This window comes from Pantoea sp. SGAir0180 (genome assembly GCF_043546245.1).
Map to the genome: position 1 here is coordinate 3,442,728 of NZ_CP028071.1, position 57,671 is coordinate 3,500,398.

Sequence of the window (57,671 nt, forward strand, 5' to 3'; positions counted from 1 at the left end):
CGTTGCCAGTGTTCAGAGTCAGGTGCTTCCGACGCGGTTGCCATGCGATATCCCCCTTATGTTCAGGGATTCAGGCTACCAATGGTCACGAGACAACAACAGTGAGGGCGGGATATTTGTCTGCTGGCATAGTTTGTTGCTGTATTGCAACAATCAGCGACCACTGAGCTGGCTGATAAGCACATCACAGAGCAGATTGACCGCGGAAACCGCCAGACTGTCCTGATGCACCAGCAGGTAACTCTGCAAGCGATCCATCTGCCACTCTGACAGCACCTGCACAATCGTGCCCTGCGCCAAGGCTTCCTGCACCATGTACGAAGGCAAATAGGCAATACCCGTGCCTGCCAGCGCGGCATTCAGCAAAGCCATGCTGTTGTTAGCGCGAAAGCGGCTGCGGACATCCACCGCCAGGCGCTGTTTATCACGGCGAAAAGGCAGCGCAGCCGTATGTGCCGGACCGTGGAACATCAATAAATCATGGCGCGGTAACAGGCGAGGATGCGAGATAGCAGGATGCTGCGCCAGATAAGCCGGGGCGGCATACAGCCCCCAGTGGATATCGTTCAGTACCCGGAAATTGCCCTGACGTGGCGCATGAGCGCGGATGATAACCGCGACATCCACGCCTTCGCCCATCGTCTCGTCGTTGTTATCCGTCAGGCTGAGGTCGACGTTGATGTGCAGATGACCGCGCAGAAAGCGATTGAGGATGGGAACGATGCACTGACAGCCGAAGGTAACGGGAGCCTGCAGGCGCACATGTCCAACGGGATGTTGATGCGTCTCCTGAACAAACGCCTCTGCCCGCTGCATTTCATCCAGCATGCGCACGCAGTAGGGATAGTAAGCCTGGCCTAATTCGGTCAGGGTCATCCTGCGGGTGGTGCGCTGCAGTAAACGGATCCCCAACCGTTGTTCCAGTCCGGCGATCTCCCGACTGATGTGGGATTTTGACACGCCGAGTACGCGCGCGGCTTCTGTGAAGCTTTTTAGTTCAACCACGCGTGCAAACACCATCATGGCGATGAGGTTATCGCTGTTATTCATGGGCTTCCTGCGGACATCGCGGCACGCTGCCGCCGGGTGCAACATGGCAGGCGCGCCATGTATCAGGCGTTAAGCATAAAGGAACGTCAGGAAAGCTGACAACATCACGGCGGAAAGGAGGCAGAACATCGCACGGGCGATGTATGGACATTGCCACAAGCGATCAGGATGGCAATGTCCATACAGAGACTAACTGGCCATGGCGAGAGGAAACAACAAGCGATCCGGTTCAACACGGCGCTGGCGTCGTAACTGGCCGGGCGTCATCATAAAATAGTTTTTAAAGGTGCGCGTGTAGGCCTGTTGCGTATCAAAGCCGTAGTTCATCGCCACCTGCAGGATCGCTTCATTGCTGTTGAGCAGCGTCAGGGCCGATTCGGTCAGGCGGCGCTGGCGGATGTACTCGGCAAGTGAGAAACCGGTGTGCTGGCGAAACAAACGCTGTAAGTGCCAACGGGAATAGCCCGCCCGGCGGGCGACTTCGTCCAGATGCAGATCGTGTCCTAAATTGCTTTCTATCCATTCCAGCAAACTACGAATAAACTCGCGCTGATTCATGGTGTTCTCCTGGTTAAAGCAGATGTGCAGGAACACACTTTAGCGCGCTAAATTTATCCCTTAATTAGCGGAAAATTAGCGCAGAATTAGCAAAGCGCTCCATGCCTGCACCGACGCCAGGTTTTGTCGCCTTCCCGGCCGGAGCGGTAAGAGTGCTGAGGCTGGTAACAGCAATAATTCTGCGCTAATAATCCAGCGCTACACTGGGGTCATTTTTCTGGGGGACGTCATCCATGCGCGTGTTGCTGGTTGAAGATGATGAAATGATCGGTGCCAATTTACAGCAGGCGCTGGAAGCCGCGGGCTGGTCTGTCGACTGGGTACGCGATGGCGTGTATGCGCACAATGCCTGGAGCGAAGGCGGTTACAGTTGCGTGCTGCTTGACCTCGGTCTGCCTCGCGACGACGGGTTGCAGGTGCTCAGACGCGCACGTGGGCGCGGTGATGCCACACCGGTATTAATTCTGACCGCACGCGACACAGTCGCTCAGCGGGTACAGGGCCTGGATTACGGGGCAGATGACTATTTGCTCAAACCCTTTGATCTGCAGGAAGTCATGGCCCGTATGCGCGCGATCACCCGACGCCACCATGGTTCTGCCGATTCGGTGCTGGGCAGCGGCGATGTTCAACTGGATATGTTGACCCGCGAAGTCCTGTACAAAGGGCAGCGTGAACAGCTCACCGCCCGGGAATATGCCCTGCTTTATGCTCTGCTCGAGCGGCCCGGTGCCATTCTGTCACGTGAACAGCTGGAAAACCGTATCTACGGCTGGGGCGAAGAAGTCAGCAGCAATGCCGTGGACGTTCTTATCCACGGGATGCGGCGCAAGCTGGATAATGATGTGATTCGCAACGTGCGTGGGCTGGGCTGGCGAGTACCGGCAATATGAAAATCTTTATGCGTTCATTACGAAATAAATTACTCAGTACCCTGCTGTTGATTCATTTACTGATGATTGGCGGTGTCGCCTGGTATTTTTTTAACTGCTACGGCGAAATGGTTGGCGTCATTAAGGACGAACAGCTCGCCAAGCTGGCCGATGCGTGGTCCGTTAACCGTGAAATCCCCCCGTTGATGCCGGTGATTGCGCCTGCGCATAAGATCAAAAGTGCCTTTGTCATTCAACTGTGGGATGCGCAGGGCCGGTTACGATCCAGCTCATGGCCAGAGCTGCATGCGCCCTTACAGCCGGAAAATGGCTACAAAGACGTGCAGATAGGTGACTGCCGCGACTGTGAATGGCGCATTTACACCCGTTCCGGTCAGCCAGGCAGTGAGATTAAAACCATTCAGGTCATGCTGAACCTGAGCTACATGAAAGAGATGATGGTGCGACGGGCGCTGTCGGCGATTATTCCGCTGATTTTGATGATGCCGCTGTCGCTGCTGGTCATCTGGCTGGTCGTGCGCAAGATCACCCGGGATTTGCGCGTTGCCTCGCGAGAAATCGCCGCCCAGGATGCGCACCATCCCCACAGCGTATCGCCGGAACGGCTGCCCGACGAAATTCAGCCCCTGGTTGAGGCCTACAACTCCTTACTGGATAAACTGCGTGCCGCCTGGTCTTCACAACGTCAGTTTATGGAAGATGCCGCTCATGAACTGCGGACGCCAGTCACCGCCGTCACGCTGCAACTGGAAAATCTGCGTCAGCACATTCAACCCGGCGAGGCCAGCCGTCAGTTCGCTCAACTGGAATCAGGTGTGACCCGCACGCGCCATCTGGTCACTCAACTGCTGAATATGTCGCGCTGGGAAGATCAGTCAGTCATCGCGCACCTCGAAAATATCGATCTGGAAGATGTGCTGAAAGAGAGTATTGAACAGCTCATGGTTGTGGCGGATAAACGCGGTATCGACATTGGCTTTAGCGGCACCACGCACTATCGACTGCAGGCCGGGCGTTCCGAACTTCGCAGCCTGTTTGATAATCTGATTGGCAACGCGATGTTACATACGCCTGAAGGCAGCATGGTCGATGTGCTGCTGCATCGTGTGGCGGGACAAACCGTTGTCGACATCGTTGATAACGGTCCGGGTGTACCGGAATCCTTTCTTGAACGCGCATTCGATCGCTTTGCCCGTTCACCCGACGTTAAAGCGCAGGGCAGCGGTTTAGGTCTGTCTATCGTGCGCAGCGTCGCCCAGAAACACCATATCGACGTTGCCCTTGCCAACTGTCGGGACGCACAAGGCCTGCGCTGCGGTTTTCAGGTGCGCGTCACCTTTCCCTGATTCCTGCCGATCGATTCGGAACCCGACAACGTAAACGGTTGCCTGGTTCCGTTCGCCACAACCCTATATTGTGACAATCATCACAATTATGATGAATTGTTATGCAACACATTTTGACAAATGTGATCAAAAGCTATTTTCTATCTCTCTGTTACAGGCACGCTACGCTAACTAAAACAGGCGGCCTGAGTACATTACTGCCCAACCTTTGGGATTGATTTCCAAACAGCACGCAAACGATTGTCTTGCGTATGAAAACCAGTGGTCAAATATAATGAAATTTAAAACGTTAGTTGCAGGTGCCCTGCTGGCAGGCTCCCTGAACGGTGCAGTGCAGGCTGCAGAAAACGATCCCCAGTACCTTTCCGACTGGTGGCATCAGAGCGTCAACGTGGTGGGCAGTTACCACACCCGCTTCGGGCCCCAGTTCAATAACGATGTCTATCTGGAATACGAAGCGTTCGCCAAAAAAGACTGGTTTGATTTTTACGGCTACGTTGACCTGCCAAACTTCTTTGGCGTAGGTAACAACAACGCCAACGGTATTTTCGACCACGGTTCACCGCTGTTCATGGAAATCGAACCGCGTTTCTCTATTGATAAACTGACCGGCACCAGCCTGGCTTTCGGTCCGTTTAAAGAGTGGTATTTTGCCAACAACTATATCTACGATATGGGCCGTAACAGCGCAAACCGCCAGAACACCTGGTACATGGGCCTGGGCACCGACATCGATACGCACAGCGATATCGGTCTGTCACTGAACGTCTATGCCAAGTACCAGTGGGAAAACTACGGTGCTGCGAACGAAGACAGCTGGGACGGCTATCGCTTTAAGGTGAAGTATTTCGTGCCAATCACCACACTGTGGGGTGGTAACCTGGGCTATGTAGGCTTTACCAACTTCGACTGGGGCTCAGACTTGCGTGATAAGACCGGGCCGATCCGTACCAGTAATTCCATCGCCTCCAGTCATATCCTGTCACTGGGCTACGAGCACTGGCACTTCTCTGCTGTGGCGCGTTACTTCCATAACGGCGGTCAGTGGGGAAACGGTCAGGAGTTAGGTTTTGGCAACAGCGCGTCTGAAATTAAATCAACGGGCTGGGGTTACTATCTGGTGGCTGGCTATAACTTCTGATCAGTTTGTTGCAAGACAGGCACGGTAATTGACGGCGGCCTTCCCCCTGGGAAGGCCGCTGTTGTATGCGCCATCCAACGCCGTTGAACGGCATCACCGACAAATTACTCGTCTGATTTAACAACGTTAATGCGCCACGGAATATTGAATTTATCAATAAACATGGCGAAGCCATCAGACCAGAAAGTTTTTTGCCACGGTGTGGTGACTTTCCCGCCTGCCGACAGCTTTTCAAACCAGGCTTTACCCTGTTCTGCATCCGTGGTCGCCAGACTGACGGCATAGCCTGCGTGCTCTGACGCCGGTGGCTGGTCAGGATTGCCGTCACTCATCATCAGTTCGCCCTGCCCGATACGCAGATGCGCATGCATAATTTTTTCAGGTGGCAACGGGGGTGCAGACTGGTCGCCAATCTGTTCACCCTGCTCCGGCATATCACCAAACGTCATTTTTTGCAGCAGCTGTCCACCTGTTGCCTGCAAATAGAATTCCATCGCCTCTTCACAGCGACCATAGAGAAACAAATAAGGACATACTTGCATTATTACCTCGATACAGGTGAGTAGAAACTTCCTTATAAAGAAGTAATAAGTGTAGACGACAGCGCAGATAAGAGGATTCATAACGGCGCAAAGAATCTCCTTTCAGAGGATTTACCCAATCGCCTGAGACGTCGCCCCCGTTTTTTTTCAATTAAATCAATGACTAGTACGCTAATAATGTTTTACGTGTTAATAACCATATTATCTCACAGGCAATAGTCACTTTTATTTACTACTGCAAGGATTATAATTAACCATTAAATTACAATGCCTTAAAATAAATAATAAATGAACTGTTCAGACAAATGCTGACAACCGTATTTTCCTGCTTTGCACTTCCTCGTTGACTCAACCTATTACTGGACCTGAAAACCATACCGCCGGCGTTAAAGCATGAAATAACCGAAGCGGCAAGCGAAACGTCAACCTGATAATAGTGAATCAGTTGGTTCATTATTTCGCTTATGTTTTATGCACTTAATTCTGTGCTTATTTCGGTGCGTTCCAGCTAAATATTTAGCCCCAGGATGCCGATATATCTGTCCATAATCCCCCCTGTTCAGGACTGTGTTATGTCGTTAAAAAAATCATCACTGTTGGTGTTGTCTTTTCTGTTAATTCTTTTTCTTATCAGTATTTCCGTCAGCATCTGGTTACTGGCCCGCAGCAACGCGTCACTTAATGCCGTGAATAAAGAAATTCGTGTGGTGCTGTCGGTGATTGACCCCATCAACCACAGTCGTACCTTACGCGTCCGTCTGATGGAGTACATGAAAGAGACGGAGAATGGTGGCCCGCAGGGCGCCGCTTCACTGGACAGCGTAAAAAGCGTTGCCGCTAAAGCCGATGCCGCTTTCCAGGCTTATCTGAACGCGCCACGTATTCCGGGAGAAGAAGCGGAAGCAGAACGCTATCGTCAGGCTTACCTGGCCTACCGCGATCAGGGCATTCAGCCTTTAATCGCAGCGGCCGAGGCCGGGGACCAGCAGCGCTTTAAAAACCAGATCGCAAACGTCGTGCGCCTGGATCGCCAGTATGAAATTGTCCTGGACAAGGTGCTGGCACAACATGAAGCCTTTGCGAAGAAGCTCAATACGGATGCCCAGAGCAACTTTTCCTCTGGGATCCTGTTGTTAGTCGTATTTGGTGTGCTGTTTCTTGCCATTATCGTGGCCATACTGGTCTTTGTCAGACGCTATATTTTATCGCCGCTTGATCACGCCAAAGCCCACTGCAGCCAGATTGCCGCAGGAATTCTGGACAAACCGGTGCCGGTCAACACCGGTTCAAAGAGCGAGATTCAGCAGTTAATGACCTCTATGGAAAGCATGCGTACCGCGCTGACCGGCATTATTACCCGCGTCCGCCAGGCAACCCAGGCGGTCTCTTTCGCCTCGCAGGAAATTGCCAGCGGCAACGTTGACCTGGCCTCGCGCACGGAACAGCAGGCCGCAGCCCTGACCGAAACGGCCGCCAGTATGGAGCAGCTGGGCGCGACCGTGAAACAGAATACAGACAATGTCTTTGAAGCCTGCCGTCTGGCCAGCGAAGCCGTGAAGAATGCGGAGAGCGGCGAACACGTGTCCCAGCAGGTCATCGTTTCCATGTCAAAAATTAACGAGAGTTCGAAAAAAATCGAAGACATCACCAACGTCATTAACGGCATAGCGTTCCAGACCAATATTCTGGCGTTGAACGCGGCCGTTGAAGCCGCGCGAGCCGGTGAGCAAGGTCGCGGATTTGCCGTGGTAGCGGGCGAAGTACGCAATCTCGCCCAGCGCAGTGCGGTGGCGGCAAAAGAAATTGAAGGACTGATTGCAGAATCGGTGGCGACAATCCGGGTCGGCTCCGATCAGGTCAGCCAGACCGGTGAAGCGATGAATGCGATTATTGCCTCGGTCGGCCGGGTCAACGTTCTGATGGATCACATTTCGACGGCCTCCAATGAGCAGCATCATGGTATCAGCCAGATTGAAAAGGCGGTGACCGAAATGGACAGCGTGACCCAGCAAAACGCCGCACTGGTGCAGGAATCGGCCGCCGCGGCCGCGTCGCTGGAGGAGCAGGCGCAGTACCTGACACATTCCGTGTCGGCGTTCCGTCTGGCTGACGCCTAATCGCCTGCCCACCCCGGAAAAAAAGCGGGGCGGGCAGGGAAGTCTGTCAGGTGATATCTCCACCTGACAGGCTGTTATCGCATCTGACTTGACCTTATTTCTCTCTGCACCGCGTCAGAACGCTGACCGCCCATCCGATCCAGCCATAACTGGACTCTGCCCTGTTAAAAATTCACCACTATTCCTATCGGCAAGAATCAGAGAATTGATTATTCTGCTGCTTCCTGCTCGCGAACGGGCACCTGTTTCAAAGCGATTATTGCCTGTAGTGAGAATGGCCATCATCCTTACATGAGGTTTACTCTAAATGACACCAGCCTTGACTTCAGGGATGGCACCGACGTCTGCCTCGTCGACTGCCCATACCAGCTTAGCCGGGCGCATTGACGCGCTGCCCTCTTCTGGCGGTTTGTGGCGATTCATCTCGCTACTGGCGTTAGGCGGCTTTTTTGAACTCTACGATCTGTTTGAAACCGGCTATATCAGCACAGGGTTACTGGCCGCCGGCATTTTCCATGCGGGCAGCGCCGGTATTCTGGGCATTACCGATCAGGCCGCATTTGCGTCGGCGACCTTTCTGGGCTTATTTGTGGGGGCCAGTTTGCTTACGCCTTTTGCCGATCGGTTTGGCCGTCGGCTGACCTTTATCTGTGCGTTAGCCTGGTACGGATTTTTCTCGTTACTGATGGCGTTTCAGCACAGCGCAGAGATGGTGATTCTGTGTCGCTTTTTGGTCGGTATTGGGTTGGGCGTGGAGCTGGTAACCATCGACACCTACCTGAGCGAATGGGTGCCCACGCATCTGCGTAACCGGGCGTTTGCCTTCTCCTTTTTTATTCAGTTTTTATCGGTGCCAACAGTGGCGCTCATGTCATGGTGGCTGATGCCGCAACATATTCTGGGCCTGGAGGGCTGGCGTTGGGTGGTCATCGCGGGCGCTGTCTGCTCGCTGATTATCTGGCTGGTGCGTAAAAACCTGCCGGAATCCGCCCGCTGGCTGGCCCAGCAGGGACGGCATGAAGACGCCCATGCCGTGATGTCGGCCATGGAAAAACGCTGCGGCATCGTGCCCGGCCAACACCTGACGCACTCACAGCCTGCGGCAGCCTCTGACACGAAAAGCCGCTTCCGCGACATCTGGGCTCCGCGCTACCGTAACCGCACCCTGATGCTGGTGATAATGAACTTCTTCCAGGCGATTGGCTTCTACGGCTTTGGTAACTGGCTGCCTGCGCTGCTGTCCGGGCAGGGTACGTCCATTACCCATAGCCTGCTGTATGCCTTTTTTATCACGCTGGCCTATCCCATCGGCTCGTTGATTTGTGGCAGCTTTACCAGCCAGCTTGAGAATAAATGGCAAATCGTCCTTTCTTCGCTGATGACAGTGGTGTTTGGAACGCTGTTTGCCCTGCAGACTCAGCCGGTGTTGCTGGTGATATGTGGATTTTTGATCACCTTCTCTAATGCCTGGCTGACCTGCAGTTATCATGCTTACCAGACCGAGATTTTCCCGACCGCTATCCGCGCCCGAGCAGTAGGTTTTTGCTACTCCTTTAGTCGGTTATCGACCGCCTTTAGCAGTCTTCTGATCGGCGTGATTTTGCAGCACACCGGTACGCATGGCGTCATCGCCTTTATTGTATTGAGCATGCTGATGGTGATGCTGTCGGTGGGCGTTTTTGGTCCTAAGACGCGCGGTGTGACGCTGGAAAATATTTGATCGTGCAGCCTTCCCCGGTGGGGGAAGGCTGCAACGTACGTGTTACTTGCCTTCTAACACCTTGATATCTGAGCTGCCCTGACGATCTTTCACATCCTTGCGCAGGTCAGCCACCTGCTTCGCGGTGACCGTTCCCGGTACGTTATTGCCCCAGCTGTGACGGATGAAGTTCACCACGTCCGCGACCTGTTGATCGTTCAGACGCCAGCCAAAGGCAGGCATGGTAATCGTTGACGGCGCGCCCTTCACCCCACGCAGCTCGCCTCCGACCAGCACAATGTGAATCAGCGAGGTCGGATCGTCCGCCATCACCACCGGGTTGCCGCGCAGCGCGGGATAAAAGCGTGTATAACCGCTGCCGTCCGTTTTATGGCAGGCCGCACAGCTGTCGACATAGGCCGCAGCGCCTGTCTGGCTGTCATCGCCTTTCCATAAGGCCTTCGCGGTCGCGTCATCCACGCTAAAAGCCACCTGATGCGGATCTTTCGCACCCAGCGACTTCAGGTAACGGGCAATCGCCGTGATGTCGTCATCCGTCAGGTGCTGCAGGCTGTGATCAACCACATCCACCATGCCGCCAAAGGCTGAGGTGTGATCGTTACGGCCATAGCGCAGGAACTGGCGCAGGTCATCCTCACTCCAGCGGCCCAGGCCGTCACGGTTGTCCCCGCGCAGGTTGCTGGCGGTCCAGCCATCAATCGGCGCACTGCTGCCCGCCAGATAATCGTTACTGTCGGCGTTGGTTAACGCTTTCTCCTGCATGGTCACGCTACGCGGCGTATGGCAGGCACCGCAGTGACCCAGCCCTTCTACCAGATAACGGCCTCGCGCCAGCGTCGGATCCTCCTGCGCGGCAGGCTGGAACGCTTTTACATCCGGTGCGAACAGGTTGCGCCAGATCGCCAGCGGCCAGCGCATCGACAGAGGCCAGGGGATATCGCTCGCTTTGTTGGCCTGACTGACAGGGGCGACGCCATGCATGAAGTAGGCATACAGCGCCTTCATGTCCTCATCGCTGACCACCGCATAAGAGGGATAAGGCATGGCGGGATAGAGCGTATCGCCATTTTTCGCAATACCGTGCCGCACGGCTTTCTGAAAGTCATCGTAGCTGTAATCACCAATCCCGGTCGATTTATCCGGCGTGATGTTCGTTGAGTAGATCGTGCCAATCGGCGTGGCCATCGGCAAGCCACCTGCGAAGGGCTTGCCGCCTTCACTGCTGTGGCAGGCGACACAGTCGCCCGCGCGGGCCAGATACTCGCCGCGTTTTATCAGATCGCTAGTGCTCTCATCGGCCAGGGCAACAAAGGAAATACCGCCCAGAATCAGGGCTAAAATGCCGTTTTTCATCGCCATCATCCTTATGCCTGCACCAGAGGGCCTGGGTTTTTCAGATACTGCTCGCGAATCGCTTTCGCTGACCAGTAAGTCAATGCCGCCACCATGCCGGTGGGGTTATAGCCGAGTCCCTGAGGAAACGCCGATGCGCCAGGCACAAAGACGTTAGGCACATCCCAGCTTTGCAGATAGCGGTTAACCGCGCTGGTTTTAGGATCCTCACCCATAATCGCCCCGCCGCTGATGTGGGTGGTCTGGTAGACGGTGGTGTCGAAATGTGTGCCGGGTTTTTTAGCCCCGCCAATGATCATTTTCGGGTTCATGGCTTCGGCGATTTTATGCATTTTCCCCACCATAAACTGCGCCATCTTGATGTCATTTTCCTGCCAGTCAAACGTCATACGCAGCAGTGGCTGACCGTAGGCGTCTTTATAATTCGGGTCCAGATCCAGATAGTTCACGCGGTAAGACTGGTGCGCACCATGGGCATCCATAGAAAGGTGATGCGTGTACGTATCGGCAACGGCGGCCTTCCACTGGCTACCCCAGTTAGGTGTTCCCGGCGGGGTGGGCAGACCCGAGATGGGTTTGGTGCCCGCCTGATTGACCCAGAATGGCGATCCACCGACAAAACCGTGCGGCCCGTGGTCAAAGTTATCGGCGTTGAAATCATCCACGCCGACACCGGCACCGCCTGCGCCAATAAACGGGTTGGTGGTGGTGTTTTTATCGAACAGCGCTTTCAGCGTCGACAGGTTCTGGTAGGCAAAGTTGCGTCCGACCGTGCCTTCGTTAGTGATCGGGTTGTAAGGCTGGCCAATGCCGGACAGCAGCATTAAGTGGACATTGTGGAACTGGAAGGCTGACAGGATGACCAGATCTGCCGGTTGCACATGTTCACGCCCCTGCGCGTCTACATAGGTGACGCCGGTAGCGCGTTTCTTATCGTCCGTGAGGTTGACGCGCAGCACATAAGCATTATTGCGCAGCTCAAACTTTGGCTCCTGACGCAGCGCAGGCAGGATATTCACATTGGGTGAGGCCTTGGAATACATATAGCAGGCGTAACCGCTGCAGTAGCCGCAGAAGTTGCACGGTCCCATCTGCGCGCCATAGGTGTTGGTATAAGGACCTGAGGTATTCGCCGAGGGCAGATCGTAAGGATGATAGCCTACTGACTCGGCGGCCTGGGCAAACAGCTGTGCTGACCAGGTGCGCTTTTGCGCGGGCAACGGAAAGTTGTCAGAGCGATCGGGCGCAAACGGGTTACCGCCTTTGTCTTTGCCGACAACCTTACCCTGAATACTCCAGGCACTACCGGAGGTGCCAAACACTTTTTCTGCTTTATCAAAAAATGGCTCCAGCTCCTGATAGTCCACGCCGAAATCCTGAATGGTCATCCCTTCAGGAATAAACTTTTTACCGTAGCGCGCCTCATAGTGGCTGCGAAGTTTTAGCTCAACCGGATCGACCCGAAAATGTACACCTGACCAGTGCAGTCCTGCGCCACCGGTGCCGGTGCCCGGCAGGAAAGCTGCTAACTGGCGATACGGCACGGCAGTCTGTGACGCATCATGACGGATAGTGACGGTGCTTTTGGACAGATCCTGGAACAGCTTTTTTCGGATGTTATAGGTCAGTTCATCAATCGACTGTGGATAGGATCCATCGGGATAGGTATCACGATGCGGACCGCGTTCCAGTGCCAGCACATTCAGACCGGCCTCGGTCAGCTCTTTGGCCATAATGGCCCCTGCCCAGCCAAAGCCGACAATCACGGCATCCACTTTCTTTAATTCATTTGCCATGCTCAGCTTCTCTCTCCACGAATCGACACTGACGGGAACGGATACCGTTCACCGCGCTCTACCCAGTCCATAAAATCGGCGCGGGCGCCAGGGAAGTTGATGAGCTTCCAGCCCACCATGCCCTGATTGCCACCGTGGATCGGATCGCTAAAGAAGCCTTCACGGGTGTTTTGCAGGAGGTAAGAGAAAAACACGTTGGCGGGGAGCTGGCTGAAATGGGCCTTGCCGCTCTCCATCGCCTGAAGCGCCGCATCCTGCTGTTCAGCGCTCAGTTGGGCAAAGACCTTACCGTACTGCTGCCGGCTATACTGGTCGGCATCGGCCAGGCCGAGACGGTAAATCTGCTGCGGTACCAGCGGCAACTGATAGCCCATTTCTTTGGGGAGATCCGGGTTAAAGGGGCCCTGCATATACCAGTTGGCCCCGGTGGCATAAGGCGTATTCATCTGGCGATCGATAAACTCCGGCACGCCCGCTTCCAGCGCGCCCGGACCGCGTTCATCGGCGGGGATCAGCCGCGCCACGGCAGCGTTGATAAACGCAAATTCCTCGGCAGTAAACCAACTGGGTTGATAGTCTCGGGCGACCTGGCTTTCGGCAGGCGTTGCGGCCTGTGCCTGAGCGGGTGCAGAAAAGGCACCCAATGCGCTGCTGCCTACCGCCACTGCGGGCGCCAGGGTGATGGTCTTCAGCAAAAAATCCCTGCGTGAATGACCCTTTTTCTGGTCTGACATGACATTGCCTCATCACCGCATCAACTGCGGTACGAAAAAGAGAAGTGAATGCGCGTTGTAGTGGTTTTTATTTGCGGATTTCGGGTACAACAAGCTGTTACCGGTAACAGTGGCGCTAAGTGTAACACCATTACCGACAAATACTTAGTTTAAGGAAACAAAAAAGCACAATTTCATTAACATATAAGTTGTCAATGTCATGTTCAGAAACAACAGGCTACAGACAGATGGCCGTTAAGACGTTATAAAAGCGATTACACAACAGCGGAGTACCTATGTTTAAGTCTTTCTTTCCACGACCTGGGCCGTTTTTCAGTTCGGCGGCCATCTGGAGTTTACTGGCGATTTTTGCCTGGTTTGGCTTTGCCAGCGATTTACCGGCCCATTTCTGGCCTGCGTTTCAGGCCGCCATCAGGCAGCCCCTGCCCACGACGGTGATGCGCTTTATTGCGCCGGGTGAGTTATGGTTCTATGGCTATTACTGGCTGATGGTTGCCCTGTTCGCTCTTGCGTGGCGCATCATTGATAACCATCCCTGGCAGCGCTGGTCGGTCTGGGGCTCCGCGCTGATTATTTTTGTGACCTGGTTTGGCGTCCAGGTTGGCGTGGCCGTCAATGCCTGGTATGGCCCGTTCTACGATTTAATTCAAAAAGCGCTGACGAAAGCCGGTTCGGTACAGATTGCCGAATTTTATGCTCAGGTTATCGCCTTCCTGGGTATCGCGTTGATTGCGGTGGTCATTGGCGTGATGAATGCTTTTTTCATCAGCCACTGGGTATTCCGCTGGCGCACTGCGATGAATAATTACTATATGCATCACTGGCAGCGCCTGCGCCACGTTGAAGGCGCGGCACAGCGTGTGCAGGAAGATACCATGCGCTTTGCTACCACGCTGGAAGGCTGGGGCGTGAGTTTCATTCAGGCCATTATGACCCTGGTGGCGTTTTTACCCGTTCTGGTGGCGCTTTCACATCATGTAAAAAGTATCCCGATTCTGGGCAGCATCCCCTATGCGCTGGTGATCGCGGCGGTGTTGTGGTCACTCTTTGGTACGGCGCTGCTGGCGCTGGTGGGCATTAAGCTTCCCGGCCTGGAGTTCCGTAACCAGCGCGTCGAAGCGGCTTACCGTAAAGAGCTGGTTTACGGCGAAGATCACGCCGATCGCGCCACGCCGCCGACCGTAAAAGTGCTGTTCCACAATGTGCGGATTAACTATTTCCGTCTCTATTTTCACTATCTTTACTTCAATATCAGCCGCATCCTTTATCTGCAGGTGGATAACGTGTTCGGGCTGTTCCTGTTGTTCCCGTCTATTGTGGCCGGTGCCATTACGCTGGGCCTGCTGAACCAGATCACCAACGTGTTTGACCAGGTTCGGGGATCGTTCCAGTACCTCATTACCTCGTGGTCCACCCTGGTCGAGTTAATGTCGATCTATAAACGTCTGCGCAGTTTTGAACAGATTCTGGACGATGTGCCGCACGATGAAATGATGCACGACGCTTCAGAAGAGGTGTCATAACCTTTCTGGTCGCCTGGGGTAGTTGCCGCAGGCGACCAGCGGTCGATTCCGCATTGTCTCCCCCACTTTCCTTTTCCTTCTCCTGCCATTCATTGCGCATGATGCCGCGGTGTTGTCCGTTCAGGACGACATCCGCGCCCGGGTTATCGCCGGTACGCGCAGCATTGAGGGATGATGGCGCGCATACAAGGGGCTTTTCTGGCAAAGGCTGAACGGTTAAGCGAACGATCTGTTGGTCAAAGAGACAGGCCGGATGGGGCAGAATGATGCAGGAAAGCGGAGTAGAGGCGGTAAAGTGACAGGTTCTGTTGCGCTAAAAACGGAGCCAGGACGCCATCAGGCGTCCTGTCAGCACAGACGTTCAAGGCTTATTTATACAGCTCAGCCGTCATGTGCACACCGTTGTTGGTGTTCGCTTCGGTGATCTTATAGGAAGCACCAGCATCCTGCGCCTGAGCAGCAATTTTCGCTTCTGCGCTGTCCAGTGTTGAGCCGGTCGCCGTCACAGTTTGTGCAAAAGCCGCAGCAGGCAGAATAGTCAGGGCGATTAAAGCAGCAAAAGTTTTGATAGTTTTCATGGTCAATTCCTCGGTCTTTTTCGTTTAGATAAGGCTACATGCCTTGTGTGAAAGCATAATAGGAGGAATATCGCACAAGAAAAAGCAGAGGGTTTTGCTCATATCATTCAATAAAACTGAAAATGAAAAGCACGTTTAGCGCTGTTTAAACACGAAAGGTTAAATGACTACACCTTGCATAGCAGGCAGTATTAATGACTACCTGTGCGCCTGACGACTTTCGCCCAGCGCTATGCTGTTATGTCACAAGACGGCAAAGACAGGCGTTACGCCGTGATGCTCTGAGACGAGTCAGGCCGTGATGGGATGTTGGCTGAGGGTACGCAATTGGGCAGCAGAAGAGACGACTAGGACGGGAAAGCCTCTTAGCGATCATGCCGTACCAGACGGCATGATCACGGTTCGCACCCTGCGCGCGCGAAGAGCGTGATCACGCCGAATGGCACAACACCATCCGGTGGCAGGCCGGTCAAAACTTAGCGGAACACGCTGATCGCTTCCACCAGACGGTTAGCCTGATGGGTCATACGGCCCGACGCTTCTGCGCTTTCCTGAACGCGGGCGGCGTTTTGATGGGTAATATCGTCCAGATCTTCTACCGCCGTGCTGACTTCACTGAGCGCGGTCGCCTGTTCCGCCGTGGCCGCGCTGATTTGGGCAACGAGCGAAGTGACGTTCTGCACCTGCTGCACAATATCCTGCATGGTATGTCCCGCAGCACCGGCGTGCTCGTTGCCTGAACTGACCCGGCTGGCGCTGGTTTCCACCAGTGCTTTAATCTCGCTGGCGGCTTTTGCGCTGCGCTGTGCAAGGCTGCGTACTTCGCCAGCCACAACGGCGAAGCCTTTACCCTGCTCACCCGCGCGTGCCGCCTCAACGGCGGCGTTCAGCGCCAGAATATTGGTCTGGAACGCGATGCTGTCGATTACGCTGGTGATGCTGGCAATGCGTTCTGAGCTGTCGGCGATATCCGCCATCATACTCATCATCTCTTTCATCACCTCGCCACCTTTGCTTGCCGCATCGCTGGTATTGACGGAGAGCGAATTCACCTCCTGGGCCGTTTGCGTATTACTCTTCACGGTGGCGGTCATTTCGTTCATGGTCGCGGCCGTTTGCTGCACGTTCGCTGCGGCCTGTTCGGTCCGGCGGCTCAGTTCATTGTTACTGCGGGCAATGGCGTCACTGGCGCTCAGCACGTTAATCGCCTGGCCACTCACATCGTCCACCAGCCAGCGGAACATCAGCCCTAGCTGTCCAATGGCGCGCAACGTCAGCCCCACCTCGTCAATGCGGTCCATCTGCTCCACCTGGTGACTGGCCCCGGTGGCCACGCGCAGTGCCTGTTTGCACATGCGCTCAACAGGACGGGAAATTTGCTGCTCCAGCCACAGGCTGGCAAGCAGCAACAGAACGGCCATGCCGCCCGCAAATCCGCTCAACGCCAGCGGTGCCATTCCCAGCGCCCAGACGCCTGCGACGGACAGCGGCAGTAAAGCCAGCAGCGCCGTACGGATGCGCCAGCGCAGTGGCAGCGTTTTTAAGATCGAGCCGAGGCGGCGCCAGCCGCTGCGGACAATTAATCCTTTGTGAAAACGGCGGCCTTGCGCGCGACCTTCACGAAAATCACGGTAGAGCGCTTCACTGGCTTTCACGTCCTGTGCGGATGGCTTCGTCCGCACCGACATATAACCCTGCACCTGACCATTACGCACCACCGGAATCGCGTTCGCCCGCACCCAGTAGTGATCCCCGTTTTTGCGGCGGTTTTTCACCAGCGCTGTCCAGGGTTCGCCCTGTTTTAACGTCGCCCACATATCGGCAAAAGCTTCGGGTGGCATATCCGGGTGACGCACCATATTGTGCGGCTGCCCTTTGACCTCATCAGATGAAAAGCCACTGGCTTCAACGAATGCATCATTGGCATAGGTGATATAGCTGTTGAGATCGGTCGTTGTCATCAGTGTGGCATGATCGTCATACACATATTCACGCTGAGAAACAGGTTGGTTGTTGCGCATAGGAGTCCTTGATAGTACCAGTCAGACTTGCACCAGAAGCATGGATGAAAGCACGTGAAAGGTAAGCTTTACCTTTTTTTATGTTTTCGGCAGTGGCGCATTTACACTTTAGTGCTACGCGTTAATTTATTGCATTAAAAAAGCCGATCAGTAGCGGCTTCGTTTACTCACGGGTATTTTTAACCCATTACATTTTAACGATTTACTTTAACGCAACTGATTAGCGCGCAGCACCATCCCACCCGCGCCCGGCGCGTGACATCCGCAGTGAGACTAACGTCTTACCGTACCGCTTGACGGGTTAATAGCGCATTCCTTATGGATTCAGCTTAAATCGACATCCCGTAAGCCAAACCACCACGTCAGTACAAAGCCACTGACCCAGGCCACGATCAAACCGCCCAGGTACACGGCCATGCCAGCAAAAATGCCCTGATGCGAGGTCATTAACGGAAGCGTGACCAGACCCGAAGGACCAAACACCGTATTCATGCCGACCGGCAGCCCCAGCCAGGCCACCAGACCGATAAAAAATCCGCCCACTGCCCCGCCGCCGCAGGCCGTAATAAAGGGTCTGAGCCGCGGTAGCGTGACGCCATAAATCAGCGGTTCACCCACGCCCAGCAAGCCGGGCACGATGGCGCCTTTTATCTGGGTGCGCAACAACGCGCCTTTTTCCGCTTTACACCAGAGCGCCAGTGCGGCCCCCACCTGACCGGCACCGGCCATAGCCAGAACAGGGAACAGTGAATTAAATCCCTGGGTTTCCATCAGCGCAAAATAGACCGGAGTAAACCCCTGATGAATGCCAAACATCACGGCGATCAAAAACAGCCCAGCCAGCAGGGCGCAGCCGAAGGGGTTGTTATTGAGGTGGATAAACAACCACGACATTCCCTTAAACAGCTCGCCGCCGAGCGGCATGATGAGCAGATAAGTCAGCGCGCCCGTGATTAATAAGGTTAACAGGGCGGTAAGAATTATATCCAGGTTATCCGGGATGACCTTGCGCAACTGCCTTTCCAGCCAGCCACCAAACATCGCGGCCAGCAGCACACCGATAATGTTGCCACGCGGATCGATAGCCAGACCAAAAAAGCTGTCCATACCGCTGTAATAGCCGACCTTCGCATCGGGCACATAGCCCAGAAGAAACAGCGAGGCGATAATGGCCCCGTTTACGCCGGTGCCACCAAAGGCTTTTTGCGCGTTATAGCCAATCAGGATGCTGAGAAAGGTGAATAACCCTTTACTGAACACTTTCATATAGGCCACGGTCTGCAGTAAGCCTGCAGGATGTGCGCCCGGCATGCTGAGGTGCAGGCTTTGCTCAATCAGCGTGGCGAATCCCAGCAGTAAACCTGCGGCGATAAAGCCGGGGATGAGCGGTGTGAAAAGGGTGGCGAAACGTGCCAGAAACTGATGCACTGCGCGGGTCTGTCTGGCCTTTATCTGCTGTTTTTGTTGCGCAGCCACCTGTTGCAGATTCGGTGCCCCTGTGAAAGCAGCAAATGCATCCGTTCCGCCGCCGTTTGCGCCTTGCCGGGACCGAGCACGATCTGCAGTTGATCGTCACCCTTGATGACACCCAGCACGCCAGGCAAACCTTTCAGCCGGGCGATGTCAGCCTGATTCTGCTTCAGCGTCAGGCGTAAACGGGTCATACAATGGCCGCAAACGGCAATATTGTCTGCGCCGCCTGCTGCCTGCACGATAGCGTGCAGAAGTGCATCGGTCACGTCCGCCATCAGCGTGCTCCCGCAGCCTGTAGCGCCCGACGAATAAAGCCCTGATGTTGGGTCAGCAACGTTTTTGCCTCATCAGCACTCAGTTCCGCCAGCACCATGAGAATGGCGGTTTTGCAGTGCCCGCCGCAGGCCGCCAGGGCGGCACTGGCGCAGGCTTCGTCACAATCAGTAGCCTGCATCACAATATTGACCTGGCGCTGTACCAGCTTCTGGTTCGTGGCTTCAACGTCCACCATCAGATTGCCGAAGACTTTGCCTGTACGAATCATCGCGCCGGTCGTCAGCATATTCAGGACCAGCTTCTGTGCGGTCCCCGCCTTCATGCGTGATGACCCCGTCACCACTTCAGGCCCGACCACGGGCGTCAGGGCAATATCGGCGACGTCAGCCATTTTGCTGTGCGGATTACAGGTCAGCGCAACCGTCATCGCCCCACATTGCCGGGCGTAATCGAGCGCGCCCAGAACATAAGGCGTGCGTCCACTGGCAGCGATGCCCACCAGCACGTCCTGCTGGCTGAAGTGGATGTCTTTCAGATCCTGCGCGCCTTGCGCCACATTATCTTCAGCGTTTTCCACCGCCTGCAAAATGGCCTGATGGCCCCCGGCAATCAGGCCAGTCACCTGCTCACGCGGTGTGCCAAAAGTTGGTGGGCATTCACTTGCATCCAGGATCCCCAGGCGGCCGGAGGTGCCCGCGCCCACGTATATCAGTCGCCCACCGGCCTGAAAGGCGGCACAGATAATATCCACAGCGCGGGCGATAGCCGGCACAATAGCCTCAACGGCCAGCGCGACTTTTTTATCTTCATCATTAATGACGCGAAGCATCGCTTCCGTGCTCATTTCGTCAATATTCAGGCTGGCCGGATTGCGCCCTTCCGTGACCATCTGACTGAGATCAATTTTCACGCTTGTTCTCCACAGGAATAATTTATTCTGGATATTTTTAACACAGCGAATGAAAAATTCATCCTTTCCAGCTGTTTTATTGTGGCGCCGTGAGCGGTGCAGCCAGACAGAATAAAAAAAAGGCCCAACCATCGTTGAGCCTTTGATTTGCTAATCCGCATTAAGGCGCGGTTTGCGTCCGTAACTGCAATTCATACGCTTTCGCCTGCTCTGCATCGAACTGGTTTTCCCAGCGGGCAATCACCAGCACCGCCAGGGCGTTACCCACGACATTCAGCGCGGTACGGGCCATATCCATGATGCGGTCAACGCCAGCAATAAACGCCAGTCCTTCCAGCGGAATACCGACGCTGCCAAGCGTCGCCAGCAGGACGACAAACGAAACGCCTGGCACGCCTGCAATCCCTTTAGAGGTCACCATCAGCGTCAGCACCAGGATGATTTCATCAGTCAGTGACAGGTCGATACCGTACAGCTGCGCGATGAAAATCGCGGCGATACTTTGGTATAACGTTGAACCATCCAGGTTAAACGAGTAGCCGGTGGGCACGACGAAGCTGGTGATGGCTTTTGGTGCACCGTAAGCTTCCATCTTCTCCATGATGCGTGGCAGCACGGTTTCAGAACTGGAGGTCGAGTAGGACAGGATCAGCTCGTCTTTTAAAATGCGCATCAGCGTAGTAATGCGCAGTTTGCAGAAGCGTGCTACCGCCCCCAGCACCACAAACGCAAAGAACAGGATAGCGACATAGACCAGCAACACCAGCTTCGCGAGTGGCCACAGCGAGGCAAAACCAAAGTTAGCAATCGTCACGGCGATCAAAGCAAACACGCCCACTGGCGCGTAGCGCATGATCATATGCGTCACTTTAAACATGGTTTCAGACACGCCGCGGAACAGGTTGACCAGCGGATCGCGCTGTTCGGAGGGCAGGGCCGACAGCCCCAGACCAAACAGGACCGAGAAGAAAATAATCGGCAGCATTTCACCCTTCGCCATCGCGGCAAAGATGTTCTGCGGGATCAAAGAAAGGATGGTCGCAACCAGACTGTGCGTCCCTTCCTGTACCTGCGCCGTCGTGGCTTCATATTTAGAGATGTCCACCGTTGCCAGCGTAGACATATCAATGCCAGTGCCGGGCTTAAACACATTTGCCAGGGTAATCCCGACCACAATGGCAACGGTGGTAATCACTTCAAAGTACACAATGGTTTTGAGACCAATACGACCCAGCTTTTTCGCATCACCAACACCGGCTATACCGACAATCAGGGATGAAATCACGATAGGCACGACAATCATCTTTATCAGGTGAATAAAGATATCGCCCGCCGGGCTGAGAATATTATTGACTAACCATTCACGATCATCTGGCTGATTATGCAATACGGCACCCACGATGATGCCGAGCACCAGTGCTATCAGAATCTGCCACGCAAGGCTGATTTTAAAACCTTTCATAACGCGTAATTTCCTCAGTCAAAACCCGTTTCTCTCTACTGCGAAGGTGCAGAAGACAATACACACAGGGAAGTGAGCAAAAAGCCCGGTAAAGTAGAGGGTGTTTTAGACAGCGTCCCGCATTGCGATGCGATGATTTCTAAACCCATTTCAGACGCGGTCTGAGTTGATACCTGATTATCAGGGGCGAGATAAGTACCATTTTCGCTGCAGTAAATGCAACCCTTGGTGGCTTCGATTAAAACTTAACCATCTCTTAAGCATAAAATGCTGATACGGTTATTTATTCCTAACCTGCTGTTATGAAAAGTAAACTTTCGATAAGTTTTCGCATAGCTATTCAGATTGTGGGCAAACACTACGCGGTTCGTTCGCTGCTTTTTTAAACAGCGCAAGACACAAAATGTTGCAATCTAAATCCCTATCCTTTGCATGGCGTTAGCGCGTTTTTCATTCTTTTGCGACGTTTTTATGTCAACAAGGTTAACGCGTGATCTATGGCGCAAAAAAGAAACAAATCTTATTGCTCTGCTTCACTTAACTATTGATTGACATATGATTAACATCTTCAAGGAGAATCGCCATGAGCCAAAATCATAACTATCCTGTTCCAGAAAATATCGCAGCAACCGCGCTGATTACGGCCGAACAGTATCAGGCGATGTACCAGCAGTCTGTTACCGATCCAGAAACCTTCTGGGGGGAACAAGGTAAAATCCTCGACTGGATAAAACCTTACAGCAAAGTCAAAAACACCTCATTTGCGCCAGGCAATATTTCAATTCGTTGGTATGAAGACGGCACGCTCAATCTGGCCGCCAACTGCCTGGATCGCCATCTGGCTACCCGGGGCGATCATCCCGCCATTATCTGGGAAGGCGACGATGCCAGTGAAAGCAAAACCCTGACCTTCCGTCAGCTGCATGCTGATGTATGCCGCTTTGCCAATGTGCTGGAACTGCTTGGCGTCAAAAAAGGCGACGTCGTGGCGATTTATATGCCCATGGTGCCCGAGGCCGCCGTCGCGATGCTGGCCTGTGCTCGCATCGGGGCGGTGCACTCCGTCATTTTCGGCGGCTTCTCACCGGAAGCCGTCGCGGGCCGGGTGATCGACTCCAGCGCATCATTGATTGTGACAGCCGACGAAGGCGTACGTGCGGGCCGCACGATTCCACTGAAGAAAAATGTGGATGATGCATTAAAAAATCCCAATGTGAACAGCGTGAAAAACGTGGTGGTCTTTCAACGTACCGGCAAAGATGTCGGCTGGGTTGAAGGACGCGATCGGCACTGGCATGAGCTGATGCAGAACGCCAGCACCAACCACTCTGCCGCCGAAATGCAGGCCGAAGATCCACTGTTTATTCTCTACACCTCCGGTTCAACCGGTAAGCCTAAAGGCGTACTGCATACCACGGGTGGCTATCTGGTTTACGCCGCCACGACCTTTAAATTTGTCTTTGATTATCATCAGGATGACGTTTACTGGTGTACGGCGGACGTGGGCTGGGTCACCGGCCACAGCTATCTGCTCTATGGTCCCCTGGCCTGTGGGGCCACGACGCTGATGTTTGAAGGCGTGCCAAACTGGCCGACGCCAGCGCGCATGGGCCAGGTGATTGATAAGCATAAGGTGACCCTGTTGTATACCGCGCCTACCGCTATCCGCGCGCTGATGGCGGAAGGGGATAAAGCGATTGAGGGCACCGACCGTAGCAGCCTGCGTATCATGGGTTCAGTGGGCGAGCCCATTAACCCGGAAGCCTGGGAGTGGTATCACAAAAAAATCGGCAACAGCCGGTGTCCGATTGTCGATACCTGGTGGCAGACAGAGACCGGCGGTTTCATGATTACGCCGTTGCCGGGTGCCACCGTGCTGAAACCCGGCTCGGCGACCACACCGTTCTTCGGCGTCCAGCCTGCCCTGGTGGATAACGAAGGCAATCCTCAGGACGGCGCCTGTGAAGGTAATCTGGTGATCACGGATTCCTGGCCAGGTCAGGCGCGTACGCTGTTTGGCGATCATGAACGTTTCGAGCAGACCTACTTTTCGACCTTTAAAAATGCCTATTTCAGCGGCGATGGCGCGCGACGTGATGAGGACGGCTACTACTGGATTACTGGCCGTGTGGATGACGTACTGAACGTGTCTGGGCACCGCCTGGGCACCGCCGAGATCGAATCCGCGCTGGTGTCGCATCCGAAAATTGCCGAAGCGGCCGTGGTAGGTATTCCGCACAGCATTAAGGGCCAGGCTATTTATGCCTATATCACCCTGAATCACGGGGAAGAGCCCTCACCGGAGCTTTATACCGAGGTCCGTAACTGGGTGCGTAAAGAGATTGGCCCGATTGCCACGCCTGATGTACTGCACTGGACGGATTCGCTGCCAAAAACCCGTTCCGGCAAAATCATGCGCCGTATTCTGCGCAAGATTGCCGCAGGCGATACCAGTAATTTAGGCGATACCTCCACGCTGGCCGATCCTGGCGTCGTTGAGAAACTGCTTGAAGAGAAACAATCCATCACCCTGCCGTAATACCACGCCGGCGGAAAGCATCAGGCTTTCCGCCACCGCTTCCCTACGTAGTGTGTTTCTGTAGTCACAAAAAATATAACGCATTCACGCCGTTGCGTGAGGTCCACGCCTGCAAGCTTCTGGAGATAATGTGATGAACGATGCCCTGCCCGAACAGGAAAGAATCTACCAACAAATTGAAAAAAATCCGCGCTTTCAGGAGTTGGTCCATAAGCGCCAGTCCTTTGCCCTGCTGCTGTCGCTAATCATGCTGGTGCTCTATGTCGGCTTTATTCTGCTGATTGCGTTTGCTCCCGGCTGGTTAGGTACGCCGCTGCATGCCGGTACCAACGTGACGCGCGGTATTCCGATTGGCGTGGGCCTGATCGTTATCTCCTTTTTACTGACCGGCGTGTATGTCTGGCGCGCCAATGGCGAGTTTGATCGCCTGACAAAGGCTATCCTCCGCGAGGTAAAACCATGATGCGTCTTATGCTGTGGATGCTGGCCGCCCTCCTGCCCTTTTCCGCCCTGGCCACCGATGCGATTACCGGGGCGGTACAGAAGCAGGCCGTTAATTATCAGGCCATTGTGATGTTTGTCATTTTTGTCGGTGCGACGCTGAGTATTACTTACTGGGCGTCAAAGCGAACCCGCTCGCGTAGCGATTATTATACGGCGGGCGGAAATATTACCGGCTTCCAGAATGGGCTGGCGATGGCCGGTGACTTTATGTCTGCCGCCTCCTTTCTGGGGATTTCTGCGCTGGTTTATACCTCGGGTTATGACGGCTTAATCTATTCGCTCGGTTTTCTGGTCGGCTGGCCGATGATCCTGTTCCTGATTGCTGAACGTCTGCGTAACCTGGGCCGGTATACCTTTGCCGATGTTGCCTCTTACCGCCTCAAACAAAAGCCCATTCGCACCCTGTCCGCCTGCGGCTCACTGGTGGTGGTTGCGCTTTACCTGATTGCGCAGATGGTCGGTGCCGGTAAGCTGATTCAGTTACTGTTTGGTCTGAACTATCATATCGCCGTCATTCTGGTGGGCATTTTGATGGTGCTGTACGTGCTGTTTGGCGGGATGCTGGCGACGACCTGGGTCCAGATCATCAAAGCCGTTCTGCTGCTGTTCGGTGCCTCATTTATGGCGATTATGGTGATGAAAAGTACCGGCTTCAGCTTTAATACGTTGTTCACTGAGGCGATGGCAGTGCATCCGAAAGGGGCGGCCATTATGCAGCCTGGCGGGCTGGTTAAAGACCCGATATCTGCCCTGTCGCTGGGGCTGGGGCTGATGTTTGGAACGGCGGGCTTACCGCATATCCTGATGCGTTTCTTTACCGTCGCCGATGCGAAAGAGGCGCGTAAAAGCGTTTTCTGGGCCACCGGCTTTATGGGTTACTTCTATTTCCTGACCTTTATCATCGGATTCGGTGCCATTTTACTGGTCGGAGCTAACCCGGCCTTTAAAGATGCTTCGGGTGCGCTGATCGGCGGCACCAACATGGCGGCAGTGCATCTGGCTAACGCCGTGGGCGGCAGTACCTTCCTGGGCTTTATTTCCGCCGTCGCTTTCGCCACGATTCTGGCGGTGGTGGCGGGCCTGACCCTGGCTGGCGCGTCGGCGGTGTCGCATGATTTGTACGCCAGCGTTTACCGTAAAGGCCAGGCCAGCGAGCGCGACGAACTGCGGGTATCGAAAATTACGGTGCTGGTGCTTGGCGCAGTAGCCATCGCGCTGGGCATTCTGTTTGAGAAGCAGAACATCGCGTTTATGGTGGGACTGGCCTTCTCGATCGCGGCCAGCTGTAACTTCCCGATTATCCTGCTGTCCATGTACTGGTCAAAGCTCACCACACGAGGTGCTATGGTGGGCGGCTGGCTGGGGCTGATCACGGCAGTGGTGCTGATGATCCTGGGCCCCACGGTCTGGGTACAGGTGCTGGGACATGCTTCCCCCATTTACCCTTATGAATATCCGGCGCTGTTCTCCATTGCCATCGCCTTTATTGGCACCTGGCTGTTTTCCATTACCGACCATTCACCGCAGGGCGCAGAAGAACGCTCCCGTTTCCGGGCACAGTTTATTCGTTCCCAGACGGGTTCAGGTATTGAGCAGGGTAAAGCACACTAATCTGTAGTGCCTGCAATAAAAAAAGGGCAGCCACCGCCAGGTCGCTGCCCTTTTTCTCAGACCGCTGTCAGAAACGCAGTGACGCGCCGACGTACGGACCGTCGACCAGTACGTTATCTTTACGGCCACCTTTGTTATTCAGCTCGATATACTGATAACCGACGCGCAGGTTAAGCAGAGAAACAGGCGTGAAGCTCACACCACCGCTTGCCTCCTGGTAGCTGTCCAGGTGGTCAGTCAGGCCTTCTGGTGCGTAATAGTACTGACCGAATAAGCCCCACATGCTATTGATGTTGTACTGCGCGCTGCCGCCCAGCGCCACCGCAAATCCGTCTTTCCCGTCTTCAGGATGGGTAAAAATCGCCTTTGCGGTTGGCGCCAGGCGCAAATCGCCAACATCAACGTTGTAACCCAGTCCTGCACCGTAGGTGCTTCCGTCATGATCGCTACGTAACCAGTTGCCATTCAGGAACAGGCCCGGTGACGTGGTGCCCAGTCCGAGATTGAGATTCGTACTGTGCTCGCCCACATCCACGCTGCCTTCGATAGCCTGCGCAGCGCCGCTCAGCAACATAACGCTCAGCGCGCTTCCTGTGACAAGTTGTTTAAACATGATTCTACTCCATGAGGGGTCCAATAATTCCGCCTCAAGGGTAGCAGTCTGAAACGAGGTGACAACTTTATTTGGAAAGCTTTACGTAAAAAGTGATGTCATTCATGACAATCATGTCTGTCAGCTGGCCAGTGACGGCGGGCACCGTTGTGCCGTCTGCCGCCTTACTGTGCCCACATAATGTGCCCGATTAACGGTGCCAGAATCACCGTAACCACGCCGGATAACATCATCACCAGGCTGGACACGACGCCTTCCTGTTGGCCCAGCTGGTAAGCCCGCGCGGTGCCCGCACCGTGGGAGGCGGCCCCAAATCCAGCCCCTTTCGCCACGCTTTGCTGGATAGCAATGCGTAAAAACAGGACGTCGCCGACCGCCATGCCAAATACGCCAGTAATGACCACAAACAGCGCCACCAGATCGGGCTGTGCGCCCATGGGTTTGGCGGCCGCCAGGGCAAAAGGCGTGGTAATGGAGCGCACCGCCAGGCTGCGTTGCAGGCTTTCGGGCAAACTCAGCAAACGCGCCAGCCACACCGAGCTGCACACCGATACCGTGGTGGCGGTCAGCACACCGGCGCTGAGCGATAACCAGTGGCGTTTTATCACGTCCATGTTTTCGTACACGGGCACTGCAAAGGCCAGCGTGGCGGGCCCCAACAGCCAAAGCAACCAGTGACTTTCGGCAATGTAGTTTTGCCAGCTGATATGGGTGACCAGCAACAGCAGCACCAGAATCATGGGCGTCATGATCAACGGCATCAGCAGCAGCGTTGGCCAGCGTCGATACAGCCGTTTATTCACGTAGTAGATCACTAACGTGGCGGCCGCGCACAGGAGGCTGATCGGCAAATCAGGCATCGTTGTTCTTCTTACGCGCCGCGCGCGCCACTTCAAACCGATAAAGCCAGTCCACAACCAGCGCCGTTGCCGCCAGCACCAGCGTGGTACTGACCGCAATCACCAGAAAAATTCGCCAGCCGTCCACCTGCAGCAGGTCCGCGTAGTTGATGACCGCAACCACCGCCGGGATAAAAAACAGTAGCATCTCTGCCAGCAACCAGCTTGCCCCGGCCTTTACCCAGCGCAGGGGTAAAATACGCAGCGCGATAAGCAACAGCAGCAGGAGCATGCCTACCACGTTGGCTGGCAGCGGCAAGTGCAGCCAGTTCACCAACTGTTCGCTGGCGATAAACAGCGAGATGTAGAGCGCCAGTTGTACCGGCACGCTCAGCCGGTTTATGTGGCTGACGTTCAGGCGACGCAAGGCCAGTGCCATTTGTCTTTCCCCTCTGGAATGAATGCGTCCAGTATAGATTTGCTGCATGGGGTGAAAGAAATGAATTAAAATTATCCAAATCATGCCAAAAGGGAATAGTTATGGACGTTCGCGCCCTGCGTTACTTTACCGAGGTCGTCCGCCAACAAAGCTTTACCCGGGCTGCACAGGCGTTGTTCGTGACGCAGCCGACAATCAGCAAAATGGTGCGCCAGTTAGAAGAGGAACTGGGCTGTGCCTTACTTCTGCGTGATGGTCGCCGCCTGCATCTGACGGACAGCGGTCAGGCGGTCTACCAACGCGGTCTGGCGATTCTGCAAGAGTTTCATCAGCTTGAGGCAGAGATAGGCGATATTAACGATCTGAAAACCGGCCAGTTGCGCCTCGGTATTCCCCCAATGGTGGGCATGCAGATTGCCGGTTCCGTCTCCGCGTTTCGCCGCCGCTATCCGGGCGTGGAACTCAACATTGCTGAATTTGGCGGGCTGACGGTGCAGGAAGCCGTGCTGGCCGGAACACTGGATATCGCCCTGACGGCGCTCCCGGTCGATCCCGAACTGCCCCTCGCCACCTTATCCCTTATGCGCCATCCGCTCTGTGTGTTGCTGCCGCGTAAGGCGCCCTGGCTACGTCGCACCCGGCTTTCACTCTCTGAGCTGGCGGCGCATCCGCTGCTTATCTTTAACGAAGAATTTTCACTGAACCGGCAGTTGATGCAGGCGTTTCAGCGTCAGGGAATAACGCCCACGATTGCCGTCCGAAGCGGGCAGTGGGATTTTCTGGCCGCCATGGTTCAGGCAGAGATGGGCCTGGCCATTCTGCCGGAACCTATTTGTCAGCGTTTAGATAAGCAGTCGTTACTGTGGCTGCCGCTGGCGTCTGAACTTCAGTGGCATCTGGGGCTGATTTGGCGGGAAGGAAGTTATCTGTCGCGCAGTGCGCAGGCCTGGATCGCCTGTTGCCGGGCCCACTGGCCCGATGATGCACCCCGCCTGTCTGTCTGATGCCCCGCCTGCTCACCGCCGCACGGCGAAGCAGGCTGGGCCCGAAAGCGGCGGCGAGTTACGCCTCTTTCTCGATCAACAGCGCTTCCAGCAGATCCAGATCGTGCAGCAATTTTTGCATGGTCTCGTTCGAAATCGCCTTGGTGGCACGCAGGTGATAGACCTCCGCACGCTCGGCACGGAGCGCGGTCAGACGGAAGCGGCGCTCCAGATTTTCGGCAAACAGGGCATGTTCAAGGTCATTTTTGCCCTCGGCGCGACGGCGCAGATTCCCGGTCACGCGCAGGCTTACCTCTTTTAACAGCTCTGGATCGATGTTTTCATCGGTTTCTTTTTCGAGCCTGGCTTCCATTTTTTGCAGACTCTCAATCGCCGCCCCCGCCATTACCGCCTTCGCATGCTGTATTTCATGGCGATGCGCATTTTTATCCAGTGTTTCGACGCCGCGCAGCAGGACGGGCAGAATAATGACGCCGACCAGCAGGGAGAACAGAATCACCCCGGTCGCGATAAACACCAGTTCGTAACGGGCCGGGAAAGGATTGCCGTTGCTCAGAAACAGCGGGATCGACAGCACACCGGCCAGCGTAATCGCACCGCGCACGCCCGCAAAGGAGGCGATTAACAGTTCACGCAGTGAGTACGAGGAGAACACTAACGGCTTGTTTTTCAGCAACCGTTTACTGAAGCGCTGCATGATCCACAACCAGCCGAAGCGCACCACCATTAACGCCGCATAGACCAGCACGATATCGGCAAAAATCATCCAGATATCCACATTGGGATCCGCATTGGCTTCGGCGATGGATTTTTGCAGGATAGAGGGCAGTTGCAGGCCCAGCATCAGGAACACCATGCCGTTAAACACAAATTCCAGCATATGCCAGACGCTGTTGGCGCGCAGGCGCATCGTCAGCGGTGCCTGACGAATAATGCCAGAGCGCGTAATCGTCATCCCGGCCGCGACGGCGGCTAAGATCCCGGATACGCCGAGGTGCTCAGCAATCAGATAAGAGGCGAAAGGCAGCAGTAACAGCAGAACAATTTGTGTGGCTGCGTCATCACTGCCGCTCCAGCGGTTCAGCACACGTAGCGACTTCCCGTAAAGCCAGCAGACCGCAACCCCAGCCACCAGGCCGCCCAGCGCCACCTTGAGGAACTCTACGCTGGCACCGCCCCAGCTAAATACCATGGTGCCCATCGCGACCGCGACGGCGAACTTCAGTGAAACCAGGCCAGAGGCATCGTTCATCAAGGCTTCGCCCTGCAGAATCGCCATGATTTTCTTAGGAATGCGGCCTTCACCGACGATACCAGAAAGGGCCACGGCATCGGTGGGTGAGAGCACGGCGGCCAGCGCAAACGCAGGGATAAGCGGAATGCCCGGCACGGTCCAGTAAATCAGGTAGCCGATACCGACGACGGTGATCAACACCAGTACCAGCGCCAGGCCAAGGATTTCCCGGCCATAGTGCAGAAACTCGCTGACCGGTGTTTTCCAGCCGTCGGCAAAGAGCAGCGGCGGAATAAACAGGACGAGGAATAATTCCGGGTCAAAATCCACATGCAGCCCAAACGTGGGCCAGGCCAGCAGCGCACCAACGGCAATTTGCACCAGCGGCAGCGGGATTTGAAAAGGCAAGATACGCGCGGCGACCCCAGAGAGCGACACCACCAGCGTCATGATCAAAATAGTAAAAAAGATTTCCATGCTTTCCTTAGGCGGGTTGTTATCTTTGAATCAACGTGAAGATAAAGTGTAAAACAAACTGGCAAGCGCGGAAAAAGCTACGTGTGCTTCGGTGAGGAAAAAGCGGAAAATTCCGGACGCGCGGCTGCACGTCCGGTCAGACAGTCAGATCGCCCAGCCTCCGGCATAAAAAGCCACCAGCGCAACGGCAATCACGACCGTGCCAATATTTAACTTACGCCATTCACCGGCAAACAGTCGGCCAACCACAAGGGTGGCAAAACCGATCATGATGCCGGTAACAATGTTACAGGTCAGGACAATAATGACTGCGGTGAGCAGGCCCGACATCGCATCGACAAAGTCGGCGAAGTCAATTTTAGCGACGTTGCTCAGCATCAGCAGGCCGACATACATCAGGGCGGGTGCCGTCGCATAAGTTGGTACCAGATAAGCCAGCGGAGACATAAACAGAATCACCAGAAACAGCAGACCCACGACGATTGCCGTCAGGCCGGTTTTACCGCCTGCCGCCGTACCGGCCGCCGATTCAATATATACCGCGGCAGGCGATGCGCCCACCAGTCCGGCAAACAGGCTGCTCAGCGAATCCGTGGTCAGTGCCCGTCCGCCGTTAATAATCTGCCCGTCTTTATCGAGTAAATTGGCCTGCCCGGCCACGGCGCGAATCGTGCCGGTCGCATCAAATACCGCCGTCATCACTAACGCCAGTACGGTGGGCAAGACGGCAGGCTGCAACGCGCCCATAATGTCGAGGCTGAAAAACAGCGATGTCCCCTGCGCATCACGCAGGCTCGGCAGCGCAAACAGCCCTTGCCAGCGGACGGCGGGATCGAAGGCCAGGCCGAGAGCAGAGATCACGATGACCGTCAGCAAAATACCGCCAGGCACCCGGCGCTTCTCCAGACCAAAAATCGCCGCCAGCCCCAGCAAAGACATGAGGACGGGGAAGGAGGTAAAGTGCCCCAACGCCACCGGTAAACCTGAGCCAGGGTTTCTGACCACCAGCCCCACGTTGTCAGCGGCAATCAGCAGTAAAAACAGGCCAATCCCAATGCCCGTACCGTGTGCGACGCCCATCGGCAAATTACGTAAGATCCAGGCCCGAATCCCGGTGGTGGAAATCAGCGTAAACAGCAGCCCCATGAGGAACACAGCGCCAAGCGCGACCGGCACGCTGATGTGCTGACCCAGTACAAGACTGAACGCTGTAAAGGCCGTCAACGAGATTGCACAGCCAATCGCCATGGGTAAATTGGCCCACAGTCCTATCAGGATTGACCCGAAGCTTGCCACCAGGCAGGTGGCAACAAACACCGCCGTAGGAGAGAACCCCGCTTTACCCAGCATACCGGGGACCACGATCACCGAATAGACCATGGCAAGAAAGGTCGTCAGCCCGGCCAGGATTTCCTGTCGCACGCTGCTGCCACGGGCCGAAATGGCGAACCAGGCATCCAGTCTTCCACTGGTCGGGCGTGATTCAATTGACATAGTTAAGCCTCAAAAATTTTTATTGTGTAATTCACGCGGTCACCGTTCTGCATTCCCTGAATATGTCTTTACCCACGGGCAACCGACAAAAGGCAAACGTTTACTTCGCCACGCAGAACGGGTGTAACAAGCACCACCAGACTGAAGGGGGCAGATTATCCGGTCTTTAACCGCCGCTTTTCAACCGTTCAGAGGGAATTACTGCGTATAAAGATCAGGTTAGTAACATCAGGAACGTGCTGGAAACCTGCCAGTAACATTCTTGCTGGCAGCGTGGCTGGTCGATGAAGGAGGATGTTGGTGGAAGAGAGATGACGCCGGACGGCGTCATCAGAGCGCATCGCCTCAGCCCGGCAGAGTGAGTTCACCGCCCTGTTGAATGGCCCGTTGCCATGCGGCGCGCTGCTGAACGGTGGTTAACCATTTTTGCGTGGCGGGCGCATTGTGCAAGCCGGCGCGCTGGCTCAGCGCCAGAACAGGAAAGCTCATTTGCACATCGGCGATGCTGAATCGTTGACCGGCAAACCAGGGATTGGCCGAGAGATGATCTTCGATCATTTGCCTGTGGACGTGGAGCTGTTTGTCCAGCCAGGCTTTTTGTACGCCTTTCCCCAGCGCGGCACCCACGGGACGCAGCAACCAGGGCACGGGCGCGCTGCCCAGCCGGCCAAACACCAGCTTCATGACCAGCAGCGGCATCAGGGAACCTTCAGCGTAATGTAACCAGTAACGCGCCTGGAGGCGCGCCTCTTCGTCGGTAAGCTGTAATCGCTTCTCGCTGTCGTACTTTTCTTCGAGGTATTCCAGTATGGCCCCGGACTCCGCCACCACCCGATTGCCATCTGTGATAACCGGCGATTTGCCTAAGGGATGCACTTTTTTCAGTGCTTCCGGTGCCAGCATGGAGGCTTCACGCTGATAACGTTTAACCTGATAAGGCACTTCCAGCTCTTCCAGCATCCACAGCACGCGGTGCGAACGAGATTGTTCCAGATGGTGAACAGTAATCATCATGATTCCCTGCGAATGAATATGCAGACAGTATAGACGTCACTTCACCTTGTGCAGAGAACCATCCTGCTCGGGATCCAGCAGGACCGCACCTGATCCCTGCTGTCCCAGCCGATCGCCGGGGTTACGGAGCGGACAGTCACGCATGGATAAACAGCCGCAGCCAATGCAGCCATCCAGGTCGTTACGCAGGCGCGTCAGGGTTTCGATGCGCTTATCCAGTTCATCCCGCCAGTGCTGCGTCAGATTGCCCCAGTCCTGCGCAGACATGCGTTTATCCGCAGGCATGTTTTCCAGACTGTCGCTGACGCTGGCGAGCGGAATGCCGATGCGCTGGGCGATTTTAATGATCGCCACACGGCGCAGGACATCACGGCTGTAGCGCCGCTGATTGCCGGGATTGCGCGTGCTGGAAATCAGCCCTTTGCTTTCATAAAAATGCAGCGCTGATACGGCCACGCCGCTTCGCCGCGCGACTTCCCCCGGTGTCAGCACCGGTTTTGGATAATTGCGATCTTTTTTCATCTGGCACTTTACCTCAAGTTAACTTGAGGAATTATACTCCTTTCCCATCAGAACAACACCCGCCCTGACGACGTCACGCCCCCTGCAGGCTGATTATCAGCCTCACAAACTGCGGCATGCACGGTGACGGGGACATTCACCAGAAGGATGAGGCCATGATACAAGAAGAGATCATTCATTCACTGACCCACTGGATTGACCAGAACCTGGATAAAAGCCTGTCAATCGATGAGGTGGCCGCGAAGTCCGGTTATTCGAAATGGCACCTGCAACGTATGTTCCGTAGCGTAACGAAACAGACGTTGGGTGGTTATATCCGCGAACGCCGGCTGACGCTGGCCGCAGAAGCGCTGCGTCAGACGCAGCGTCCGGTATTCGATATTGCGATGCAGTATGGCTACGATTCGCAGCAGACCTTCTCACGGGTCTTTCGCCGCCAGTTTTCCCAGACGCCTACGGCGTATCGTCACTATATGCGTCGCCAGGCGGTTCAGCGTCCACGCCTGCTGAGCTTTGACTGTGGGGAAACGATGAGCAGCTTTACGCAGCGTACAACGGGTGAATGTTGTCCGCTTAATTAACAGCCCGCGTGCGCCCGATCGGGCGCACGGCTTTATCCCTCTTTTTTACCCTTCCGCTGGCTTGACACTGCGCTGACAAATCAAACAAATTCTGTACAAAAATTGAGAACCAGATGATATAATGTGACCCACATCACATTATGACGTTTGTTGCCGACGAAAGAGCCCCACCTGACAGACTTTTCCGCCGACGTGATGTTCGCAGACAGTCAGGCGTCCTTTCCGATTTTGAGGTCAAAATTGATGGCTACCCTAACCACCAGTTTTCTTGTTATGCGCTGGGAATTGCTGAGCGCTGTAATGATGTTTTTCGCCAGTACACTGAAAACCCGCCTTCGCCAGGACAGCCATCATGTCATGGCCTTTCTCTGTGGCGGCGTGGGCGTTGGTCTGTCGTGCTGGTTTGTGACCGGTTTAATGGGCATCACGCTAAGCATGGAAAACGTGCACCATTTTTTGAGCGTCTCTAAAGAAGTGTTCATTGACATGATGAGCCGTGCGCCTGCGAACTGGCCAATGCCCTGAATGACCAATAAAAAACCCCGCTTTGCGGGGTTTTTTATATTGCTGTGTAAAGTCAAATTTTCTTCAACATGACAGGAATGACGACATCCTGTACGTCAACGTCCGGTCTCTGCGTTCCGCGACGTTCCTGAATCCACATTTCACCCATCATTTTGTCTAAGCCACGATCCAGTCCGGTTACCATGCCTGCGCCAGGCGTAAACGTCAGTTCACCAAAATAGATGTGCTGGTCGTGGATATACCAGTCGACTCGCACGTAGTCAAAGTCACTGGCCAGCGTTTTGCTCAGGGCTAGTGCCCGCTCCAGTGAGGGCATGATCGGGGAAACATCCAGGCCGGTATCGCGAATTTTATGGTAAGCCTCGGAGAGGTTATTAACGTAAAAATTCATCGAAAGCTGAGGCTGACAGCGGTTGTAGATGACCTGAAGAACATACTCAAAATTGCCATCGCGCTTATTGAACATATGAAACTTGTAATCAACCGGCGCGCTTTTACCGTCACCAATATACTGCTCAACCAGAATACGTGGCTTGATATAGCGATAGTGGATCTCACGCGCTTCGTTGGCGAAATCGGTTTTTAACCACGAATAGCAGTTATGAATGATTTGCTGCTTACGAAGCGCATCCGGTTCTTCCAGCACGATCTCTACCATGTTTGAAGCATGATTCGGTTTGATAACCGTGCCCTGCCAGCGCGTAAGATCATTCAACGTGGTGGGATCGGTGGTGTCGTGGAGCAACGGAATCAGATAGTCATTACCAATCTTTTCCGCAATATAGTCGCGCACCGAATACTTATCGGACAGGCGCGCATACAGCTGGTAATCACCATGGATAAACTTGCGATACAGCACTTTTTCGTTGAAGACCTTGGGCTCACGCAGATTCGGGAGCTTTCTGAACTTGCGGAAGTAATAAATACGATCCTGATAAGTCCAGGGCATCTTCTTAATAAAGTACTGCAAACTTCTTCTGAGCTCTTGCTTCAACCTGAGCATATTTGACCTCATTTGTAGGTTTTGTAGTTAAGTGAGGAAACCTGAATTTTTTGAATCACGCCGCGTTTAAAGAAGTAATTCATGACGGTGAGGGACAGGAGCTCAGACAGAAAAACGCTCCAGGCGGCCCCCATGATGCCGTAGCCCTGAATTAGCCACCAGGAAAGCGGGATGCTGATGAGCACCAGACAAATGATTTTCTTCAGTAAATAATCAAAGCCCCCTTCTTTCACCATAAAACGGTACGCGACGGTTCCCATTGCCGAAAAACTGGTCGCCAGGGATAACAGCGTGATGAGGTTGCCTGACTGCCTGTAGGCCGGGCCATATAACGCCACAATAATGTGCTCACCCCACAACGCGACGATAAACAACATCAACAGCGACACGGCCATCACGTAGCCATTGAGCCGGGCCGTCAGCCTGACGGCTTCGTCTCCACGCGCACGAAAAATCTCGCTGAAACAGGAGGTAATCAGCGCCACGGGAATAAAAATCCAGGACGCGGCAATCGTATTGGCAGCAGCGAATAAACCCAGCTCGCGCGCCGAGGCGATGCCGGCCAAAAACATCTGCGCGGTTTTGACCTGGACAGAAATAAAAATGCTGGAAATGGCCAATGGCAAGCCCGCATACAGCAGATAACGCAAATACAGGGTGCGTGTTTCCCGCGGGGGAAATTGCTCCTGATGCTGTTGGTAAAAGCAGTAGCGTTTAATGACATACGGCACCAACGTTACCGTGATAACTGACAATGTCAGCCACAGCGGATTCAGGCGTAGCCAGGCAATAGTGAAACTCAACGCAAAACTCACCAGCATGCCGACGGCATTCGCCACGGTATTCAGCTTTGATGCCAGACGTGCATTGTTATAAACGCTAAACGTATCCTGCGTGACAAAAACAGAGGCAACAAATGAAGCCAGCGCAAATGCCAGGAAATTTTCCTGCATGTTGTACCAGACCCAAATTAACACTGGTGCCGAGGTAATAAGTAATAAAACCATACGCAAAGTACGTGCAATACGCATTAAGCGCAAACCTTTGGTGGCATTTTTGCTGACACGTTTAAACAAAATAGTTTCAGTGCCAAATAGGGCTATGGTTTGCACCATGGCAAATAACGATGTTGAAAACGCCATCTGCCCAAATAGGGTTGGGCCAAAGGATTTAGCCACGTAAGACGTCACGAAAATGACGCCAAAGACGGAGATAATCTTTTCAGACATCATCCAGGCGGCATTAGACATTACGCTAAATTTCATCGACTGTTCCTTAGTAATACTCAACATCTACCGCTTCGGCACGCCCATCCGTGGGCGAATTAATAAGCGCTTAAATTTCAAAGCGAAATGATAATCATCAAGCCAACCCGGCTCGAAAATGAGAATCCGATTATATTTTAATGAAAGAATTCAGGAGAATTCTGATTATATCTGGCACGAATGCCGACTACTGGAAACGATTTCAAAATGAAATCATTAATGTTAACAAAAACCGTCATTCCTGAATAAAACGGATGCGGAGGCGTCAACCAGCCAAATTACAGTCATTTTTTATCTTTGGGGTGCGATGAATTTATATCAAAAAACCCATACCAGGAAGGCGCGGCATCCCGATCAGAATAAAATAAGATTTATCCCATGATGATATTTATTCTAAATATCTTAATTTAACCCACGTGATTTAACGTCCGTATTTAAACACGGCATTCCACACACTTTTACAGTACCAAAGGTTAATAAAGTAATCCTCATCCATTAATTGATAAGAAAGGTAAGAGCATTTATGAGAAAGTCACGATATAGCGAAGATCAAATCACAAATGCCATTAAAGCTTCTGAATCGGGCGTTAAGGTTAAAGAGATTTGTGAAGAGCTTGGCATCTCTGAGGCAACCTTCTATAGCTGGAAGAAGAAGTTTTCTGGGTTAGCCTCGGAAGAAGGTAGAAAAATCAAGGAGCTGGAAGAAAAGGTACAGTTACTGACGCGCGAACTGCATGCACTTCATTCCGATAAGGAGATGCTGCAAAGCGTTCTGAAGAACTTCTTTACTACGCACGAGAAGCGTCAGGCCGTCAACTTCCTGCAGGACACATTCGATGTCGGCACGCGCCGCAGCTGCCGTTTGCTGGATATTAGCCGTAGTGTTTACCATTACCCAACGGGATCAGAAAACCGTTAATACTGAGAGCATTGCTTTTGATAGCTACCTCGCTGAGATTTGTTCTTACCAGAAGAGATGAAGAGCATTTAACAGGACATTAGGATGGCGCGCCTCGCCCAGTCCGTAATTAATGAATGGATTTGCGGTTACGCTTCCTTTTTTGCGGTAAAATTGATTTACAACAGCAAAAGTCTCTCAATCTACACCACTTTTATCCCCCCAGTCTCATTTCGGTGAGACTGGACCTTCCTTTTTTTTTCATTAGCTCGTCTAAAAGAAACTGCCGCTGTTCCACTTTTTCGTTTAATCCCAGTAATCATATTTTGATTTCTCCGTACATTTCCTTAGCACCGACTGGTCCTGAGAAATGTTTTGCCGATCGTCAGATTATGCGTAATCGCATAAAAAGATAAAAATGGCCCAGAATAATCTCAGATTAACAGTTTATTGATACTTAACACTTTCATCCGGTAGCGCACAATTGATAACTATTTCTGCCTGCTATTGATGTCTGCTGTTAAACAGTAAATATAAGCGAAGCGCAGTCTGATTCTGCTGAAATTAAGGCTGCCTGAAGTAAAAGGTGGTTTCTGATAAGGATTTCTCTTAGCCAAACGGTATGTTTTCACCGTTTTTTAAACATAAAAGCTGGGTGCGGGTTAGCGCTTTACCTTCATCTGTCCGCTTTTTGAGGAATAAACGCGCTTTACCCGGCCGTTTTCTGGCTATTTATTGAACAATATGTGCGATTATCTTGCTGTTAAGGGGGCGGAAGCCGCCTGTGTGGATAAATACGGCATGGCTGAGTGGCGGTTTTGAGGAAGATTTAAACCCGGCAGATTACCGAGGCGGCTTTATTTCGCCGTTTTACACCTCGGTATAATCCGAAAAAGCGTGAATATCACTCCCAGTAATTATTCATTATCCGGGACGTTCAGATGATTTCCTGTTCAGGGCGGTCACGCGGGGTTGTGGCTTGATGCGCATCGCCCAAATCACGCCAACGATCAGGCAAACAATACCGATCATTGTCAGAACAGGTGGCCAGTGTTGATACCAGATAAACGTCCATAGCAAGCCAAAGAGAATCTCAAAGACGATGAGTGGCCCCATCAATACGGTAGGCAGTCGCTGGCTGGCCGCATTCCAGCATAACGTTCCGGCCCATGAGCACAGCAGGCCAATCGTCAGCATTAATGCAATAAACACCAAAGGCCGGGGGCCGAAAGGCAGCGCAAAATCAGGCTGTTGCCACGCCAGCTGTATGCTGACCAGCGCATACATGATAAGTGCCAGCGGTAAGGTCACAATGCCCTGCGCGGTGGCCCAGGTCGCGGCCTTAAGCTGAGGATGGTTGCGTAACCAGCGCGCATTGCGCAACGGATACCAGGTCCAGCACACCACCGCCATCACCGCCAGGGCAATGCCGGTCAGATAACGCTGGCCGTTGAGCGTTGCCCCCTGGAGTTGCCATTCCGCCGCATTAACGCAAACCAGGCCTGCGCCCGTCACCAGCAGTGCCGGGATAAGCCGTCGCCATGAGAGCCGTCCTTCAAGATGGCCATAACAGAGGTTTGCAGTGACAGCGATGACGATCGGTAAGGTACCAATGATCATCGTGGAGACCGGAGCCCCCGTTCGCTGAATCGCATTGGCGAGAAACGCGTAATAGAAGAGATTGCCAACCAGCGACAGCTTTAATGCTTCCCGCCAGTGGGCGGCGCTCAGTTGGCGCAGTCGGAAACGATCGTGCCAGGCAAGCGGCAACGCAACCAGGCCAAACGCGACATAGCGCCCGGCTGACTGCAACGCGCCCGGATAATCCGGGACGATGACCGGTCCAACAAAAATCAGCCCCCACATCATGCCTGCGGCAAGGGCAAACATTATTCCTGTCAACATGGCTTTTTCCTGTCTGTCTTTTTGCTTCAGTGTGAACCAAACAGGTAAGCATGCCTTGTAGCAAATTGCGGTCAGGACCTGTGTGGCGCGATCTGCTTTTGATAGCGGCCCGGTGTAATGCCGTAACGTTGGGTAAACGCACGGGTCAGATGCGCCTGATCGGTCAAGCCTACCGCTGCCGCGACGCTGGCTATGGCCTCACCCCTGGCAAGCATCTGTTTGGCTTCATAAAGCCGGTAAGCCATTAACATTTGCTGGGGCGTGACATGGAAATGATCGCGGAAGGCGCGTAAAAAATGCCACGGTGATAACGACGCTAATGCCGCCAGCGTGTCCAGCCTGACCGGCTCCCCAAGATGGGCGCGCAGGTAGTCGCGCACATCATCAAAACGGTGTCTGGCATCGACTTTACGCGCTGAGGCCATACGGGCCTGTGGACGGATGCGCACCAGCAGGTCTGACAGCAGACTATAACGCGCCAGGGCCGTATCGGCCTGCCACAGCGCCGCCAGACACTGCGACACAGGCTGCGCAAGTCGCACGTCCGTTCGCAGCGCATCCCCGAACCACCAGCCACGGTCGCCACTCAGCTCATCCATACAGTCGGGCTGGATGTAGATCATTTGATAACGCCAGCCCGTTTCGCAGGCCGATTCCCCAGTGTGCAGCTCATCAGGATTCATCATGACCAGAGAATGGACAGGGGCAGTGTAGTGCGTACCGCGGTAACGGAAGCGCTGTGCCCCGGCCTCGATGGTGCCGATGCCAAAGGCTTCGTGCGTATGCGGAGCAAAGGCATAACGGGAAATATGCGCCTGGTAAAGTTCCACGCCCGGCAGTTCAGGCAACTGCCGAAACAGCGCACGATCTTTTTCACAAGGAAAAACAGCTGGAACGCCTTCCACGTTATCGCTCCTTATCCGGTTGGCAGAATCTGCAAGCATGCCGTTAAAAGGGGATGAAATGCAAAGATTGTCATCCCCGGTTGAATACATGACACTGCGTAACAGGTGTATTGACGAGGAAACATCATGCAGCGTGTTGTAATGGTAGTTGATATGCAAAATGGCGTATTTACCACGCCGCGTTTCGATCGGGCTGGCCGGGTCAGGCAGATTAACCGCCTCATCGAACAGGCTGATCTTACGCTGTTTATTCAGCACAGCGAAGGCGACATGGTGCCAGGCAGCCAGGCCTTTGCGCTGTTACCCGAGATGGCTCAATCCCGGAATGCGCACTTTATTACCAAGACAGCCTGCGACAGTTTCTGGCGGACGTCCCTGGCCTCACTGCTGAGTGAACTGGCTATTCATGAGTTTGTTATTTGTGGGTGTGCCACTGATTACTGCGTCGACACCACCATCAAGGTCGGCGCAGGACTGGGCTATCGCATCACCGTCGCCGCTGACGCCCATACCACCGCCGACCGGACCTGTGCCAGTGCGGAACAGTTAATTGGCCAGCATAATGAAGTCTGGGCGGGCTTAAGTCTTCCGGGTAACGTACCACGCGTGATCGATACCGATACCGTGCTGGCCGGGTGGCGTTAAGCGATCACGCTTTCATCCGTATCAGACCATCTGACTCTTTCTTCATCCTGAGTCGCATCAGCCCGGCCAGTTATGGCCAATTTTGGAGGCGCTATGTTTGAGTCGTTTGCCTGGATCAATGAGCCTGCAACGTGGCAGTGCCAGAACGGTACGCTACAGGTCACCACCGATGATAAGACCGATTTCTGGCACAAGACCTGGTACGGGTTTGAGCGCTTTTCCGGCCATGTCTTTGCCACGGAGGTGGACGGCGACATGACTTTTCAGCTCAAAATCTGCGCAGACTTTACCACGCTGTACGATCAGGCCGGACTGATGCTGATACGCGACGCACAGCACTGGCTAAAAGCAGGAATTGAATATAACGATGGTGCGCCCGCCATTGGCAGCGTGCTGACGCTCGGCCATTCCGACTGGGCAACGGGGATATTTCCTGGCGATCCGCGAGCGTTCTGGCTCCGGCTGACGCGCAAAGGTGACAGCCTGAGACTGCAGTATTCGGCAGACGGACAAACGTGGCCTTTATTACGTCTGAGCTATTTTCCACCCGGTCCGCTCAGGATAGGTGCTATGTGTTGCACGCCGGAGCGTGCCGGCCTGGCGGTCACCTTCCGCGACATGCTTCTGACGCCGCCGCTGGATAAAGCACTGCATGATTTAAGTTAACGGCGGGCGCGTCGTCCAGAGATGTGATGACATGTTTTTTGTCGCCCGTGCCCGATCTTGCCCGGGCTTTCAGGATACAGGCCATCTATTTCGGCCAGGTCATGCCGGGTCATCGCGCCTCCAGTCCCGGCGCTGGATAAACCACGCCACGATGTGCGTGAAAGGCGGGAAGTGGTGCAGAGTTAAACCAGACATCCCCAACAAAACAAAAAAGCCCCGGTAATGGGGCTTTCTGCAACAGAGACTGACAGACGGCTTAGAACGGAATGTCGTCGTCAAAATCCATCGGCGGTTCGTTATTGTTGCTGGCCGGAGCGCTGGGCTGCTGCTGCGGACGAGACTGTGCGCCGCCGCTGAACTGGTTGTTATTGCCCTGCTGCGGTTGCTGAGGCTGGCCCCAACCGTTGTTGTTGCCCTGACCGCCGCCTGCTGGCGCGTTACCGCCCTGCTGACGTCCACCCAGCATCTGCATGGTGCCGCCCACGTTGACAACCACCTCCGTGGTGTAACGTTCCTGACCGCCCTGATCCTGCCATTTACGGGTGCGCAGCTGGCCTTCAATATACACCTGAGAACCTTTACGCAGGTATTCGCCCGCCACTTCCGCCAGTTTGCCAAACAGCACAACACGGTGCCATTCGGTGATCTCTTTGTTTTCACCGGTCTGCTTGTCGCGCCAGCTCTCAGAGGTAGCCAGCGTAATGTTGGCGACAGCGCCACCATTTGGCATGTAACGTACTTCCGGATCCTGACCCAGATTCCCGACAAGAATCACTTTGTTAACGCCACGACTGGCCATGTTGCTGTCTCCCGATGAATGATTACGTCAACTCTAAACGATCAATTCTAACACGTCCCGCGCCTGGTTTCCCAGTTTCGAGCAGTGTTCCATTTTTAATCATCTGCCGGAAAAAAGCAAAAAACTACTGGATATTTATTCAGTCTATTTTTTGTGCCATAATGATGCGTTTATTCTGGCCGTGTCACAGGGCGCGGTGAGTGCAGCTAATCCGGGAAAGGTGAATGGATAAGATCGAAGTTCGTGGTGCCCGCACCCATAATTTGAAAAACATCAACCTGACCATCCCTCGCGACAAACTCATTGTGGTTACTGGCCTTTCCGGGTCCGGTAAATCCTCTTTGGCGTTTGATACGCTGTATGCGGAAGGTCAACGCCGCTATGTGGAGTCGCTCTCTGCCTATGCGCGCCAGTTTCTGTCTTTAATGGAGAAGCCGGACGTCGATCATATTGAGGGTTTGTCGCCGGCCATCTCCATTGAGCAAAAGTCGACCTCGCATAACCCGCGATCGACGGTAGGCACGATTACGGAGATTCACGATTATCTGCGCCTGCTGTTTGCCCGCGTGGGTGAACCGCGCTGCCCGGACCATGATGTCCCGCTGGCTGCTCAGACAGTGAGCCAGATGGTCGATCAGGTGCTTGAACAGCCCGAAGGTCGCCGTCTGATGCTGCTGGCACCGGTCGTGAAAGATCGCAAAGGTGAACATACCAAAACGCTGGAAAACCTGGCGACGCAGGGCTACATCCGCGCCCGGATCGACGGCGAAGTGTGCGATCTTTCCGATCCTCCTAAGCTGGAACTGCAGAAAAAACACACCATTGAAGTGGTTATCGATCGCTTTAAAGTCCGCGATGATCTGGCGACACGCCTGGCGGAATCCTTTGAAACGGCGCTGGAACTCTCTGGCGGTACCGCGATTGTGGCCGATATGGACGACAGCGCGGCAGAAGAGTTGCTCTTCTCCGCGAACTTTGCCTGTCCGGTTTGCGGATACAGCATGAGTGAGCTGGAACCGCGTCTGTTTTCGTTTAACAACCCCGCCGGTGCCTGCCCGACCTGTGACGGTCTGGGTGTGCAGCAATATTTCGATCCCGATCGCGTAGTGCAAAATGCAGAGCTGTCGCTGGCAGGCGGCGCCATCCGTGGCTGGGACCGTCGTAACTTCTATTACTTCCAGATGCTGCGCTCACTCGCCGATCATCTCGACTTCGATATAGAAGCGCCGTTTAACAGCCTCAAGGACAGCGTGCAGAAAGTCATTCTGTACGGTTCCGGCAAAGAAACGATTGAATTTAAATATATTAATGACCGTGGCGACACCTCCGTGCGTCGCCATCCGTTCGAAGGCGTGCTGAACAATATGGAGCGCCGTTATAAAGAGACGGAATCCTCAGCGGTACGCGAAGAACTGGCGAAATTTATCAGCAATCGCGCCTGCGCCAGCTGTGAAGGCACGCGTCTGCGTCGTGAAGCGCGCCACGTCTATGTCGAAAACACCACGCTGCCGACCATTTCAGACATGAGCATCGGTCATGCCATGGCGTTTTTTGAAAATCTGAAACTCAGTGGTCAGCGGGCTAAAATCGCGGAAAAAGTGCTGAAAGAGATCGGCGATCGCCTGAGTTTTCTGGTCAATGTTGGCCTGAACTACCTGTCGATGTCGCGTTCTGCAGAAACATTGTCGGGCGGTGAAGCCCAGCGCATCCGTCTGGCAAGCCAGATTGGCGCCGGTCTGGTCGGCGTGATGTACGTACTGGATGAACCGTCAATCGGCCTGCACCAGCGCGATAACGAGCGCCTGCTGGGCACGCTGATTCACCTGCGCGACCTGGGTAATACCGTGATTGTGGTCGAGCACGATGAAGACGCGATTCGCGCCGCCGACCACGTGATCGATATCGGTCCCGGCGCGGGCGTGCACGGCGGCGCTATCGTCGCGGAAGGTACGGTTGAGCAGATTATGGCGGAAGAAGCTTCGCTGACCGGCCAGTTCCTCAGCGGCAAACGCGCAATCGCCGTGCCTGAAACGCGCGTGAAGGGCGATCCCTCGAAGGTCCTGAAAATTACGGGCGCGCGCGGTAACAACCTGAAGGACGTCACCTTAACGCTGCCTGTTGGCCTGTTTACCTGCATCACCGGCGTCTCCGGGTCAGGGAAGTCGACGCTGATCAACGATACGCTGTTCCCGATTGCCCAGCGCGCGCTGAACGGGGCCACCATTGCTGAGCCAGCACCGTATCGCGATGTCGCCGGTCTGGAGCACTTCGATAAAGTCATCGATATTGACCAGAGCCCCATCGGCCGCACGCCGCGTTCTAACCCGGCCACCTACACCGGTATTTTTACGCCGGTTCGTGAGCTGTTTGCCGGCGTGCCTGAATCACGTTCACGCGGTTATAACCCAGGCCGTTTCAGCTTTAACGTGCGTGGCGGACGTTGTGAGGCCTGTCAGGGCGACGGCGTGCTGAAAGTGGAAATGCACTTCCTGCCGGATATTTATGTGCCGTGCGATCAGTGCAAAGGCAAACGCTATAACCGTGAAACGCTGGAGATTAAATACAAAGGCAAAAGCATTCACGAAGTGCTGGAAATGACGATTGAGGAAGCGCGTGAGTTCTTTGATGCCGTTCCTGCCCTGGCGCGTAAGCTGCAAACGCTGATGGACGTTGGATTGTCCTATATCCGCCTGGGTCAGTCGGCCACCACCCTGTCCGGTGGTGAAGCGCAGCGCGTCAAGCTGGCGCGTGAGCTGTCGAAGCGCGGCACGGGACAGACGTTGTATATTCTGGATGAGCCCACCACCGGGTTACATTTTGCCGATATCCAGCAACTGCTCGAAGTGCTGCATCAACTGCGCGATCAGGGCAACACCATCGTGGTCATTGAGCACAACCTCGACGTCGTGAAAACGGCGGACTGGATTGTCGACCTGGGGCCGGAAGGCGGCAGTGGCGGCGGTGAAATTCTGGTGGCAGGCACGCCAGAAACCGTGTCCGAATGTGAAAAATCACATACGGCCCGCTTCCTTAAGCCCTTGTTGAAAAAATAAAATTGCAGGCCCGCATCACGCGGGCCTTCTTACAGGGATTGCACAATTTACCCTGAAAAATGCAGGATCAGGCAAGATTCAGACACATATAGGCATATACGCTTTTCCCTCCCCTGACTATCCTTAATTCGTTCCCCTTTGGTACGCCCCGGGCGTCACCTTCTTGCTGCGCGCGTTATGCTGCGGCGTTGATCGAAAAATCACGACACACTTTAACTGGAGACACCATGAACATTACCCATGCGTATGCTGCTCAGGATGCAAAGTCCAAACTGGCACCGTTTGATTTCAAACCGCGTGAGCTTCGTGCTCATGACGTACAGCTTGACGTGCTGTTTTGTGGCGTTTGTCATTCTGACTTGCATCAGGCGCGCAATGAGTGGAAAAACACCATTTTTCCTGTGGTTCCGGGACACGAGATTGTTGGCCGCGTGACCGCAGTCGGCCCCGAGACGCAGAAGTACAAAGTCGGCGACCTGGTCGGCGTTGGCTGTATGGTTGATTCCTGCCGCAGCTGCCCAAGTTGTCAGGAAGGTCTGGAGCAGTACTGTGAAAATGGCTTTGTCGGCACGTATAACGGTCAGGATCGCCAGACAGGGGCTATCACCTACGGTGGATACTCCACCTCTATGGTAGTGGATGAAAGCTTTGTGCTGCGCGTTCCAGAAAACCTGGAGCTGGCCGGTGTGGCACCGCTGCTGTGTGCCGGTATCACCACCTATTCACCGCTGCGTCACTGGAATGTCGGCCCGGGTAAAAAAGTCGGGATCGTGGGGCTGGGTGGACTGGGGCACATGGGCGTAAAAATTGCTCACGCGATGGGCGCGCATGTCGTGTTATTCACCACCTCACCGTCAAAAATCGAAGACGGAAAACGTCTGGGCGCAGACGAAGTGGTCATTTCGAAAGATGCCGACCAGATGGCGCAACATGCCAACAGTTTTGACTTCATTCTTAACACAGTGGCGGCGCAACACGACCTTAATCCGTTTATCACCTTGCTGAAGCGTGACGGCAATATGACTCTGGTCGGCGCGCCTGAACACGATCATCCCGCGCCACAGGTTTTCAATTTGATCTTTAAACGCCGCAGCATCGCTGGCTCGCTGATTGGCGGTATCGCTGAAACCCAGGAGATGCTGGATTTCTGTGGCAAACACGGCATCACGTCAGATATTGAGCTGATCGCCATGGATCAGATCAACGAGGCTTACGAACGTATGCTGAAGAGCGATGTAAAATATCGCTTTGTCATTGATATCGATACGCTGCGTAAAAACGCGGCGGCGTAATCCTGTCCTGTGCCCTTTCCCACGCCGGGAAAGGGCCGTTACCGCCCGGTATCTGCCTGCTGAAAAGAGGCATCCACCAGATAGTAAATTTGCGAATCTTTCAGCGTGCCGTCTAAAAACAGCGTGTTCCAGTGTGATTTATTCAGATGTTCACTGGGAAACACATCGCTGTGCTCATCCCGCATCAGTTCTGCCAGCGCGGGCGAGGATTTGAGCGACACCGCCGGACGCCCTTTGACTTCATGCACCATGGCAAACAGCACGCCGTTGCTCTTGATCTGCGTAGCTTTCCAGTCGCTGTGAACGCTCTGCTCTGCGCCGGGTTTGCTCATGCAGTACGTCAGTAAGTCCGAATTATTCATACTCATTCCCCTTGTAAGGTCGCCACAATACGTCGGGCTCCGCCATGAATACGATGTTCCCCCAGCCAAATGCCCTGCCAGGTGCCCAGTACCAGCTGTCCACGCTGCACCGGTAACATCAGTGAAACGCCCAGCGTGGACGACTTAATGTGGGCGGGCATGTCGTCACGGCCTTCGTAATCGTGTTGATAAGGAGCCGCTTCCGGGACATGGCGAATAAAGTGTTGTTCCATGTCGCTCCGCACTGTCGGATCGCAGTTTTCATTCAGCGTCAGTGAGGCCGACGTATGCTGCAACAGCAAATGGAGTAATCCGGTGTGGATATCACGGAGTGCGGGCAACTGTTGCACAATCTCTTCCGTTACGAGGTGAAAACCTCGCGATTTTGCGCTTAAGGTCAACGTTTGTTGATACCACATACTTTTTTCCTGAATCTGTGAGACACAGTTAAGTGTGCAGAATGTGGCGCAAAGGTAAACCCGATCCGTAAAAATAAAAAAGCCGCCAACAAGGTTGGCGGCCCGGGGAAGATTGTGTGCGGAATTACATTACTGCCGCAAAGGCTTCCGCGACCTGATGCACGTTTTTGCTGTTCAGACCTGCCACACACATACGGCCGCTGCCGACGAGGTAGATCCCAAACTCTTCACGCAGGCGATCCACCTGCTGCGCACTCAGGCCGGTGTAGCTGAACATCCCGCGCTGCTTCAACAGGTAGTCGACGTTTTTACCGGGTAGCGCCGTACTCATCACCTGTACCAGCGCCTGGCGCATGTCGATAATGCGCAACCGCATGGCTTCGACCTCAGCCAGCCAGTTAGCTTTCAGCGTAGCGTCGTTTAACACGCGGGCCACAACCTGTGCGCCGAAGTTTGGCGGGCTGGAATAGTTACGGCGGACGGTCGCTTTGAGCTGACCTAATACGCGGCTGGCCTCTTCAGCGCTGTCACATACCACAGACAGGCCGCCGACGCGCTCGCCATACAGCGAGAAGATTTTTGAAAAGGAGTTGCTGACCAGCGCAGGCAGACCTGCCGCAGCAACCGCACGCATCGCGTACGCATCCTCTTCCATGCCAGCACCAAAGCCCTGATAAGCGATATCCAGGAACGGGATCAGCTCCTGTGCTTTCAGCACGGCAACGGTTTCGTCCCACTGCGCATTGGTCAGGTCGGCCCCGGTTGGGTTATGACAGCACGGATGCAGCAGCACGATGCTTTGCTTTGGCAGGGTTTTAAGCGTGCTCAGGAAGGCATCAAAACGTACGCCGTTGGTTTCCGGGTCATACCACGGATAGGTCTTCACCTCGAAACCGGCACCGTTAAAGATGGCGATATGGTTTTCCCAGGTCGGATCGCTGACCCAGACGTTGGACTGCGGGAAATAACGCTTCAGGAAATCCGCACCGACTTTCAACGCACCTGAGCCGCCCAGGGTCTGAATCGAGGCGATCTGGCCCGCTTTTAATACGGGATGATCGGCCCCGAACAGCAGTGGCGCTATCGCGTTGCGGTAGGTATTTAATCCTTCCATAGGCAGATAGAGCGAAGCCTGCTGCGGTTCGGCACGTAATTGCTCTTCAGCATCAGCCACCGCCTGCAGCTGAGGAATGATGCCTTGCTCGTTGTAATAAAGCCCAATACTCAGGTTCACTTTATGCTCGCGCGGATCCTGTTTAAAGGCTTCCATTAGCGACAAAATCGGGTCGCCAGCATAGGCATCAACGTTCTGGAACACGGTGCAGATCTCCATGATTGTTCTTGAAATAAAAAAGGGCGATTAAACCCTGTACCGCCCGGGACGATGGTTCATTGCGATGATCATATTCAGTACCACCGCGCCCGCAATGGACGCAAGCAACATCGGCAGGCTGACGACAAACAGCGAGGCCAGCACCACGCAGGTATCGACCGCCATTTGCAGTTTACCGGCGCGAATGCCGAAACGGTCTTGCAGCCAGAGCGCCAGGATATTGATCCCGCCCAGGCTGGCTTTATGGCGAAACAACACTATAAACCCAATCCCCATGATGACGTTACCGAACAATGCCGCATAAAAAGGATTCAGTGTGGAAAAATGCATAAACAGGGGATGAAGATGGGTAAAAAGCGACACCAGCCCCACGGCACAAAAGGTTTTTAGCGTAAATTCCCAGCCCATTCGCTTCACAGCCAGCCAGTAGAACGGCAGGTTGATTACAAAGAAAACGCTGCCAAATGACAGGGGCGACAGATAGATGATAAGGAATGCCAGTCCAGCCGTGCTGCCGGTCAATGCGCCTGCCTGCTTCAGCATGAGCACACCAAACGAGACCATTAAGGTGCCGAGCAGGATAGCCAGCGCATCTTCAAGGCGAGAGTGAGGAATATCGGCGGGTTGTACAATGTTGTCCATAAAGCAGTCTCAATGCGGATGATGCAGCACCAATGCAATAACTGCGCCAGCCTGTGCAGGCGCTCAGGCATAAGCGTCTTACCGGATTTTACTGCCCCGCCGGGACGGTCGATTGTGCATCGTCCGACTCAAATATGCATAAAAAACGCATCATGCTGCCACATCATGCACCATCTGCGCGCATTATGCCCTTTTTTGGCGCACAGCCTGCTGTTCGCCCATCATTAATCCGTTCTCTTTGAGTCTGCCCAGTACCACCGATGTTTTGACATGGGAAACGCTCTGGTGACCGGCTAACAGCTGGCTGATTACCGCGCTCAGTGAGGCCAAATCGGCCACGGCGACTTTCAGCAGGTAGTCGGCATCACCGGTGGTTTTATAGGCATCAATAATTGCGTCTTCCTGTTCCACCATGCGATGGAAGCTGTCGACATAGTCGGCGGTATGGTTAATGAGCCGCACTTCAATGAGTCCGACAATGCCCAGCCCCACCGCGTCCGGCGACAGCCGTGCGTGATAGCCAAGAATCAGGTTGGCCTGTTCAAGATTGATACGCCGACGTGAACATTGTGAAGCAGAAAGACCGACCAAATCGCTGAGTTCCTGATTGGTCAAACGGCCATTAGACTGGAGCAGAGTAAGAATTTTTAGATCGTAATCGTCTACGTGCGTCATGCTGTTTCCGTCGCGTGTCAGTGTCGCTTTGCTACAGATAACCCGATTCACTGCGACGTTGTCCAACACTATTTTGCACGGTCCTGCCTGCCATGCACAGATCGTGCATGACAGGCCAGTGACGGATTATTCGTCGTCGTACTGCGGGCCTGCATAGTTATCAAAGCGTGACCACTGACCGTTAAATGTCAGGCGTACGGTACCGATCGGGCCGTTACGCTGCTTACCCAGAATGATCTCTGCGATCCCTTTCAGGTCGCTGTTTTCGTGATAAACCTCGTCACGATAAATAAACATGATCAGGTCAGCATCCTGCTCGATCGAACCCGATTCACGCAGATCCGAGTTTACGGGACGTTTATCGGCACGTTGCTCCAGGGAGCGGTTCAGCTGAGATAACGCCACCACGGGCACGTTAAGCTCTTTTGCCAGCGCTTTTAATGAACGGGAAATCTCGGCAATCTCCAGCGTACGGTTATCTGACAATGCGGGCACGCGCATCAACTGCAGGTAGTCGATCATGATCAGACTGAGGCCACCGTTTTCACGATAGATGCGACGCGCGCGGGAACGGACCTCGGTCGGCGTCAGGCCAGAAGAATCATCGATATACATATTCTTCTTTTCCAGCAAAATGCCCATCGTGCCGGAAATGCGCGCCCAGTCTTCATCGTCAAGTTGACCGGTACGAATACGGGTTTGGTCAACCCGCGACAAGGAGGCCAGCATACGCATCATGATCTGTTCGCTGGGCATCTCCAGACTGAAAATCAGTACCGGTTTGTCCTGCAGCATCGCCGCGTTTTCACAAAGGTTCATGGCGAACGTGGTTTTACCCATTGAGGGACGTGCGGCCACGATAATTAAGTCTGAGCGTTGCAGCCCGGCCGTTTTCTTATTCAGATCCTGATAACCGGTATCGATGCCCGTGACGCCATCGTGCGGCGTCTGAAACAGCGACTCAATCCGTGAAACCGTCGCTTCCAGAATTTGTTCGATGTTTTTGGGGCCATCGTCTTTGTTAGCCCGCGCCTCAGCGATTTTAAATACGTTCGACTCGGCAAAATCCAGCAGGTCTTCACTGCTGCGCCCCTGGGGATCATAACCGGCATCGGCTATCTGATTCGCCACGGCGATCATTTCGCGCACGACCGCACGTTCACGCACGATATCCGCGTAAGCGCCGATGTTCGCCGCACTGGGCGTGTTTTTCGCCAGCTCAGCCAGGTAAGCAAATCCGCCGGCCATCTCCAGTTCGCCGCGCGTTTCCAGCGATTCTGACAGCGTAATCAGGTCGATAGGTTTGCTGTTTTCCAGCAGGCGCTGCATCTCTGAGAAAATAAGACGGTGCGAGCGATTGAAAAAATCATTTGCCACGACGCGTTCGGACACGTTGTCCCAGCGCTCGTTATCCAGCATTAACCCACCCAGCACCGACTGCTCCGCTTCCAGCGAATGCGGGGGCATTTTCACGCCTTCTAACTGGCGATCCTGCGTTTCGTTCGATTTGTTGGTGGGTTTATTTCCTGCCATAGTGAATGCATTACCGATCTTCTGTGGGGACGCGCAAGTATACCTCAGTTAAGGGGCGTGCCTCACCTTCATGATGAAACAATCACAGGAGTAAGCATGGCAAAGCGTATTCAGTTCAACGCACACGGCGGCCCGGATGTCCTGACCTGGATTGATTTTGAGCCTGCCGATCCCGCGGATAATGAAATCCAGGTCGAAAACCGCGCGATTGGCATTAACTATATTGATACTTACGTGCGCAGCGGGCTGTATCCGACAGGTCATTTTCCCTCTGGTCTGGGCACCGAGGCGGCGGGCGTGGTCACCCGCGTGGGATCGGCGGTCACGCGTTTCAAACGCGGCGATCGCGTCGTGTACTGTCAGGCCGCACTCGGGGCTTACAGCGAGCTGCATAACGTGGCGGAAGACCGTCTGATGCTGTTACCCGACGCCATCAGTTTCGAGCAGGCTGCCGCCAGTTTTTTGAAAGGCCTGACGACGCAGTACCTGTTACGACAGACCTATAAGCTCAAAGCCGACGAAATTTTTCTGTTTCATGCCGCGGCGGGTGGCGTGGGGTTGATTGCCTGCCAGTGGGCAAAAGCGCTCGGTGCCCATCTGATCGGCACCGTCGGCTCCGCCGAAAAGGCGACACTGGCCAAAAACGCGGGAGCCTGGGCCACCATTAATTATCAGCAAGAGGACATTGCACAACGGGTCAGTGAGCTGACCGACGGCAACAAGGTTGGCGTGGTGTACGACTCTGTGGGGAAAGCGACCTGGGAAGCCTCGCTGGACTGCCTGCGTCGTCAGGGACTGATGGTGAGCTTCGGGAATGCTTCAGGGCCGGTGACCAATGTTGATCTCAGCATTTTAAATAAGAAAGGCTCGCTGTTTGTTACCCGTCCTTCCCTGTTCGGCTACATCACCAATCGTCAGGAGCTGGAAACGGCCAGTGCAGAATTATTCTCTTTACTGGCAAGTGGCGCCATTAAGGTCGATGTGCCCGAGCAGCAAAAATTTGCACTGAAAGAGGCCAGCCGCGCTCACCAGTTACTGGAGAGCCGCGCGACGCAGGGATCGAGCCTGCTGATTCCCTGATGTAAAAAGGGCTTCCCGCAGGAAGCCCTTCTTTTATTTTTCATTCGCACTGATGTAGGGGCAGAAGCGATGAATATGTTATGAATCAACGACAGCTATCCTGACAGAAAACATAAGTAAAAAGTATGATTGTTGTTAATATTCTGAGCACCAATTTTTCACTGTGTGATCACGCACACATTTATCCCCTGCCATTCCGCTCCAGCCTGCGGATCCTGCGCCTGTACAGGACGCGCTGGCGAGTGTCTTCGTCAGTGAAAAAGCGCCGACAGAGCCATACTGCGGCCACGGCCAGCAGTAGCCAGGGCAGCACCTTCACAATCAGCATCACCATGCCGCCGACAAACATCACGATCGTGGCCACGACCAGGGCAGCAATGACGCCGATTAAGGACACGCCAGTCAGCAACAGCATCAGGAAGAAACCGAATACAAAAATAATGTCCATTTGTTCACTCCTCACGATGAATACGTTACGTATTACAAGAACCATGCCAACAAGTAACCTGTTGATAGTGATGAGTTAAGTATGAAGTATGCAAAATCAACCTGGCGAGATTCACCAGATTATGGTGAAAAAAAACCAGCCGGCTGGCTGGTTTAACTGTATCAGGCTTCCTGAGGGATCTTATCGGCGACCAGTGCTAATGCAGCCTCCAGTACCCGCACATCGGCACCGGGCTTATGGGCATTCTCGCTAAGGTGACGACGCCACTGGCGCGCGCCAGGGATCCCCTGGAACAGCCCCAGCATATGCCGCGTCACATGGCCAAGGTACGTGCCTTTTGCCAGCTCGGCTTCAATATAAGGGTACATGGCGCGCACCACCGCCACCGGATCAGCGGCAGGCTGTTCCCGGCCAAACACTTCCCGATCGACATGCGCCAGGATGCCGGGGTTTTGATAGGCCTCGCGGCCCATCATGACACCATCCAGGTGCTGAAGATGCGTTTTAGCCTCTTCCAGCGTTTTCACGCCGCCGTTAATGGCAATCGTCAGTTGTGGAAAATCACGCTTTAACTGATAAACCCGGGGGTAATCAAGCGGTGGAATCTCGCGGTTTTCTTTCGGACTCAGACCCGAAAGCCATGCCTTGCGCGCATGAATGATAAAGGTGTCGCAGCCACCGCGCTCTGCCACAGTGCCGATAAAATCGGTCAGGAAGGCATAGCTGTCCTGTTCATCGATACCGATACGGGTTTTGACCGTGACCGGAATATCCACCACATCACGCATCGCTTTAATGCCGTCAGCGACCAGCCCGGCTTCCGCCATCAGGCAGGCACCAAAGCGGCCATTCTGAACACGATCTGACGGGCAACCCACATTGAGGTTAACTTCATCGTAACCGCGCTGTTCAGCCAGCGCCGCACACTGCGCCAGTGCAGCCGGATCGCTGCCGCCCAGTTGTAACGCGACCGGGTGCTCCTCTTCACCAAAGGCCAGATAATCGCCTTTACCGTGAATAATGGCTCCCGTGGTGACCATTTCGGTATACAGAAGCGTATCGCCGGTCAGCAGACGATGGAAATAGCGACAGTGACGATCCGTCCAGTCGAGCATGGGTGCAACAGAGAAGCGTTGGGAGGAAAAAGTGTCGGTCATGAAGCGCAGTCGATCCGGTGGTTAACAGTGATGATATTCTGCGCAAGGATAGCATAAGGGCGGGCGACAAGGTATCGCCCGCCCGTTAATGGCACGGAATCAGAAGTTAAATCCGAGTTGCGCCATGGCACCCCAGGTATTGTTTTGCCCCACCGAGCCTGCCAGATCCAGATGCACAGAATTGTTGAACGGTGACAGCCCAAAGCCTGCGGTCGCCACATTTTCGTCGTTGGAACGCATATCTGCGCGATAACCGGCACGTAACTGCAACCAGTCCAGTACGCGATATTCTGCGCCCACGCCTGCATACTGGCTGTTTTCCTGAGATTTGAAACGGTGCGTTTCGGTCAGGTCAACATCGCCTGTCAGCGTGACCGGCCCTTTATCCCAGGCTAAACCCGCCGTCACTAATGGACGGATTTCATAGGTATCCTGATAGCCATTCACCTCTTTGGTTTGCAGGTCACGTGATACCAGGTTCTGTCCGGTCACGCCTAATGTCCAGTTTTCTGCGAATACCGTCGCCAGGCCGGCGTCAACGTTGAACCCGCTTTCGGTGCTGCGGTAGCGGCCATCCCGTAAATCGTTTTTATCGTAGTTATAAACGCTGGCGGAATAGTTATACAGCCAGGTCTTTTGCAGCTTAGGCGTCACACCAATCGACACCGGATGGCCGGCAATCGTGAACTCACGGGCAACGGCGATACCATAATCGGTATTCAGCGCAGCCAGCCCGTTCGCGCTGGAGCCCAGCAAGTTTTGTACATTAGGCAGACCAAATACACCGCCAGGAATACCGGCAAACGTTCCGTCAGCCACGCCTTGTAAAATAACGATATCGCCTTCTTTTACATTCGCGCGGACATGCGCCGTACCATAGGCTTTGGTGACAAAGGCAAAAGGCAGCGTTTCATTCGGAACGGTGACTGCAATCGCGACACCTGCTGTCGCGTTGGCTTTGTTACCGCGTAAATCTCTGAGCGTATTGGCCAGATCCCCTGACGCAGCCTGTATCTCAGGAATACGGCGCAGCAGCTCTAACGTCGAGGCATTATCAAACAGATCCTGATAGCGATTTACCGTGTCAGTAATGTTATCGATCTTATCGATCATCTTGTCTTTATCAGTAATTTGCGCGCCCGCACTGGGAAAAATGATGCTGACGTTGTCATCGGGTTTTGCTTTGGTCATTAACGCCGGGTTAGCTAAAACGGCAGACCCGTAGGTAGAAGATGCCACGCCCGTTCCCCCCATTGCATCGTTACGGGCATCGTACCAGGTTCCCGCGGCCAGCGCGGATGATGAAAAAACCAGAGCATTAAACACTGCAGGGAAAACCAGAACGGAACGTGGGACGGTTAATTTTGCCATTTGCTTATCATCACCTGAAAAATTGCCGTTAAAACATTAACGACCGAATAGTTTGTTAGCCCCATTGTGGAGGATGGCTAACGCTTTATTGCTGTGAATTCAGAGTAAATAGTGGCGCAATTCCATTGATTGATTATTTTTCGATCCGTTATGTCTGGTTACCATCCAAAAAGCGTTAACAGAAGGAGGCCGGGACCAGCACTTTATTAAGAACTTTTAAACATTAGTTCTTAACTCAGTGAGATGTAAAGCAAAAGGAAAAAATATTTACAAACATTCTGACATATATTGGCCTCGCAGACGGGCGCAAAGTCGTAAGGAACAGATAAGCACGGGTAAAGGGAGGAGGTGCAGACAGGCAAGGTGCATCGTACATATCATTAATGTGATAAGATAACATCACCTGTCAAACGGAGAAATTCCATGTCAACCATGACGCCAGAGCAAATCATGACCCAGGCTGAGAAACTGTGTTTACAGCGCGGTGTTCGCCTGACGACCCAGCGTGCAGAGGTCCTGCGGTTGATGGCCGGACAGCCAGGATCGATCAGTGCTTATGACCTGCTTGATCAGTTGCGTGTCAGTGAGCCCCAGGCCAAGCCTCCTACCGTCTACCGTGCGCTGGATTTTCTTCTTGAGCAGGGTTTTATCCACCGCGTCGAGTCCAATAACAGCTATGTGATGTGCCACCATTTCGACGCACCCGCCCATACATCGGTGATGCTGGTCTGCGATCGCTGTGCACTGGTCACGGAAAAGCAGGCGCAGGGCGCAGAAAAAATCATCGCATCACTGGCGCAAGAGGCAAGCTTTGTCCTGCGGCATAGCGTGATAGAGGCGCACGGGTTATGTGAAAACTGTGCGGAAGTTGAAGCCTGTGAACAGCATGAACATTGTGATCATGACCATCAGGCTGACGGGAAGAAACGCAGTAAACGAAGTTAATTGCACATCCTTGTGCGGTCTGGCCGGCATGAGCGTACCGGCCCGGGTAGGAGCATCCCTGAATAACGTGATTACCAGCGGTAATCCTTGTTGTGACCTTCCCAGTCCGTTACTTCTTTCTCCGCCTGATCTTTCGCGTAGCCGTAACGTTCCTGAATTTTGCCGACCAGCTGATCGCGTTTACCTTCAATGACTTGCATGTCATCATCGGTCAGCTTGCCCCATTTTTCTTTCATTTTTCCTTTGAACTGTTTCCAGTTACCACTCGCTTCGTCTTTATTCATTGCAGACCTCCACGTCATCCTTCGATTTCGTTTTATTTTGCCATCAGGCAAAATTACGATATAAAGCGCTGTTTAATAGCGCCATTCAAAGATAATTGTAGT

General features: G+C 54.0%; 52 protein-coding genes and 1 pseudogene (1 of these 53 only partly in view). 19 read left to right on the plus strand and 34 right to left on the minus strand.

Annotated features, from left to right (window positions below; translation table 11 throughout):
- From C1N58_RS16195 to C1N58_RS16205, 3 genes are all read right to left on the minus strand, one after another.
- On the minus strand, positions 1-44 hold the start of the coding sequence (locus C1N58_RS16195; protein WP_394564338.1) for an MFS transporter. It extends 1,177 nt beyond the left edge of the window; the window shows 44 of its 1,221 coding nt (coding positions 1-44); its start codon is at positions 42-44; the stop codon falls past the left edge of the window.
- A gap of 109 nt (positions 45-153) precedes the next feature.
- Positions 154-1,050 (minus strand): LysR family transcriptional regulator, encoded by an 897-nt coding sequence (locus tag C1N58_RS16200; protein WP_054634654.1) that lies wholly within the window; start codon positions 1,048-1,050, stop codon positions 154-156.
- Between the two features lie 189 nt (positions 1,051-1,239).
- Positions 1,240-1,608: a helix-turn-helix domain-containing protein gene (locus C1N58_RS16205; RefSeq protein ID WP_006121688.1), complete on the minus strand. Its 369-nt coding sequence runs from the start codon at positions 1,606-1,608 to the stop codon at positions 1,240-1,242.
- Between the two features lie 233 nt (positions 1,609-1,841).
- On the opposite strand from C1N58_RS16205, the gene C1N58_RS16210 reads away from it, so the two are divergent.
- The 3 genes from C1N58_RS16210 to C1N58_RS16220 all read left to right on the plus strand — a co-directional run bounded on the left by C1N58_RS16210 (position 1,842) and on the right by C1N58_RS16220 (position 4,988).
- Positions 1,842-2,501: a response regulator gene (locus C1N58_RS16210; RefSeq protein WP_033739018.1), complete on the plus strand. Its 660-nt coding sequence runs from the start codon at positions 1,842-1,844 to the stop codon at positions 2,499-2,501.
- The gene (locus C1N58_RS16215; protein WP_394564339.1) at positions 2,498-3,847 is read left to right on the plus strand and encodes a sensor histidine kinase; all 1,350 of its coding nucleotides are present in this window, start codon (positions 2,498-2,500) and stop codon (positions 3,845-3,847) included. Before C1N58_RS16210 ends, C1N58_RS16215 begins: the two co-directional genes overlap by 4 nt.
- A 274-nt stretch (positions 3,848-4,121) precedes the next feature.
- Positions 4,122-4,988, plus strand: a complete 867-nt coding sequence (locus tag C1N58_RS16220) for a nucleoside-specific channel-forming protein Tsx (RefSeq protein ID WP_394564340.1) — start codon at positions 4,122-4,124, stop codon at positions 4,986-4,988.
- Between the two features lie 104 nt (positions 4,989-5,092).
- Here the strand turns inward: C1N58_RS16220 and yjdN are convergent, their stop codons facing one another.
- Entirely contained in the window at positions 5,093-5,530 is a 438-nt protein-coding gene (gene yjdN, locus C1N58_RS16225) for a VOC family metalloprotein YjdN (protein ID WP_039339045.1), read from the minus strand.
- Between the two features lie 572 nt (positions 5,531-6,102).
- On the opposite strand from yjdN, the gene C1N58_RS16230 reads away from it, so the two are divergent.
- Positions 6,103-7,647: a methyl-accepting chemotaxis protein gene (locus C1N58_RS16230; RefSeq protein ID WP_033739011.1), complete on the plus strand. Its 1,545-nt coding sequence runs from the start codon at positions 6,103-6,105 to the stop codon at positions 7,645-7,647.
- A 307-nt stretch (positions 7,648-7,954) separates the two neighbouring features.
- Positions 7,955-9,367, plus strand: a complete 1,413-nt coding sequence (locus C1N58_RS16235; RefSeq protein WP_394564341.1) for an MFS transporter — start codon at positions 7,955-7,957, stop codon at positions 9,365-9,367.
- Positions 9,368-9,409: 42 nt separating this feature from the next.
- Here C1N58_RS16235 and C1N58_RS16240 read toward each other — a convergent pair whose 3' ends face one another.
- Genes C1N58_RS16240 through C1N58_RS16250 form a run of 3 tightly spaced genes read right to left on the minus strand, consistent with a single transcriptional unit; the run spans position 9,410 to position 13,250 of the window.
- Positions 9,410-10,720: a c-type cytochrome gene (locus tag C1N58_RS16240; RefSeq protein ID WP_058702402.1), complete on the minus strand. Its 1,311-nt coding sequence runs from the start codon at positions 10,718-10,720 to the stop codon at positions 9,410-9,412.
- 11 nt (positions 10,721-10,731) lie between these two features.
- Complete coding sequence (locus C1N58_RS16245; protein WP_006121596.1) at positions 10,732-12,516, minus strand: GMC family oxidoreductase; 1,785 nt, start codon at positions 12,514-12,516, stop codon at positions 10,732-10,734.
- Between the two features lie 2 nt (positions 12,517-12,518).
- The gene (locus C1N58_RS16250; protein WP_054634656.1) at positions 12,519-13,250 is read right to left on the minus strand and encodes a gluconate 2-dehydrogenase subunit 3 family protein; all 732 of its coding nucleotides are present in this window, start codon (positions 13,248-13,250) and stop codon (positions 12,519-12,521) included.
- A 275-nt stretch (positions 13,251-13,525) separates the two neighbouring features.
- Here C1N58_RS16250 and sbmA point away from each other — a divergent pair, with 275 nt between their 5' ends.
- Positions 13,526-14,773: a peptide antibiotic transporter SbmA gene (gene sbmA / locus C1N58_RS16255; RefSeq protein WP_033739005.1), complete on the plus strand. Its 1,248-nt coding sequence runs from the start codon at positions 13,526-13,528 to the stop codon at positions 14,771-14,773.
- A gap of 368 nt (positions 14,774-15,141) precedes the next feature.
- Here sbmA and C1N58_RS16260 read toward each other — a convergent pair whose 3' ends face one another.
- From C1N58_RS16260 to gltP, 5 genes and pseudogenes are all read right to left on the minus strand, one after another.
- The gene (locus C1N58_RS16260) at positions 15,142-15,351 is read right to left on the minus strand and encodes a YdgH/BhsA/McbA family protein (protein WP_006121592.1); all 210 of its coding nucleotides are present in this window, start codon (positions 15,349-15,351) and stop codon (positions 15,142-15,144) included.
- A gap of 476 nt (positions 15,352-15,827) precedes the next feature.
- Positions 15,828-17,372: a methyl-accepting chemotaxis protein gene (locus tag C1N58_RS16265; protein WP_133745486.1), complete on the minus strand. Its 1,545-nt coding sequence runs from the start codon at positions 17,370-17,372 to the stop codon at positions 15,828-15,830.
- Positions 17,373-17,696: 324 nt separating this feature from the next.
- A pseudogene (gene murP / locus C1N58_RS16270) lies at positions 17,697-19,120 on the minus strand (PTS N-acetylmuramic acid transporter subunit IIBC).
- Positions 19,120-20,031, minus strand: coding sequence for an N-acetylmuramic acid 6-phosphate etherase (murQ, locus tag C1N58_RS16275; protein ID WP_282498367.1), 912 nt, complete (start codon positions 20,029-20,031; stop codon positions 19,120-19,122). Before murQ ends, murP begins: the two are co-directional and overlap by 1 nt.
- A gap of 160 nt (positions 20,032-20,191) precedes the next feature.
- Positions 20,192-21,493: a glutamate/aspartate:proton symporter GltP gene (gene gltP, locus C1N58_RS16280; protein ID WP_006121589.1), complete on the minus strand. Its 1,302-nt coding sequence runs from the start codon at positions 21,491-21,493 to the stop codon at positions 20,192-20,194.
- Positions 21,494-22,076: 583 nt separating this feature from the next.
- On the opposite strand from gltP, the gene acs reads away from it, so the two are divergent.
- The 3 genes from acs (at position 22,077) to C1N58_RS16295 (ending at position 26,147) form a co-directional block, all read left to right on the plus strand.
- The gene (gene acs / locus C1N58_RS16285; RefSeq protein ID WP_110268077.1) at positions 22,077-24,032 is read left to right on the plus strand and encodes an acetate--CoA ligase; all 1,956 of its coding nucleotides are present in this window, start codon (positions 22,077-22,079) and stop codon (positions 24,030-24,032) included.
- Positions 24,033-24,165: 133 nt separating this feature from the next.
- Positions 24,166-24,495: a DUF485 domain-containing protein gene (locus C1N58_RS16290; RefSeq protein ID WP_006121586.1), complete on the plus strand. Its 330-nt coding sequence runs from the start codon at positions 24,166-24,168 to the stop codon at positions 24,493-24,495.
- Entirely contained in the window at positions 24,492-26,147 is a 1,656-nt protein-coding gene (locus C1N58_RS16295) for a cation acetate symporter (RefSeq protein ID WP_394550096.1), read from the plus strand. Before C1N58_RS16290 ends, C1N58_RS16295 begins: the two co-directional genes overlap by 4 nt.
- A gap of 67 nt (positions 26,148-26,214) precedes the next feature.
- Here the strand turns inward: C1N58_RS16295 and C1N58_RS16300 are convergent, their stop codons facing one another.
- The 3 genes from C1N58_RS16300 to C1N58_RS16310 form a co-directional block, all read right to left on the minus strand.
- Positions 26,215-26,760, minus strand: coding sequence for a YfaZ family outer membrane protein (locus C1N58_RS16300; protein ID WP_006121584.1), 546 nt, complete (start codon positions 26,758-26,760; stop codon positions 26,215-26,217).
- Between the two features lie 164 nt (positions 26,761-26,924).
- The gene (locus tag C1N58_RS16305) at positions 26,925-27,620 is read right to left on the minus strand and encodes an LrgB family protein (RefSeq protein ID WP_033738999.1); all 696 of its coding nucleotides are present in this window, start codon (positions 27,618-27,620) and stop codon (positions 26,925-26,927) included.
- On the minus strand, positions 27,613-28,038 hold the full coding sequence (locus C1N58_RS16310; RefSeq protein WP_058702338.1) for a CidA/LrgA family protein: 426 nt from the start codon (positions 28,036-28,038) through the stop codon (positions 27,613-27,615). The genes C1N58_RS16305 and C1N58_RS16310 overlap by 8 nt, the downstream gene beginning before the upstream one ends.
- Before the next feature lie 101 nt (positions 28,039-28,139).
- On the opposite strand from C1N58_RS16310, the gene C1N58_RS16315 reads away from it, so the two are divergent.
- On the plus strand, positions 28,140-29,042 hold the full coding sequence (locus C1N58_RS16315; protein WP_039339057.1) for a LysR family transcriptional regulator: 903 nt from the start codon (positions 28,140-28,142) through the stop codon (positions 29,040-29,042).
- Between the two features lie 58 nt (positions 29,043-29,100).
- On the opposite strand, the gene C1N58_RS16320 is transcribed toward C1N58_RS16315, so the two are convergent.
- The 4 genes from C1N58_RS16320 to soxR all read right to left on the minus strand — a co-directional run bounded on the left by C1N58_RS16320 (position 29,101) and on the right by soxR (position 33,783).
- A complete protein-coding gene (locus tag C1N58_RS16320) occupies positions 29,101-30,753 on the minus strand; it encodes a Na+/H+ antiporter (RefSeq protein ID WP_033738994.1) in 1,653 nt (550 codons plus the stop codon).
- A 144-nt stretch (positions 30,754-30,897) separates the two neighbouring features.
- On the minus strand, positions 30,898-32,247 hold the full coding sequence (locus C1N58_RS16325) for an NCS2 family permease (RefSeq protein WP_033738992.1): 1,350 nt from the start codon (positions 32,245-32,247) through the stop codon (positions 30,898-30,900).
- 345 nt (positions 32,248-32,592) lie between these two features.
- Positions 32,593-33,258, minus strand: a complete 666-nt coding sequence (locus C1N58_RS16330) for a glutathione S-transferase family protein (protein ID WP_033738991.1) — start codon at positions 33,256-33,258, stop codon at positions 32,593-32,595.
- A 39-nt stretch (positions 33,259-33,297) separates the two neighbouring features.
- Positions 33,298-33,783 carry a redox-sensitive transcriptional activator SoxR gene (gene soxR / locus C1N58_RS16335; protein WP_006121571.1) on the minus strand — a complete coding sequence of 162 codons (486 nt, stop codon included), beginning with the start codon at positions 33,781-33,783 and terminating at the stop codon, positions 33,298-33,300.
- Positions 33,784-33,938: 155 nt separating this feature from the next.
- Here soxR and soxS point away from each other — a divergent pair, with 155 nt between their 5' ends.
- Complete coding sequence (gene soxS, locus C1N58_RS16340) at positions 33,939-34,364, plus strand: superoxide response transcriptional regulator SoxS (protein ID WP_006121570.1); 426 nt, start codon at positions 33,939-33,941, stop codon at positions 34,362-34,364.
- A 243-nt stretch (positions 34,365-34,607) separates the two neighbouring features.
- Positions 34,608-34,889: a YjcB family protein gene (locus tag C1N58_RS16345; RefSeq protein WP_006121568.1), complete on the plus strand. Its 282-nt coding sequence runs from the start codon at positions 34,608-34,610 to the stop codon at positions 34,887-34,889.
- Between the two features lie 52 nt (positions 34,890-34,941).
- On the opposite strand, the gene C1N58_RS16350 is transcribed toward C1N58_RS16345, so the two are convergent.
- Together C1N58_RS16350 and C1N58_RS16355 are read right to left on the minus strand one after the other, a co-directional pair.
- Positions 34,942-35,892 (minus strand): ATP-grasp fold amidoligase family protein, encoded by a 951-nt coding sequence (locus C1N58_RS16350; RefSeq protein WP_283788168.1) that lies wholly within the window; start codon positions 35,890-35,892, stop codon positions 34,942-34,944.
- Between the two features lie 8 nt (positions 35,893-35,900).
- Positions 35,901-37,157, minus strand: a complete 1,257-nt coding sequence (locus tag C1N58_RS16355) for an oligosaccharide flippase family protein (protein WP_033738990.1) — start codon at positions 37,155-37,157, stop codon at positions 35,901-35,903.
- A 523-nt stretch (positions 37,158-37,680) separates the two neighbouring features.
- Between C1N58_RS16355 and C1N58_RS16360 the strand changes: the two genes are divergently transcribed.
- Positions 37,681-38,076, plus strand: a complete 396-nt coding sequence (locus tag C1N58_RS16360; protein WP_033738988.1) for a transposase — start codon at positions 37,681-37,683, stop codon at positions 38,074-38,076.
- A gap of 903 nt (positions 38,077-38,979) precedes the next feature.
- On the opposite strand, the gene C1N58_RS16365 is transcribed toward C1N58_RS16360, so the two are convergent.
- Entirely contained in the window at positions 38,980-39,960 is a 981-nt protein-coding gene (locus C1N58_RS16365; RefSeq protein WP_039339063.1) for a DMT family transporter, read from the minus strand.
- 71 nt (positions 39,961-40,031) lie between these two features.
- Positions 40,032-40,865 (minus strand): AraC family transcriptional regulator, encoded by an 834-nt coding sequence (locus tag C1N58_RS16370; protein WP_054634663.1) that lies wholly within the window; start codon positions 40,863-40,865, stop codon positions 40,032-40,034.
- Between the two features lie 126 nt (positions 40,866-40,991).
- Here C1N58_RS16370 and C1N58_RS16375 point away from each other — a divergent pair, with 126 nt between their 5' ends.
- Entirely contained in the window at positions 40,992-41,510 is a 519-nt protein-coding gene (locus C1N58_RS16375) for an isochorismatase family protein (RefSeq protein ID WP_039339066.1), read from the plus strand.
- Between the two features lie 93 nt (positions 41,511-41,603).
- Positions 41,604-42,176 carry a DUF1349 domain-containing protein gene (locus C1N58_RS16380; RefSeq protein ID WP_054634664.1) on the plus strand — a complete coding sequence of 191 codons (573 nt, stop codon included), beginning with the start codon at positions 41,604-41,606 and terminating at the stop codon, positions 42,174-42,176.
- A 256-nt stretch (positions 42,177-42,432) separates the two neighbouring features.
- Here C1N58_RS16380 and ssb1 read toward each other — a convergent pair whose 3' ends face one another.
- Positions 42,433-42,975, minus strand: coding sequence for a single-stranded DNA-binding protein SSB1 (gene ssb1, locus C1N58_RS16385; RefSeq protein WP_006121517.1), 543 nt, complete (start codon positions 42,973-42,975; stop codon positions 42,433-42,435).
- A 224-nt stretch (positions 42,976-43,199) separates the two neighbouring features.
- Here ssb1 and uvrA point away from each other — a divergent pair, with 224 nt between their 5' ends.
- Both uvrA and C1N58_RS16395 read left to right on the plus strand, forming a co-directional pair.
- Entirely contained in the window at positions 43,200-46,028 is a 2,829-nt protein-coding gene (gene uvrA, locus C1N58_RS16390) for an excinuclease ABC subunit UvrA (protein ID WP_033738980.1), read from the plus strand.
- Positions 46,029-46,255: 227 nt separating this feature from the next.
- Complete coding sequence (locus tag C1N58_RS16395) at positions 46,256-47,320, plus strand: NAD(P)-dependent alcohol dehydrogenase (protein ID WP_033738979.1); 1,065 nt, start codon at positions 46,256-46,258, stop codon at positions 47,318-47,320.
- Between the two features lie 38 nt (positions 47,321-47,358).
- Here the strand turns inward: C1N58_RS16395 and C1N58_RS16400 are convergent, their stop codons facing one another.
- From C1N58_RS16400 to dnaB, 6 genes are all read right to left on the minus strand, one after another.
- Complete coding sequence (locus C1N58_RS16400) at positions 47,359-47,682, minus strand: MmcQ/YjbR family DNA-binding protein (RefSeq protein WP_006121520.1); 324 nt, start codon at positions 47,680-47,682, stop codon at positions 47,359-47,361.
- A gap of 2 nt (positions 47,683-47,684) precedes the next feature.
- Positions 47,685-48,101 (minus strand): secondary thiamine-phosphate synthase enzyme YjbQ, encoded by a 417-nt coding sequence (locus C1N58_RS16405; RefSeq protein WP_054634666.1) that lies wholly within the window; start codon positions 48,099-48,101, stop codon positions 47,685-47,687.
- A 124-nt stretch (positions 48,102-48,225) separates the two neighbouring features.
- Positions 48,226-49,419, minus strand: coding sequence for an amino acid aminotransferase (locus C1N58_RS16410; RefSeq protein ID WP_133745551.1), 1,194 nt, complete (start codon positions 49,417-49,419; stop codon positions 48,226-48,228).
- A 42-nt stretch (positions 49,420-49,461) separates the two neighbouring features.
- Positions 49,462-50,076, minus strand: a complete 615-nt coding sequence (locus C1N58_RS16415) for a YitT family protein (RefSeq protein ID WP_054634667.1) — start codon at positions 50,074-50,076, stop codon at positions 49,462-49,464.
- A gap of 183 nt (positions 50,077-50,259) precedes the next feature.
- Positions 50,260-50,751 (minus strand): Lrp/AsnC family transcriptional regulator, encoded by a 492-nt coding sequence (locus tag C1N58_RS16420; RefSeq protein WP_039339069.1) that lies wholly within the window; start codon positions 50,749-50,751, stop codon positions 50,260-50,262.
- A 126-nt stretch (positions 50,752-50,877) separates the two neighbouring features.
- Positions 50,878-52,284 carry a replicative DNA helicase gene (gene dnaB / locus C1N58_RS16425; RefSeq protein WP_006121562.1) on the minus strand — a complete coding sequence of 469 codons (1,407 nt, stop codon included), beginning with the start codon at positions 52,282-52,284 and terminating at the stop codon, positions 50,878-50,880.
- A gap of 96 nt (positions 52,285-52,380) precedes the next feature.
- Between dnaB and C1N58_RS16430 the strand changes: the two genes are divergently transcribed.
- Positions 52,381-53,364 (plus strand): quinone oxidoreductase, encoded by a 984-nt coding sequence (locus tag C1N58_RS16430; protein ID WP_054634668.1) that lies wholly within the window; start codon positions 52,381-52,383, stop codon positions 53,362-53,364.
- A 181-nt stretch (positions 53,365-53,545) separates the two neighbouring features.
- Here the strand turns inward: C1N58_RS16430 and pspG are convergent, their stop codons facing one another.
- From pspG to C1N58_RS16445, 3 genes are all read right to left on the minus strand, one after another.
- The gene (gene pspG / locus C1N58_RS16435; protein WP_054634669.1) at positions 53,546-53,812 is read right to left on the minus strand and encodes an envelope stress response protein PspG; all 267 of its coding nucleotides are present in this window, start codon (positions 53,810-53,812) and stop codon (positions 53,546-53,548) included.
- Positions 53,813-53,973: 161 nt separating this feature from the next.
- On the minus strand, positions 53,974-54,969 hold the full coding sequence (gene dusA / locus C1N58_RS16440; RefSeq protein ID WP_054634670.1) for a tRNA dihydrouridine(20/20a) synthase DusA: 996 nt from the start codon (positions 54,967-54,969) through the stop codon (positions 53,974-53,976).
- A 99-nt stretch (positions 54,970-55,068) separates the two neighbouring features.
- Positions 55,069-56,340, minus strand: a complete 1,272-nt coding sequence (locus tag C1N58_RS16445) for a conjugal transfer protein TraF (RefSeq protein ID WP_394564342.1) — start codon at positions 56,338-56,340, stop codon at positions 55,069-55,071.
- A 423-nt stretch (positions 56,341-56,763) separates the two neighbouring features.
- Here C1N58_RS16445 and zur point away from each other — a divergent pair, with 423 nt between their 5' ends.
- On the plus strand, positions 56,764-57,285 hold the full coding sequence (gene zur, locus C1N58_RS16450; RefSeq protein ID WP_054634672.1) for a zinc uptake transcriptional repressor Zur: 522 nt from the start codon (positions 56,764-56,766) through the stop codon (positions 57,283-57,285).
- A 71-nt stretch (positions 57,286-57,356) separates the two neighbouring features.
- Here zur and C1N58_RS16455 read toward each other — a convergent pair whose 3' ends face one another.
- Complete coding sequence (locus C1N58_RS16455) at positions 57,357-57,569, minus strand: CsbD family protein (protein WP_006121556.1); 213 nt, start codon at positions 57,567-57,569, stop codon at positions 57,357-57,359.
- Positions 57,570-57,671: the final 102 nt, after the last annotated feature.

Excerpts from the sequence above, each read along its gene's own strand:
- C1N58_RS16200 (WP_054634654.1), bottom strand. The coding sequence starts at position 1,050 with ATGAATAACAGCGATAACCTCATCGCCATGATGGTGTTTGCACGCGTG.
- C1N58_RS16205 (WP_006121688.1), bottom strand. The coding sequence starts at position 1,608 with ATGAATCAGCGCGAGTTTATTCGTAGTTTGCTGGAATGGATAGAAAGC.
- C1N58_RS16210 (WP_033739018.1), top strand. The coding sequence starts at position 1,842 with ATGCGCGTGTTGCTGGTTGAAGATGATGAAATGATCGGTGCCAATTTA.
- C1N58_RS16215 (WP_394564339.1), top strand. The coding sequence starts at position 2,498 with ATGAAAATCTTTATGCGTTCATTACGAAATAAATTACTCAGTACCCTG.
- C1N58_RS16220 (WP_394564340.1), top strand. The coding sequence starts at position 4,122 with ATGAAATTTAAAACGTTAGTTGCAGGTGCCCTGCTGGCAGGCTCCCTG.
- yjdN (WP_039339045.1), bottom strand. The coding sequence starts at position 5,530 with ATGCAAGTATGTCCTTATTTGTTTCTCTATGGTCGCTGTGAAGAGGCG.
- C1N58_RS16230 (WP_033739011.1), top strand. The coding sequence starts at position 6,103 with ATGTCGTTAAAAAAATCATCACTGTTGGTGTTGTCTTTTCTGTTAATT.
- C1N58_RS16235 (WP_394564341.1), top strand. The coding sequence starts at position 7,955 with ATGACACCAGCCTTGACTTCAGGGATGGCACCGACGTCTGCCTCGTCG.
- C1N58_RS16240 (WP_058702402.1), bottom strand. The coding sequence starts at position 10,720 with ATGAAAAACGGCATTTTAGCCCTGATTCTGGGCGGTATTTCCTTTGTT.
- C1N58_RS16245 (WP_006121596.1), bottom strand. The coding sequence starts at position 12,516 with ATGGCAAATGAATTAAAGAAAGTGGATGCCGTGATTGTCGGCTTTGGC.
- C1N58_RS16250 (WP_054634656.1), bottom strand. The coding sequence starts at position 13,250 with ATGTCAGACCAGAAAAAGGGTCATTCACGCAGGGATTTTTTGCTGAAG.
- sbmA (WP_033739005.1), top strand. The coding sequence starts at position 13,526 with ATGTTTAAGTCTTTCTTTCCACGACCTGGGCCGTTTTTCAGTTCGGCG.
- C1N58_RS16260 (WP_006121592.1), bottom strand. The coding sequence starts at position 15,351 with ATGAAAACTATCAAAACTTTTGCTGCTTTAATCGCCCTGACTATTCTG.
- C1N58_RS16265 (WP_133745486.1), bottom strand. The coding sequence starts at position 17,372 with ATGCGCAACAACCAACCTGTTTCTCAGCGTGAATATGTGTATGACGAT.
- gltP (WP_006121589.1), bottom strand. The coding sequence starts at position 21,493 with ATGAAAGGTTTTAAAATCAGCCTTGCGTGGCAGATTCTGATAGCACTG.
- acs (WP_110268077.1), top strand. The coding sequence starts at position 22,077 with ATGAGCCAAAATCATAACTATCCTGTTCCAGAAAATATCGCAGCAACC.
- C1N58_RS16290 (WP_006121586.1), top strand. The coding sequence starts at position 24,166 with ATGAACGATGCCCTGCCCGAACAGGAAAGAATCTACCAACAAATTGAA.
- C1N58_RS16295 (WP_394550096.1), top strand. The coding sequence starts at position 24,492 with ATGATGCGTCTTATGCTGTGGATGCTGGCCGCCCTCCTGCCCTTTTCC.
- C1N58_RS16300 (WP_006121584.1), bottom strand. The coding sequence starts at position 26,760 with ATGTTTAAACAACTTGTCACAGGAAGCGCGCTGAGCGTTATGTTGCTG.
- C1N58_RS16305 (WP_033738999.1), bottom strand. The coding sequence starts at position 27,620 with ATGCCTGATTTGCCGATCAGCCTCCTGTGCGCGGCCGCCACGTTAGTG.
- C1N58_RS16310 (WP_058702338.1), bottom strand. The coding sequence starts at position 28,038 with ATGGCACTGGCCTTGCGTCGCCTGAACGTCAGCCACATAAACCGGCTG.
- C1N58_RS16315 (WP_039339057.1), top strand. The coding sequence starts at position 28,140 with ATGGACGTTCGCGCCCTGCGTTACTTTACCGAGGTCGTCCGCCAACAA.
- C1N58_RS16320 (WP_033738994.1), bottom strand. The coding sequence starts at position 30,753 with ATGGAAATCTTTTTTACTATTTTGATCATGACGCTGGTGGTGTCGCTC.
- C1N58_RS16325 (WP_033738992.1), bottom strand. The coding sequence starts at position 32,247 with ATGTCAATTGAATCACGCCCGACCAGTGGAAGACTGGATGCCTGGTTC.
- C1N58_RS16330 (WP_033738991.1), bottom strand. The coding sequence starts at position 33,258 with ATGATTACTGTTCACCATCTGGAACAATCTCGTTCGCACCGCGTGCTG.
- soxR (WP_006121571.1), bottom strand. The coding sequence starts at position 33,783 with ATGAAAAAAGATCGCAATTATCCAAAACCGGTGCTGACACCGGGGGAA.
- soxS (WP_006121570.1), top strand. The coding sequence starts at position 33,939 with ATGATACAAGAAGAGATCATTCATTCACTGACCCACTGGATTGACCAG.
- C1N58_RS16345 (WP_006121568.1), top strand. The coding sequence starts at position 34,608 with ATGGCTACCCTAACCACCAGTTTTCTTGTTATGCGCTGGGAATTGCTG.
- C1N58_RS16350 (WP_283788168.1), bottom strand. The coding sequence starts at position 35,892 with ATGCTCAGGTTGAAGCAAGAGCTCAGAAGAAGTTTGCAGTACTTTATT.
- C1N58_RS16355 (WP_033738990.1), bottom strand. The coding sequence starts at position 37,157 with ATGAAATTTAGCGTAATGTCTAATGCCGCCTGGATGATGTCTGAAAAG.
- C1N58_RS16360 (WP_033738988.1), top strand. The coding sequence starts at position 37,681 with ATGAGAAAGTCACGATATAGCGAAGATCAAATCACAAATGCCATTAAA.
- C1N58_RS16365 (WP_039339063.1), bottom strand. The coding sequence starts at position 39,960 with ATGTTGACAGGAATAATGTTTGCCCTTGCCGCAGGCATGATGTGGGGG.
- C1N58_RS16375 (WP_039339066.1), top strand. The coding sequence starts at position 40,992 with ATGCAGCGTGTTGTAATGGTAGTTGATATGCAAAATGGCGTATTTACC.
- C1N58_RS16380 (WP_054634664.1), top strand. The coding sequence starts at position 41,604 with ATGTTTGAGTCGTTTGCCTGGATCAATGAGCCTGCAACGTGGCAGTGC.
- ssb1 (WP_006121517.1), bottom strand. The coding sequence starts at position 42,975 with ATGGCCAGTCGTGGCGTTAACAAAGTGATTCTTGTCGGGAATCTGGGT.
- uvrA (WP_033738980.1), top strand. The coding sequence starts at position 43,200 with ATGGATAAGATCGAAGTTCGTGGTGCCCGCACCCATAATTTGAAAAAC.
- C1N58_RS16395 (WP_033738979.1), top strand. The coding sequence starts at position 46,256 with ATGAACATTACCCATGCGTATGCTGCTCAGGATGCAAAGTCCAAACTG.
- C1N58_RS16400 (WP_006121520.1), bottom strand. The coding sequence starts at position 47,682 with ATGAATAATTCGGACTTACTGACGTACTGCATGAGCAAACCCGGCGCA.
- C1N58_RS16405 (WP_054634666.1), bottom strand. The coding sequence starts at position 48,101 with ATGTGGTATCAACAAACGTTGACCTTAAGCGCAAAATCGCGAGGTTTT.
- C1N58_RS16415 (WP_054634667.1), bottom strand. The coding sequence starts at position 50,076 with ATGGACAACATTGTACAACCCGCCGATATTCCTCACTCTCGCCTTGAA.
- C1N58_RS16420 (WP_039339069.1), bottom strand. The coding sequence starts at position 50,751 with ATGACGCACGTAGACGATTACGATCTAAAAATTCTTACTCTGCTCCAG.
- dnaB (WP_006121562.1), bottom strand. The coding sequence starts at position 52,284 with ATGGCAGGAAATAAACCCACCAACAAATCGAACGAAACGCAGGATCGC.
- C1N58_RS16430 (WP_054634668.1), top strand. The coding sequence starts at position 52,381 with ATGGCAAAGCGTATTCAGTTCAACGCACACGGCGGCCCGGATGTCCTG.
- pspG (WP_054634669.1), bottom strand. The coding sequence starts at position 53,812 with ATGGACATTATTTTTGTATTCGGTTTCTTCCTGATGCTGTTGCTGACT.
- dusA (WP_054634670.1), bottom strand. The coding sequence starts at position 54,969 with ATGACCGACACTTTTTCCTCCCAACGCTTCTCTGTTGCACCCATGCTC.
- C1N58_RS16445 (WP_394564342.1), bottom strand. The coding sequence starts at position 56,340 with ATGGCAAAATTAACCGTCCCACGTTCCGTTCTGGTTTTCCCTGCAGTG.
- zur (WP_054634672.1), top strand. The coding sequence starts at position 56,764 with ATGTCAACCATGACGCCAGAGCAAATCATGACCCAGGCTGAGAAACTG.
- C1N58_RS16455 (WP_006121556.1), bottom strand. The coding sequence starts at position 57,569 with ATGAATAAAGACGAAGCGAGTGGTAACTGGAAACAGTTCAAAGGAAAA.